Origin of the sequence: uncultured Ruegeria sp., from assembly GCF_947500045.1 — a bacterium.
Classification (GTDB): domain Bacteria; phylum Pseudomonadota; class Alphaproteobacteria; order Rhodobacterales; family Rhodobacteraceae; genus Ruegeria.
In genome coordinates, this window is sequence record NZ_CANMQQ010000001.1 from 283,692 (window position 1) to 339,479 (window position 55,788).

Genomic DNA, 55,788 nt, shown 5'->3' on the forward strand with positions numbered 1-55,788 from the left:
CCAGTAGCCCTTGCCCGGAAAAATCTGGCAGGTCGGCACCTTCAGCGCGGACCAGTTCGACACGAGTGGCCAACCGCGCGGCGGCACCGTCCAACCGCAATCCCAGGTCTCGTACACCGTCCAGCATTGCGCGCGCTACAGTCTCATCGGGTACATCCTTCCAGATGCGGTCATCCAGTGTAATTGCCCCGAACCGTTCTTGTTGTCGGGCCAATACGCGGCGCTCGCGTTTCGACCATTCACAAATGTCGATCCATTCGATCTGGTTGCTGAACAGAGAGCGGATTTCGCCTTCTGGGATACCAACGGCCATCCGTACCCGGGCCTCGCGTGGATTGCCGTCAGTGTCGGTCACCACCAGATAAGGTGATGCCGCCAATGTATCATCGCTTTCCAGAACGACACCTTTTCCCCCCGATAGAACGTAACGTGGCACATCGCCCTTGCGTCGTTGCCCGATCCTGTCGGGATAAGCCAGCGCGGCCATCGCTGCCGGGTTCAGATCACCTGACCCATTTGCCCGCGCGCGCAGCCGCTTTGCCTCACTCTTGATCCGGTCCAGTGCTCCTGGATTGACCTGCCAGACACGATTGCGCTGAAAAGCCCGCATATCCCGCAATGCCTCAAGCCGTAGCGACAGATCAACCGGCGCACCCCTGAGCGGATCGCGCTCTGCCATCAGAGCCGCCAATGGCGCGGCTTCAGGTCCTGAGTGTACCAGCATGTGCGCAAGTCGTGGATGCAGCGGTAGCGCGGCCAACGCTCGCCCGTGTTCGGTGATCCGCCCGTTGCGATCCAACGCGCCGAGCATCGCCAGCAACGACCGTGCTTCGGCCAGTGCGCCCTCGGGCGGGGGGGTGAGAAAGGCCAGATCACCGGGTTCCGCGCCCCAAAGTGCCAGTTCCAGTGCAAGTCCGGTCAGATCTGCGGCTTCGATTTCGGCTGGCGGGTAGACGACCAAAGCGCCTTCTTCACCCTTGGACCACAGACGATAGCAAACACCTTCGGCCACACGGCCTGCGCGTCCTGCGCGCTGGGTGGCCTCGGCTCGTGTCACACGTTCAGTCACCAGCCGCGACATGCCTGACCCCGGATCGAACCGTGCCCGCCGTGCTTGCCCCATATCAACCACCACCCGAATGTCCGGAATGGTCAGTGAGGTCTCGGCAATCGAAGTCGCGAGAACCACCTTGCGACCTGTCTTGGCAGGCGCAATTGCTGCACGCTGGGCGGAAAAGGGCAGGGCACCGAAAAGCGGAGACACTGTACAATCACTGGGCAGGCGGCGGGTCAAAGCGGCCTCGGCGCGCCTGATTTCGCCTTCGCCGGGCAGGAACACCAGCATGCCGCCCTTTGTTTCGCGCTCGGCCTGTGCAACCAAATCGATCAGCGCATCCAAACGTCGCACCTGAGCGCCAAGAGGGCGGTCAAGCCAACGGGTTTCAACCGGATAACTGCGCCCCTCAGAGGTGATCAGCGGCGCCTCCATCAACTGCCCTACAGGCTCGGCATCCAGCGTTGCAGACATCACCAACAGGATCAGGTCATCGCGCAACGCGCCTGTTACTTCAAGGCATAACGCCAGCCCAAGGTCCGCGTTCAGCGATCGTTCGTGGAATTCATCGAATATCACAGCACCGACACCGGGCAGGTCGGGTTCGGATTGCAGCATCCGGGTCAGGATGCCCTCGGTTACGACCTCGATCTGCGTGGCCTTCGACACCTTTGTGTCACCCCGCACGCGGTATCCAACTGTCTGGCCTACCGGCTCACCCAGAGTTTCGGCCATTCGCTCGGCCGCTGCGCGCGCTGCCAGCCGCCGCGGCTCCAACATCACGATTCGTCCGTCGCACAGGCCGGCTTTCAGCATCTCCAGCGGCGCACGCGTGGTCTTGCCCGCCCCGGGCGGTGCCTGCAAGACAGCCCGACCATGAGTGCGCAGCGCCTGCAGCAATTCGGGTATGGCATCATCTATGGGCAAGCGCGGTGTCATCTGGGCTTTATCAGCGATGAGTGCGCAGAGGTCCAGTTCCCCTTGTTTCAGCTGCGCAAGGTACTGGACAAATCCCTCGGGAGGGCGACAAGTAGTCGTGCCAAACAGGATTGGTTTCGAGATGCGGACAGACAACCTTGCTGACGGGATATTGAACGGGGATCGCCGGGCTTTGGCCCGCGCTATCACGTTGGTGGAAAGCGGGCGGGCTGACCACCGCGCGCAGGCCGCCGCCTTGCTGGATGACCTGGCAGGTGCAGGTCGCCAAGCCCTGCGGGTCGGATTATCGGGCACTCCCGGTGTGGGGAAATCTACCTTCATTGAAAGCTTCGGCATGATGCTGACGGGGCAGGGGCTGCGTGTCGCGGTGCTTGCGGTCGATCCCAGTTCGGCCCGGTCCGGCGGCTCGATTCTTGGTGATAAGACCCGGATGGAACGCCTGAGCCGTGAGAAAAACGCCTTTATCCGCCCATCCCCCAGCCAAAGCCATCTGGGCGGTGTCGCCCGTCGCACGCGAGAGGCGATAGCGCTGTGTGAGGCTGCGGGATTTGACGTGGTGCTGATCGAGACCGTGGGCGTTGGTCAATCGGAAACCGTAGTGGCCGAGATGTCGGACCTTTTCCTGCTGCTGTTGGCCCCTGCGGGCGGTGATGAACTGCAAGGCGTCAAGCGCGGCATCATGGAAATGGCCGACATGATTCTGATCAACAAGGCTGACGGCGACCTGAAAGCGACAGCTACCCGCACCTGCGCCGATTACGCCGGCGCTCTGCGTCTGTTGCGCAAGCGTCCGCAGGACCCCGAAGGATTTCCCAAGGCGATGACCGTCTCGGCAATTGAAGAACACGGGCTGGAACAGGCATGGGACGAGATGCAGGCCCTCAGCGCGTGGCGACGAGAGGTTGGGCATTGGACCGCGAACCGATCCGCGCAAGCGCAATATTGGTTCGAACAAGAGGTTCGCCACGCCTTGCTTGCCCGTCTCGAAGCGCCTGCGATACGTGACCGGATGAGCGATCTTGGCACGCAGGTTAGCGCGGGTGAACTCAGCCCATCAGCGGCGGCTGAACAAATCCTTGCCGCGCTTTCTGGCCAATAGTGCCCCCGCGGGTTACTGCGGTCATGACTGGTGCATCTGATACTAATGGTGTATTATTGCAGCATATATTGTAATGTTTGAGTGTGATTTCCTGCGTTTGAATCCGGACAGGATGGGGTTTGTCTGACCCTGATCTGGATCGGGTGATTTGATGAACGGGACACTTAAGAATGCCCAATATCAACGGAACAAACGGCGACGACGATATCGATGTCACAAATGACAACGGTACGCTGAACGGGAACCCGGCCACACCACCTGTCACGGGTGTTCGCGGACGTGGTGGTGATGATGATATCACCATCACAAATAGTACCATCGCCAATAATGTTCAGGGCAATGCTGGCACTGACACGATCACCGTCACCAACAGCACGATTGGCGGGCGTATCGCAAGCGGGGCGGATGCCGATACGGTCGATATCAGCGGCTCGACCGTAGGAAGTATCCGGCTTGGCGGTGGGAATGACACGCTGAATTTCATTAGCACTTCGGTTTCAGACGATATTCGCGGCGGCAATGGAACCGATACGCTGAACCTGCCCGTTGGTACTGTTATCACTGATGATACATTCGGAGAGATAACGGTTGAAGACGGGGTCGGTTACTCGATCTCCAGCGGCACATTTACTTTGCCGTCCGGTATTACGGTTACGTATACGGCCTTCGAAAACGGCTCGGGCATGCCTTGTTTTACACGCGACACAATGATCACCGGGCAAGATGGGCCGACCCTGATCCAGTCGCTAGGGACCGGCGATCTGATCCCCACGCTTGGGCAGGGCCTGCACCCGATCCGCTGGATTGGCAGACGTGCGTTCATTCGTGCCGAGCTTGAAACCAACCCCCGGCTCTGGCCAGTTCGCATCCTTGCCGGCGCGTTGGGTGGTGGGTTGCCGCATCGCGATCTGTTGGTCTCGCGCCAGCACAGGATGTTGGTGCAGTCAAAAATTGCCAAGCGTATGTTTGGTGCGACCGAAGTGCTGATTCCGGCCATCAAACTTACCGCATTACCCGGAATCTATGTGGATGAGGGCGTTGGAAGCGTTGAATACTTTCACCTGTTATTCGAAAGCCATCAGGTGATCTTTGCCGAAAACGCACCTACCGAAAGCCTTTATACCGGACCCGAGGCGTTGAAAGCGCTCAGCGCCTCTGCGCGCCGTGAAATAGTCGAGATATTCCCAGAGCTCGCCGAACTGAACTACCGGGCCGACCCGGCACGTTTTATCCCGCGTGGGCGCTTGCAGGCACAGCTAATCTCGCGCCATTTGAAGAACAATAAACCCCTGTTGCAAAGGCCGCTGACCGGCATCACAGAGGAAATTGACGTCGGCATAAAGATTTCACCGCACCCGTCTTGACCCTTCGTGTGATTCCCACTACACGCATCCAACCAGTTTTCGGGCGCGACTTCGGGTTGTGCCCCTTGTGATTTGGCCGAGGGCGATATGCCTGGCCTCCAGAAACAAAGGAAGAAACCATGTCGCGCCGTTGCGAACTGACCGGAAAAGGCCCGATGACTGGCAACAATGTCAGCCACGCCAAAAATAGAACTCGTCGTCGTTTTCTACCAAACCTGAACGACGTTACCCTGCAGTCCGAAACTCTGGGTCGTGGCGTCAAGCTGCGCATCTCGGCGGCTGCCCTACGCTCGGTCGATCACCGTGGTGGTCTGGACGCATTCCTGGCCAAAGCCAAGGATGATGAGCTGTCTGCGAGCGCTCTGAAAGTGAAGAAGGAAATCGCCAAGGCACAAGCTTCGGCCTAATCCTCTGTCACACGCTAAATTTTGGCCCTGTACCTTGCGGTGCAGGGCTTTTCTATTGGTGGATCGGCGCTTTATTATGATTGTTCGCGATTTAATCATAAATCTGCATTTTTGGTGACGTTGTTCACAGACTGGCAGAAGTCTCCTGAATATGTTTGTGCCTATCTTATTTGAGGAGGGGGACCTCATGTCATTTAAAGTAAAGAATATCCTGTTTCTATTGCCCGCCTCGATTGCCACCATACTGGTGCGATGCACGCGGATGCAGCGCCGTGTAAATCGTTTGCATACAGGCATGAATGCCGAAACGGTAAAACCGCCTAAATCTTGATGCGGGCATACTGTCTCAGGCTTGCCTTTCCGCTTGAAGCAAGCCTGATGCTGGGCGTATAGCCGACCTGTTATGTCAGGTTATTTCCGCCGCTTTTTGCCGTTCCTGCTGTCTCTGCTTGTGATCCTCACAGGACAGAGCGTGGCTGAGTCGCGCGGGATCGACCGTGCGGTCGGCCAGATGGTGCTGTGTACCGGCACCGGGCCTGTCGTTGTGTATATGGACGCGGATGGTCAGCCGACGCAGGCACCGCATTACTGCCCGGATTACGCGCTGGCTTTGCTTGGTGCGGTTCATCAGGCACAGGCCGATATCCCGCCTGCTCCGGTTCTGGCGCAGCCTGAACCAACGCGTCGAGACAGAGGTCAGATATCGGCCCCGTTGCCGCAACGACCTGCACGCGCACCGCCTGCAACGGTTGTTCCAGCTTCGAAACCCTTATCTGACATTAAATTGGGAGAGTCGTGATGACCCTCAAATCCACTCTAGTTGCAACCCTTGTTGCACTGTCACTGACCTCGGCCGCTCAGGCCGCTGATACCATCGTTGTTGAAGATGCTTATGCGCGGTCTGCGGGCAAATCTGCCAAGGCCGGTGCCGCCTTCATGATGATCGAAAACCAAGGCGAGACCGACGACAGGTTGATCGGAGCCGCATCGGATGTGGCCGGTCGCGTCGAGTTGCACACTCATAAAATCGATGAAAACGGCGTTGCCAAGATGATGCAGGTCGAAGAAGGCATCCCTATTCCCGCAGGTGAGACCCATATGCTGAAACGCGGTGGCGATCACGTCATGTTCATGGGGTTGAAGGCGCCGTTCGAACAAGGCGCGATGGTGCCTGTCACGCTGATCTTCGAACAAGCCGGAGAGGTTGTGGTTGAGATCCCCATTGATCTGGAGCGTCAAGACACGGGCGGGCATTCGAATTAACGCCTGTCTTCGTGCCGCGATGCGGCAGTCATCCATGCGTCAGGCCGGGTTTAACCCGGCCTGTTGCTCTACCGGCTGACGGTTTTCATGCCCACCCGGTCACCTGCTTTTTTGAACCGTGCTGCCAGAAAGAACATCACCACTGCTGAGGCCAGCGCAAAGAAGGCAATCGCCCAGCCCAGCGCAACCATCCCGCTGCCGGGCCAGAAAATCAGTACTAGCCCAATGATCAGGGCGAATATGCCCGAGTTGCGTACGGTCGCGCGTTCGGGATCCTGTGGGTGCATTTGCGGCAACGCCATCAGTGAACCGATGGCTACAAACAGCGCCATTGCCCCCATCAGCGTAAAAGCCAGCCAGGCCACGCCTTGCGGCCAGATCAGCAGCACCAATCCGATCAGCGCGGCACCAATCCCGACGCCACCGGCCAGTCCGCGCCGACCAAATCCCAGCCAGGTCAGCGCGCCGTCGAGGATCAGCAACAGGCCCACCAACCGCAACAGCAATGAGATACTGCTGGTTGGCCAGAACAGCGCTGCAATACCGATCAACCCGGCCAGAATTCCGCGCAGCAGAAAGGTCCACCACAGGTTGGCCAGATTGGCGCTTAACGTATCGCGGGCGTTGATGTTGTTGTCGTCAAGGATTTCTCCTTCTTTGGGGGGTAGATCAGTCATGTCGGTCACTCGGTTTCGTGTTTTAGGCAGCATATACGGGAATTTGTGTTTCTGTCTGCCCTTATTGCGTGCTGCCCTGCGCCAACAGCTGATCGACCCAACGCGGCACAACCGTAGACGCAGATCCCAGATGGGTTTCGTCGAACATCGACGCCCCGGCAGAAGGTTCAAGGTTCAGTTCAACCGTCCGTGCACCGACGGCGCGCGCCTGTTGCACAAAACCCGCCGCCGGGTAGACCTGACCCGAGGTGCCGATTGAAGCAAACAGGGCAGCCCCAGCCAGGTGGTCGTGAACTTCATCCATGAAATAGGGCATCTCTCTGAACCACACCACGTCGGGTCGGACCAACGGCTGCTGACAGACGGGGCAGGGCTCATCCACTTCCATCTCGAGAGGTGAGGTCCAACAGTGCCCGCAATTCCCGCAAAGCGCCCCGGCCAGTGTTCCATGCATGTAGATCACATGCTTGGCCCCTCCAGCCTCATGCAGGCTGTCGACATTCTGCGTGACGATGATCACCTCGCCGGGCCAGTCCTTCTGCAACCGCGCCAGTGCCTGATGCGCGGCGTTGGGCTGCGCCTTTGCGGCCTGAACGCGGCGGGCATTGTAGAACTGATGCACAAGCGCCGGGTTGCGAGCAAAGCCTTCGGGCGTGGCTACATCCTCGATCCGGTGCTGCGCCCAAAGCCCCCCTTCGTCGCGAAACGTGCCCAGCCCGCTTTCGGCCGAAATCCCGGCCCCGGTCAGAATGACGATCTTTTCCATACCCGCCTCACCCGCTACACCCGTTCCCATGACACACCGTATCCTTTTCGTCTGCCTGGGCAATATCTGCCGTTCGCCAGCTGCCGAGGGCGCCTTTCGCGCCCGCGCGCCGCATCACGCAACCGACAGCGCCGGAACCTCGGGCTGGCATATCGGAGACCCGCCCTATGGGCCGATGCAAAAGGCTGCCCGCGCCCGCGGTATCGACCTCAGCGAACTGCGTGCGCGCCAATTCGTGGCCGAGGATTTCGACCGGTTTGATCTGATCATCGGAATGGATGCCGAGAATATCACCAATATCGAAAACCTGCGTCCCCGTGGCAACGAAACCCCGGTCCGCCTGCTGACTGATTTCGCTGCCGACCCGGAAGCGGATCATGTACCTGATCCGTATTACACCCGTGATTTCGACGGCGCGCTGGACCTGATCGAAGAGGCCGTCGCAGGGCTTGAGGCACACCTGAGGGCACTGGTGTAGAAGCACGGGTTTCAGGTTGGAAACCACCCGACGCCTGTTTCGAGGCCAAACTTACGTCTTTGGTTCTTTCGCAATCACAGTGGACAAAGTGCGCGTCGTACGGCTTCTGGTGATCGCAATCGCACCCAACACCAAAGCGCAGGCTACGGCTTGGGGTGTTGTGATTGTTTCGCCAAAGGCAAGAAAACCCACAGCAAACATTGTCGGCAACTCAATGCTGCCGACGACCGCAGTTTTAGAAGCGCCGATCAACGGCGAGCAGATCGTGTATATGAGCTGTGGCACAAGCGCCGTGACCAGGCCAATACCAACGATCAAGATCCAGTCGGATTGCCCCTGCGGGAGCAACCGGGCAACATCAGCACTCAGCATCAGCGGCAAGAGTCCGAGAACCGATCCCAAGGAAACCGAGGCAATGCGCGCAAGCGGCGCGATGCGGGACAACCTGTGGACCAAGACACATATTCCGAAGCCAAACCCGATTGGGGCCGCCAGTGACAGCAAAAGTATAGGCATGTGCCGCAAGGGAACAGATGCAGGTGAGCCAGCAATGAGTGCCGCCAACGTAATGAGGCCCGAGGCGATCAAAGCACGCTTTGTGGGAATATCGGCGAACAAAACCCAGGCAATGATCAGCGTGAAGACCGGATAGGTCATATAGAGAACGCCCACTGTCGATGCGGGCAGTGTCTCCAACGCTGTCACATATCCAATCCATCCAAGTCCCATCACCGCGCCTGCCGAAAGACCCCAAGAAATCTCGCGCCATGCGTTACGGTGCATAACGAGAACAGGCAGCAGCAGAATTGCCGCAACGATGTAGCGATAGAACGCTACGGCATAAGGTGCGACACCTTGCTCGGTCAGACCCCGGCTAAAATAGGGGACTAGCCCGAAACAGATTGAGGCGAAAAGAACGCCGACCACTGCAAGCGCGTAGGGAATAGCAGGTCTGGTTTGTGTTGATGTCGTCGCCATTCCAATTAGCTACCACAGGTTCGCGACCGCTGTAGCAGAGATTTGTTGTGTGACTACATTGTTTCGCAAGGCTGGTTTTGGATCAGATGTGTAGGGAATTGGTGGCGGAAATACCCGGTGCGCTGGTTGTCGTGCTTCCAATACCTGCGGTGCCCTAAACTAATTCATCACTTTTAGCTGCCGGCCCAGCCACGGCACCTGCGCGACCGCTGGATCAACGATCTGGTTCTGCATCAGCCGGCGGATCATGTCTGCAACCTCCTGCGGCACCTGATCCGACCAGTCGTTGCGCGTAAAAAGTGAGATTGTGCGCGCGAATTCTCCAAATGGGGCCGGGTGCGCCTCCATTCCGTCATGAAACCTCGCTGCGCGCATATATCCCAGAGGCGTCGTGATCGCCCAACCCAGCCCGCGTGCTACCATCGCCATCAACGCGAGGTGCGAACCGATCTCGAACCGTTCCTCGAACTCCATCTGCTGTCGGGCCAGATGGCTTTCGATCTGGCGGCTGATCAACTGTTCTCGGGCATAGCGCAGAAAGGGCAGGTCTTGTATCGGCCGTTCTGCCCCTTTCGGAGCCACCAGAATGAACGGGTCCTGCACCAGCGGGTATTCGACCACCCCCTCCAGCACCTCGCCGGAATGGGCGGATACGGCCATGTGAAGGCGCTGGGCTTCCAGTTCCTCGAACAGATCCAAGCTGGGCAGGGTGATCAGCTTGAATTTCGACCGCGTCAGACTGTCGGCCAGTAGTGTCGCCAGCCGGGGCGTCAAGTCATTGTCGAAATCATCGATCAACCCGATGGACAGCGTGGTCAGATGCCCCAGATCCATCACCGCCAGCTCGCTTTGGGCCACCTGCAGCTCGGCCAATACCGCTTCGGCCCGCGCCAGAAAGCTGCGCCCGGCTTGCGTCAACCGCATCGGCCGCCGCCCGTGATCGACCAGATCGGTCCCCAAGGCCTTTTCCAGATTGCGCAACTGCTGACTGACCGAGGGCTGGCTGAGCCCCGTGATCTCGGCTGCCTGCGCCACCGATCCCGTCCGCGCCAGCGCCTCGAACACCTCAAGGCCCCGGAGGGTCAGCCCTTTCATCACCATCGCACATCCCTTTCGCTGCGCCTTTCTGGGGCGCAGCGTGCATCAGGTCAAGGATTGACAGGGCTTAGCTACAGATCGCCTGCGCCATCTGGCCAAAGTTCTGGTACCGATCCCACAGCGCATCATCGCGCGAAGTCTGTGACATCTTCAACTCCTGCGCCTGATGGGGGTCGGTGAACCACTTGGCCACGGTCTTCTGATCGCTGCGCGTCAGAGCCTGATTGGCCACCCGCTGAATGCAAGAACACCGCGCCCGCGTCGCCGCCGACCGGTCCGACGCCATGCACGCCCGTTTGATCTGCGCCGCATCCGCGACTTGGGCCACCGCCGTCAGTGATGCCGCACAAAATGCGATAAGGAGGAACTGTTTCATACTCATGCCTCGTTTTTGCCTGCCCGGACGGGTCTGATGCCCCTCTCGGTCTGCGGCGGAGTATGAATCAAAGTGGATTCGGGATCAATTGTTTTGACAGAGAAATCAAACGGTGTTGATTTGGCGAGGAATTAATTGGCGCACCAAGCTAAGTGAGAAGCCAATATGAGCAGTCAACTTAAGGGGTAAGATTTTGATTTCTATCAGAACATTTCTTATGTCAGCCGCACTTTGCTTGTCTCCGATAGCGGCTTTGCCGGAAGTGCCTTCTTTGCGAGGTGAAGACGCGCCAGAATTCAAGGAAGCGGTTCAGGAATGGTTGGATGGTGACGATTTGACTGCGCTGCAAAAGCTGTCTGGACAGGCTCAACACGGTAATACTGCGGCCCAGATTCTTCTGGCAAGTATCGCGCTTAGGGGAAACATGCACAAGCACGTATCCGTCGATCTACCTCGCAATGAGCGGATTGCGCTCTTTCGAAGGCCAAAAGGGCTGTCTGGTCAATCTTGGTTGGTTGAAGCATCGGAATCGGAGCCTTTGGCAGTTGCATTGATACAATCTAAGGAAATGGGACAACGAGGTCCCGCTGTTGCGGCGCTCGTAGAACTAGGCGAACCATCAGCTGCATTACTTGTAACTGAATTCTTGCTTACCGAAGGTAGGGCGGATGAAGTGATTGATGTCTTGCGGGGATTAGGAGACAAATTGCCTGAAGAGGCAGCGCCTTTGTTGATTTGGGCCAAGTATCAAGCCGCCAACAAGAACCGAAACCCCTATGCAGGACATCATCGTGTAGCTTCGCAGCTCTTGTCAGACAATCGTTTCCGAACTTCTGAACTAGCGTGGATTGCACCCGGACCGTTTGAATTGTCGGAAAACAAAGACCTCTTTAGAAAAACGTCTAAACTAAGCGCAGATGTTTCGAATTGGGCCCCGGTGCGTAAATTCTGTAGTGAGAAATGCGCAAACGAAGTTAATGATTGTACCACCCTTGGTGCTTCATTCTTATACTACAACGGTAATTTACCGTTAAGGAGCCCGTTGGAGCGTGTGATTTCCAATGAGGTATATTGGAATAGCCCAAGGATGGAGGGTGATATGATGAGGCTGATCCCTGATATGCAGCATTGGGACCGGCAAACCTTGCAAGCGGCCAACGCGTGTATTGTCGAGGCCATCATCGAATCTCAGGCTGTTCACGGCTTTGGAATTGGAACCAAGCGGATTGGTTCGGATTGAACACTTGAGCCGTGCGCGAAAACCTATTCGGTCCTTGTAATGTTCTTTGCTCAGGCTCTGTAGCGTATTTCAAATAAGCGGTCGAACAATAGTGATTGCATTGATGACCGACCATTGACCACAGCCCAATTCCGACGCATATCCCCAACCCATGACAGACCTCGCTCATATCCGCAATTTCTCCATCGTCGCGCATATCGACCATGGCAAATCCACCCTTGCTGACCGGCTCATCCAAGAGACCGGAACAGTCAAGGATCGCGACATGAAGGAACAGCTGCTAGACAGCATGGATATCGAGCGTGAGCGCGGCATCACCATTAAGGCCAACACGGTCCGCATCGACTATACCGCCGACAATGGCGAGAAATACGTGCTGAACCTGATCGACACCCCCGGCCACGTGGACTTTGCCTATGAGGTCTCGCGGTCCATGCGCGCGGTCGAAGGCTCTCTGCTGGTTGTGGACTCGACCCAAGGGGTCGAGGCGCAGACGCTGGCGAATGTCTATCAGGCCATCGACGCAGATCATGACATCGTGCCGGTGCTGAACAAGATCGACCTGCCGGCGTCTGACTGTGACCGCGTCGCCGAACAGATCGAGGATGTGATCGGCATCGACGCTTCCGAGGCGATTCAGGTCAGCGCCAAAACCGGGCAGGGCATTCATGAGACGTTGGAATCCATCGTCACCCATCTGCCCGCGCCTAAAGGCACGCTCGACGCACCGCTCAAGGCGATGCTGGTCGACAGCTGGTACGACGCCTATCTCGGCGTCATTGTTCTGGTCCGCATCATGGACGGCACGCTGAAAAAGGGGATGCGGGTCAAGTTCATGTCGAACAATACCCTGCACCATGTCGACCGCGTTGGTGTCTTCCGCCCGGAGATGGAGATGGTCGACAGCCTCGGCCCCGGTGAGATCGGCTTTCTCACCGCCTCGATCAAACAGGTCCGCGACACCCGCGTTGGTGACACCATCACCAATGACCGCAACGGCACCGAAATCGCGCTGGACGGCTTCAAACCCGCGCAGCCGGTGGTGTTCTGTGGCCTCTTCCCTGTCGACAGTTCCGAATTCGAAGACCTGCGCGATGCGATTGACAAACTGGCCCTGAACGACGCCAGCTTCAGCTTTGAAATGGAAACATCCGCAGCACTTGGCTTTGGTTTCCGCTGCGGCTTCCTTGGCCTGCTGCACCTTGAGGTCATCCGCGACCGCATCGAACGCGAATATGATATCGAGCTCATCACCACCGCGCCGTCGGTAATCTATCACGTCTACATGAAAGACGGCGAGATGATCGAGCTTCACAACCCCGCCGACATGCCTGATCCGTCCAAGGTCGACCATATCGAGGAACCGCGCATCAAGGCGACCATCCTTGTGCCGGACGAATTCCTGGGCGACGTGCTGAAACTGTGCCAGGACCGCCGCGGCATCCAGATGGACCTGACCTATGCGGGCAGCCGCGCCATGGTCGTCTATGACCTGCCGCTGAACGAGGTCGTCTTTGACTTCTACGACCGCCTGAAATCGGTGACCAAAGGCTATGCCTCGTTTGATTATCAGATGACCGGCTATACCGAGGACGCGCTGGTCAAGATGTCGGTGCTGGTCAATGACGAACCAGTCGATGCGCTGTCAACCATGGTTCACCGCGACCGGGCCGAGATGCGCGGCCGGGCGATGTGCGAAAAGCTCAAGGACCTGATCCCGCGCCACATGTTCAAAATCCCGATCCAGGCCGCCATCGGAGGCAAGGTCATCGCGCGCGAGACCCTCTCGGCGCTGCGCAAGGACGTGACCGCGAAATGTTACGGAGGCGACGCCACGCGGAAGCGCAAACTGCTGGACAAGCAGAAGGCTGGCAAAAAGAAGATGCGTCAGTTCGGGAAAGTTGATATTCCTCAGGAGGCGTTTATTTCGGCGTTGAAGATGGATAGCTGAAGACGGTTCGTTTTGTTTTTTGGTGCACAAGTGGGTTTTGAATTAATTATTCAGAGGAATCGAATTTGGCTAAAATATTTTACTTTTTCTTTCTACCACTGCTAGTTGCCGTATTGGCTGGAGCATTTGCCTATCATTATCCGAAGTTTTTTGTGGAAGAAGGGGGGTTGATTTACTCTCAATCGCGTTTTGTGGCTCCCACAGTGGATGAAGAGAGTTATCGCTTCCACTATATCAATATTACCAACCAGACATCTGAAATTCAGAAAAATGTAGATCTCTCGGTTGCAGCAGATGAGGAGCTGCAGAACTTGGAGATATTGTCTTCTGATCTGAATGGGCAGAAAGTTGAACCGGAGCGCATCACAAATGAAGATGGCTTTACGCTAAAACTTGGTACGCTTAAGCCACGCGAAAGTATTTCCATCCAGCTGATTTTACGCTCAGAGAGCACGCCTATCCTGAGGTTTTATGTTGAATCTGAAGCTCTAATTGGCGAAATGTCCAACGAAAGCGATGTTAGTATCGATACATCACCAGTAATTAGAATTGCCTTTACCCTTCTAATAGGTGCATTTCTAGTTCTACCTATCGTATTATATTTTCGATACAATCGGTCTATTTACGGTAACGTGAATGACACGGCATTTACTCTGTTGCACTGCCGGGACATAGCAACTGCAAAAGATATGCTTGAAAAGAAAATAGCACACAGCGGAGGATCTGTTTATCATTTGACTAACTTGTCCTGCTGACTGTCCTATCTGGGTGAGTTCGAACGCGCGAAACAGATTATTGATGCGTCAATCCTGCTTAACAATAGCGATGTTCACGATAATATTCTTCTGGCCAAAGCGGTTTATTTTTGGAAGAAAGCGGATTTGTTGAAAGCCAAAGAATATTTGGAGGAATTCAAGAGTTTTAAGACACTTTACTTCTACAGCTCATATAAGAGGTATAAGCACTCGCTTGTTCTTCAGGAGCTTGAAAAGGATGTATCATAGCTGTGTTTAACCACCCGCATGGCAGCACTGCCGGGGAGCGCCGACCCGCCCCCGAGGGGAGGCGCTGCCCTCTGTTCTATTGAACAACTGTAGGGCGGGCTTCAGCCCGCCATTTGCCTGACCAAAACCCAACGCGCATGGATCGGATGGGTTTGGTGGCGGGCTGAAGCCCGCCCTACGGGTGAAATGGTGGGTTGGAAACCCACCCTACGTAGGATGGGTTTTTAACCCATCATCCCACTGTGACCCACCTCACAGCCCAAATCGCACCCTCCTGCTACACTTGACCCAACGGAACCCTCGGCAGGAGGCGCAGATGTCCACATCCATGATCCCCATCATCGCCCTCGGGTCGGCGGGTCTCTATTCCGTGGCCATGATCGCGATGAAGTTCTGGTGGAAACTTCCCGGCGTCGGCCTCGGCCTGCTGATCGTCGCAACCCTGCTGGCCGGGGCGACGCTGGAACTCGCCGCGCTGCGCGAGGAACGTCTGGGCATCATCTATACCGGCATTCTGGGGGCCGAGGTCGTTCTGATCGCCATCGCCTCGTTCTTTCTGTTCGGCGAAAACTTCTCATATCGCGAGGCGGCAGGCATTGGTCTGGTTATCCTCGGAACCGCGCTCGCATGGGCCTGATAAGCAGTCAGTGGCTGAAGGGTATGCGGTAGCATAAACGCTTGGAAAAGCAGCCGTTTGGCTTGAAAATGATGGGTCTTTCTTGAACCGTCGATGCCCTTAGATCAACCCCAGAAATTTGGTCGAGTTTGACTGTGCGTGGATGACCAGCCGTTGGTCCATCAGACCCGAAGTCTCAATGTGAATTTGTTCTTTAGCAACAATTTCAAGAATGCTGCATTTCGGTCTCTTTTCCGCCCATTTTTTCACTGATACATATGCAAAGTAAAAGGTGGGGTGAGTAAATGTACGGGCGGGTATATGGGAACCGGTGTTAACGGTCAGATAGCGATATCTTGGACACAGACTGAAGTCGATGGGCTTGAGGCAGCGCCTCTTGCCCATTTGGTTGTTGGTGCAGCTTGGTCCTGGCGGGGCCGGGGGATCGATTTATCGACAGAGGCTGGTGCTTTTGTTCAGCGCGACGGCTACGCACGTGTTGTGTCCGCCTCGGCGGCTAGACCGGATGTTTCTGTCGAAGGGCAGGTCTCAACTCAGGGCTCCAAGATTGAACTGACAAACGGAGCACAGAAATTCACCGCCGAACTCGTGCGCATCGTTGGAGAGTCTTCTCTGATGTTGATCTTTGAGAACGGGTGCCCCCAAGCAGATCAGGAATTCTGGATCAGTGCGGCTGCTCAGCAAGTGGAGCCCGCTGAACTCGGGTATGTCGACGACAGTAATGTCGTTGCCTTTCCAGGCCTGATCGGTGGTGCGATTGCAGATCCCGTAGATCTGCCAAGGATCGCGGGTTTTGCCGCTGAATAGCGGATGACCCTCAGATTTTTTTCAAAAGCTGCTGAAATCGTTCCAACTGTCGGTCGCGGCGTGTTGACTCTGGCAAATCCGTAGATATAAGCGCGGCTTCATTGGTGTTGGTGGCCCCCGCAAGGGGATGCCTGTCATGGGGGAGACCTCAAGAGGACAACGCCCTTCATAGTGGCCTGCATAGGCCTCGACTTAAACGAAGGAGATCAGCCGTGACAAAACGCACGTCTGCCAAGTACAAAATCGACCGCCGGATGGGCGAAAACATCTGGGGTCGTCCGAAATCCCCGGTCAACCGTCGCGAATACGGCCCCGGCCAGCATGGCCAGCGCCGCAAGGGCAAACTGTCGGACTTTGGTCTGCAGTTGCGTGCCAAGCAGAAGCTGAAAGGCTACTATGGCGACCTGACCGAGAAGCAGTTCCGCCGTATCTATGCCGAAGCTGTACGTGTAAATGGCGACACCGGTGAAAATCTGGTTGGCCTGCTGGAACGCCGCCTGGACGCTGTTGTCTACCGCGCCAAGTTTGTTGCGACCGTTTTTGCCGCGCGCCAGTTCGTGAACCACGGCCACGTCAAAGTGAACGGCAAGCGGGTGAACATCCCGTCCTACCGCGTCAAAGAAGGCGACGTGATCGAGGTGCGCGACAAGTCCAAGCAACTGGCTGTCGTTCTGGAGGCCGCTGCTCTGGCCGAGCGTGATGTGCCTGACTACATCGATGCCGACCATTCGAAAATGACCGCGACCTTCGTGCGCGCTCCGGGCTTGGGCGATGTGCCTTACCCGGTCGTCATGGAGCCGAACCTGGTCGTCGAATTCTACGCGAAGAACTAATCTTCGCCGACCTGTTGAATTTAAAGGCCGCGCGTTTAGCGCGGTCTTTTTTGTTTGTTGGGGCGCTGTGCCCCTCGGGACAAATTAGGCCAGATGAAGAGGCCGATCAGATGGGAAGAGGGCGGCCTTCGGCGATGGCCTCCATCGCGAAATAGGATGTAACGCTGTCCAATTCGACTTTTTCGATCAGGCGTTGGTAGACCTTGTCATACGAGGTCATGTCCTGCGTGACGACTTTCAATTGATAGTCGTAGTCGCCGCCAATTCTGTGGAAATCGACCACTTCGGGAATGGTCAGAACGTGCCTGCGGAAAGCCTGCAACCATTCGGCAGAATGGTGGCGTGTGCGGAGCATGACGAAGACCACGAGGTTCAGCCCCAGCTTTTCGCGAGCGATCCGCGCGGTCGAGCCCTGCAGGACACCTTCGTCGTGCAGGGATTTCAACCGCCGCCAGCAAGCATTTTGAGACAGACCGATCCGATCTGCCAATTCTCGCTGAGACAATGTTGCGTCTTTCTGAAGTTCTTTTAGCAGACGCGTATCAATTTGATCTAATTTTTTGCTCATGACAAATCATACGACACAAAGTTTAAGTAGAAAACCAATAATTAGGGGAAGATTACACAGGTTACATCAATCACATTGGTACCAGCAATATGGAGCCTGTGTTATGACCTTGTCCAAGTTTCGCGCAGAAATTCGATCTGCAGCTCACGGAAACACTCTGCGTGATGGACTGATCGGTGAGGGGGTACTCATCCCGGGTCTGCGCGGGGAAGTGCCGCTTGTGTATGCGGATTACGTCGCCTCGGGCCGCGCTTTGCGGCAGGTCGAGGATTTTGTGGCTGAGCATGTGTTGCCGTTTTATGCCAACAGCCACACCGAGGCCTCCTATTGCGGGTCCTACATGACCCGTCTGCGCCGCGAGGCGCGGGCCGAGATCGCCCGCATTGTTGGCGCCAGGGAAGAGGACGCGGTGATTTTCACCGGGTCCGGCGCGACTGCGGGTCTCAACCGGCTGGTCAGTCTGCTGGGAGTGCAAGAGGCTGATCAGCCGGTCGTTTTGATCGGACCGTACGAGCATCATTCGAACATTCTGCCTTGGCGGGAAAGCAAGGCGCAAGTGATCGAGATTCCTGAAGCTGTTGATGGTGGTCCCGACATGCAGGCGCTTAAGGCGGCGTTGATCGAACATGCGGGTTCCGATCTGGTGATTGGGTCATTCTCAGCGGCGTCAAACGTCACCGGCATCATCACCGACCCTGACCCTGTCACGCGGATGCTGAAAGAACATGGCGCACTGGCGGTATGGGACTATGCGGGTGGTGGGCCTTATCTGCCGATGGACATGGGCCCTGTAGATGCGCGCAAGGATGCGATTGTTGTCTCTCCGCACAAGTTTCCGGGCGGGCCGGGGGCGTCAGGCGTATTGGTGGTCAACCAAGGTGTCGTGAAGAGGACTTGCCCCAGTTGGCCTGGTGGAGGGACGGTCAGTTTTGTTTCACCGTGGCGGCACGACTATAGCGCCGATCTGGCAACGCGCGAGGAGGCTGGTACGCCAAACGTGATCGGCGATATTCGTGCCGCATTGGCTTTCATCGTGAAAGACGAGGTCGGTACGGATGAGATTGCAAGGCGTGAGGCGCTCTATAACCGTATGGCGTTCGAAGGGTGGTCCAACAATCCTCACCTGACATTGCTTGGAACAGAGAATGCGCATCGCCTGCCGATTTTCTCGTTTCTCGTGCGCGACCGCGCAGGGCAGCCAGTCCATCAGCAACTGTTTACCCGGATGCTCAGCGATATTTATGGCATTCAGGCGCGTGGTGGTTGTGCCTGTGCCGGGCCTTATGCGCACCGTTTACTGGGGATTGACCGCACAACATCGCAAGAGCTGCACGCGGCCTTGTCGGTGGGTGAAGAAATGAAGAAACCTGGCTGGGTGCGGCTGAACTTCTCTTACCTCATGAGCGTAGAGACTGTTCAGTTCATCATCGACAGCGTCAACGACTTGTCGCGGCGGACCGAGGAGTTCGTGCCATTGTACAATGCCGACCCGGCGACGGCCCGCTTCAAGGCGGCCTGAGGGAATTGCCACTTTTCTCAACCCGGTGAGACAGGTATGAGGGGCCAAGTTAACGGAGCCCCTCATGAACCAGATCACCCCACAACCCGGCATTATGGACATCGCGCTGTATCAGGGCGGGCAGTCTCATGTCGATGGCGTGGCGGAAGTCATCAAGCTGAGTTCCAATGAAAACCCCTTTGGGCCCGGTCCCAAGGCGATTGAAGCCGTGCTTGAGAGCGCGGCCACCCTGCATCGTTATCCCAGTACCGACCATGCCAGCCTGCGCAGCGCAATTGCGGAACGGCATGGTCTGGATGCAGATCGTATCATCTGTGGGGTCGGCAGCGATGAAGTTCTGCAATTTGTGGCGCAAGCCTATGCCGGGCCGGGGGATGAGGTGATCTATACCGAACATGGGTTTTCCATGTACCCGATCATCGCGCGGATGGTTGGGGCGACACCGGTCATGGTGCCTGAGCGGGATCGCCGGGTCGATGTGGATAACATCCTTGCCGCGGTCACCGGGCAGACCCGAATTGTCTTTGTGACCAATCCTGGCAACCCAACGTCAACCATGATCTCTGCGGACGAGTTGGGTCGCTTGGCCCAAGGGCTACCCACCGATTGTCTGATGGTACTGGATGGTGCCTATGCAGAATTTGTCGACGGTTTCGATGGTGGGGCAGGGCTGGTGGACCAGTTTAGCAATGTCATCATGACCCGCACCTTTTCGAAGGTCTATGGCCTAGGGGGGATGCGCGTTGGCTGGGGCTATGCCGCGAAAGAGATCATAGATGTGCTAAATCGCGTGCGGCAGCCCTTCAACCTGTCTTTGACGGCACTCTCAGCCGCCGAGGCTGCGGTGCGGGATGAGGAATACCTGCGATTCTGCCAGTCTGAAAACGCGCGCCTTCGTGTTTGGTTGTCTGATGAACTGGCAAAGATTGGCGTCGCATCCGATGCGTCTTGTACCAATTTCATCCTCGCCCGCTTTGAGAACAGGACCGAGGCGGAAGCTTGCGATGAATATCTAAAAACTCAGGGTTTGATCGTCCGGCGTGTTGCGGGCTACAACCTGCCAAACGCCCTGCGGATTACCGTGGGCGATGAAAACGCCTGCCGCCGCGTGGTTGCAGCCATCACCACGTTCAAAAGGGGCGTAGTATGAGCCAAATTTACGACCGTGTGGCGCTGATCGGATTGGGCCTGATTGCTTCGTCCATGTTCTGGGCGATCAAGCGCGCGGGGCTTGCGGGTGAAGTGACTGGCTTTGCCCGATCCGAGGCAACGCGCGATACTGCGCGCCGTATCGGATTGTGTGATCGGGTTTGCGATACTTTGCAGGATACGGTCGATGGCGCTGACCTTGTGGTCCTTTGTGTCCCCGTTGGTGCAATGGGGGCCGTAGCACAGGAGATCGCGCCAGTTCTGAAACCGGGTGCAACGGTTTCAGACGTTGGCTCGGTCAAGCGTCATGTGATCGAAGCTGTCTCGCCCCATATCCCTGAGGGAGTTCATTTTATTCCTGCCCACCCGCTAGCCGGGACCGAACACTCTGGACCGGAATCTGGTTTTGCTGAACTGTTTGACAACCGCTGGTCTCTGCTGGTCCCGGTTGAAGGATCAGATCCAGACGCCATCGCACGGTTGCGGGCGCTGTGGGAAGGAATGGGATCGAATGTCGATGAAATGGATGCCGATCACCACGATCTGGTTCTGGCCGTAACATCGCACGCGCCGCACCTGATCGCTTATACAATGGTGGGTGTAGCGGATGATCTGCGCCGGGTGACAGATACCGAAGTCATCAAATACTCTGCTGCGGGTTTTCGCGATTTTACCCGCATTGCAGCATCAGATCCCACGATGTGGCGCGATGTGTTCTTGACCAACAAGGACGCGACGCTGGAGATTCTGGGCCGTTTCACAGAGGAACTGTTTGCGCTCCAAAGGGCCATTCGCACAGGCGACGGAGAGCAGCTGTTCGACTACTTTACGCGTACGCGCGCAATCCGCCGTGGAATTATTGATGCAGGTCAGGATACGGATGCGCCGGACTTTGGGCGGGGGAAAACATCGATATGAGGGGGCTGGGGCGCTGTTTCTGGATATGCCTGGCTGTTTTGACGGCATCGACTGCAAGTGCGGCCGCGCCTGAAACCTCTCTCGTGCCCGTGACGCGACCGGCCAATACGGACGAGGTCGCGATTGTGGTAACACAGAAGATACGCCCCGTCCTGCGGCCTGCCTCGCCGCAGGTTACAGCGGCGGCCGCCCGACCAAGCGATCTTCCGTTATTCGGGCCCGAGCATTCGATCAGACCATTTTTGCGTCCCGAAGAACTGGAGCAGCAGATCCTGTTCAAGAATCGCAAACGGCGCAAGACCTCAGTTTGCGGCGATATCGACATTCAGGGCAAGGCGGTGGGGCAGGTGAACGGCAAGATCAAAGCTTGCGGCATCAAGGACGCGGTGCAGATTACCTCGATATCGGGGGTAAAACTCAGCCGCCCGTCGACCATGGATTGCGGCACGGCGCAAGCGCTGAACACATGGGTCGACAAAACCGTCAAACCGACATTCAAAAGACGTGGCCCGGTGGTCGAACTTCAAGTCGCCGCACATTACGCTTGTCGCACGCGCAACAATCGCAAAGGCGCCAGGATTTCCGAACACGGCAAGGGGCGCGCCATCGACATCTCGGGTTTCAGGATGGCCGATGGTGAGGTTGTGACAGTACTGGACGGTTGGCGCAAAAATCCATCCAAGAAACAACTGACGAAGATCTGGAGGGGCGCATGTGGGCCGTTTGGCACGGTCCTGGGCCCCAATTCAGACCGCTATCACCGGGATCATTTCCACCTTGATACCGCGCGCTATCGCAGCGGGGCCTATTGCCGTTAACGCAGCACCAGCCGGGGCGCAGGTCCAAGCGGGAGAGGGCCCAAGGCAACGAACCCGTCACGGAAATTCAATTGTAAATCCAGTGCATTTGGGTTGCCTCCCAAGCCCGCCATGAAACCCAATGCGCGGGTCACAGGATCGACGGCTTGATCAGGCAGAGCGCCGGCAGCGTTTGCCATGGCGATCATGTCGCGCCAGTTTTCGGCCTTCATGGCGATTTCACCGGTTGGGATACCTTGTTCGTCAACATCCAGTTCTCCGGTGGCGAACAGACGCAGCTCACCCCATTTCACTTCTGCCAAGCGCAGATCAATTGCAACCGGCTGGGGGCGGCGTTTTTCAAGCGCGGTCCGATCCCACGGTTTGTCGAAGGTGACAAACATATCCATTTCCAGCGTCTCAAACGACTGCGGCAAGGTCGAGGCCGAGCGCATCAGGCGCCGCAGATCGTCTCCGGGTGTGAACCCGTCGATCTTTGCTGCGATTCCATAGCTTTCGGGCGCGCCGGATTGTTCCATCACAAGGCTCAGCGTCTGGCCTCCGGCCTGCGGGTCGCCTTCTGTTGTCAACAGCCAGCGCTCGGACGTCAGGGCCATTTTCTCAAGCACCAATGCGACGCCGGGTTGCAGGTGCAGCTCGGCTTGCATTTCTTCGGCTTGAACAGTGGTGGTCTGATCGAAATAGGACAGCCGCTGTGGCGTAGCAGCAAAGCGCAACATCTGGCGGCCGGGCCAGATTGCAGGGCTTTGGAATTCAATCCAATCCGCGCTCCATGCTGTTCCGTTGACTGGATCAGCCAAGGCGGGGTTATTCAGACGTGTCGTGTGCTGGAAAGGATACCCTGCCGTTGACACGCCCGAGAATTCGGCCTGCCAGCCCAATTCCTGTTGCCTGTCAAACCAACCGGTCAACGCATTGCGCAGCCCGTATCCGGCGATAAACCAGTAGGCACTCCACGCAAGGGCGATAAAAACAAAAACGCGTATCAGACGGCGCATCATGAATGGCCCTTTTTCCTGCCTCGGATTTGATGTTTATAGGGCCAAACAGGCAAGGACCAGTGCAATGACGATGTGGGTATTCGGATATGGATCACTGCTGTGGAATCCAGGCTTTCCAGTAGCCAGTAGCGAACGCGCCACACTGCATGGATATGCGCGGTCGTTCTGCATGCGCTCGATCCATCATCGAGGCACCGAGGAAGAACCTGGTTTGGTTCTGGCACTGGATGAACAGCCCGAGGCGCGCTGCACGGGCTTGGCGCTTGCGGTCGAAGCCGGGCACGAAAACCGCACCTTGGCTGAATTGCGTGAGCGCGAGTTGATCTCGTCCGCATATCTTGAGCGGATGCTGGATGTACAATTGGGCAATGGGCAGTCCGTGAACGCGGTAACCTATGTCGTCGATGCGCATCACGTCCAGTATTGCGGCGGATTGCCATTAGAGGATCAGGCCCAGATCATCGCACATGCGATCGGCGGACGTGGGCCGAATACTGAATATCTTTATAACACCGCTTCGCATTTGACCGAGATCGGGCTGCATGACCCTGACCTTGAGTGGTTGTCGCAACGGGTGCGTACAATCAGCGCATAAACTCTTGGCGTCATGGGGTGAACTTCGATAGGTTCAGCCCAGAGCAGACAATACCGGGAGCCACGCGCATGGCGCAGGCACAACAGGGCGTGAGACCACATTTCTCACAACCGATCCGTCAAATCTTGATGATGCTGATCGCAATTGGGCTGTCAGGGTTTGGCGTATTCATGGCGCTGCCTTACGTGCTGCCGGTTGTTCAGGCAAACCTGTATCTGAACGGGTTCATCCTGCTGGTCTTTGTCATCGGTGTTGCGGCGTGTTTTCTACAGGTCACACAGTTAATTGGTTCAGTCCGGTGGATCGAAGCCTTCATCGGCGGGGTCGAGCGTGACGATGCGCGCCCGCCGCAATTGCTGGCGCCACTGGCATCACTGTTGCGCGAACGTGGGGCGCGGTCGCAGATCGGTTCCAGTTCTACCCGGTCCATCCTCGATTCAGTCGCCGAACGAGTCGAGGAAGAGCGCGAGATCACCCGCTATATCACCAACGTGTTGATCTACCTTGGTCTTTTGGGAACATTTTTTGGTTTGGCGACGACGGTTCCGGCCATTGTCGATACGATCCGCAGCCTGAACCCGCAGGAAGGTGAAGAAGGCCTGGCCGTTTTCAATCGCCTGATGACAGGTTTGGAAGCGCAATTACAGGGTATGGGTGTCGCCTTTGGCTCGTCACTTCTGGGATTGGCCGGATCGCTGATCGTGGGGCTATTGGAGCTGTTCGCGGGTCATGGGCAGAACCGGTTCTATCGCGAATTGGAAGAATGGCTATCCTCGATCACCCGTGTCGGATTTACCGCTGGCGAAGAGGGCGGGGCTGAACTGGCTGTTCTAACACCGGTTCTGGATGCCATGTCCGAACAGATGGATGCGCTGCAGGATATGTTTTCAGCGCAGGAGGTCGACCGCGCCGATGTGTCGACCAAACTGGGGCATCTGGTCGATGCCATCAGCGAGATGAACCAGCGGCAGGCCCAGACCGAAGGCGTTACAGCCACGCTGGAACGTGTGGCGCTTGGTCAGGACGCCTTGCTGGATCACATGCGCGAACATGGCGCGGGCGAGGGGATCGATGCCGAAAGCCGGATGCGTCTGCGGTCGATGGATGTGCAATTGCTGCGTATCCTCGAAGAAATTTCAGCCGGCCGTCAGGATAGTATGAACGAGCTACGCAAGGATTTCGAACTTCTGGTCAAGGCGCTGACCCTTCCACGCGGCGCGGTGCGTACCCCCCCGGAAGGAGAGTAGCGGATGGCTCTCTCCCGACGGACAGGTCAACGGTTCTCGGGCTCGGTCTGGCCGGGCTTCGTGGACGCGATGACCGGTCTGTTGATGGTGCTGACCTTTGTTCTGACCATCTTCATGGTTGTGCAGTTTGTGCTGCGTGAAACCATCTCGGGGCAGGAAGACGAACTGACAGCACTGTCCGACGAAATTGCCGCTCTGGCCGGGGCGCTGGGTTTGGAAGAACGGGAAAACAGCCGTCTTCAGGCGCGTCTTGGAACGCTGAATACGACCCTGAATCAGGTCGAAGATGATCTGGCGCTGGCGCAAAATCGCATCACAGATTTCGAAGCGCAGGTTGCTGCATTGCTGGTGGATCAGGAACGGGCGCAGGGTGAGATCACGTCGCTTGAGACACAGCGCAATGAGTTGCTGAATGAACAGGACGCCCTGAACCTGGCGCTTGCCCAAAGTCGTCAGGAAATCGACGCTCAGGCCGAAGCCGCCCGTCTGGCAGCTGCACGGCGCGAGGCGCTTGAGGCGTTGGTCGCTGATCTCGAATCCGACCAGGATGCCCAAGCTGTTCAGATCACTGAACTTGAACAGCAACTGACCGAGGAAGAAGCCGCCCGTTTGGCTGAGGCTGCTGCTGCCGAAACCTTGCGCAATCGCTTGCAGGATGCGGATGCAGAGTTGACTGCGATGACGCTGGCATTGGAAGCACAGCGTAAGGAAGCCGAGGAAACATTGACATTGCTGGCTGCCGCGCGGGCCGCACAGGCGGAGCTGGAGCGGCAATTTGGCGAGATCAACGCAGATGAGCTAAAGGCTCAGCTACAGGCCGCGCTGGCGGCGCAAACACAAGCACAGACACAAGTTGAAGAGCAAAGATCGCTTGCCGACGAACGCGCGGCGCTGCTGGCTTTGGCACAAGATGCGCTTGCGTCGGAAAAGGAAATATCGACCGAGGCACAACGTCAGACTGCCCTATTGAACCAGCAGATGTCGGCCCTGCGCAGTCAGCTTGGATCGTTGCAGGCACTATTGGATGACTACGAAGATCGTAACGAAGCGGCTGAGATCCAGATTCAGACGCTGGGGCAGGATTTGAACGCCGCACTTGCGCGTGCAGCTTCGGAAGAGCGTCGTCGCCGACTGCTGGAAGAGGCCGAGCGCATCCGCCTCGAGGCCGAAGCAGAGGAACTGGCCGGACAAAATCAGGAACTGACGGCGCAGGCTGCGGATTTGCAACGCTACCGCTCAGAATTCTTTGGGCGGCTTCGGGATGTGCTGGGCGATCAGGAAGGTGTTCGGATCGAAGGCGACCGTTTCGTGTTCTCGTCCGAGGTTCTTTTTGATACCGGCTCGGCAGTGCTGTCTGTCGAGGGGAGCGAAGAAGTGGCCAAGGTTGCCAACATCCTGCGCGGCGTTGCGGTAGAAATTCCCGACGGGTTGAACTGGGTCATCCGTGTCGATGGACATACCGACAATGTACCGCTTGTAAGCAGCGGACGGTATCGCGACAACTGGGAACTCAGCCAGGGCCGCGCCCTTTCCGTGGTTCGCTATATGGTTGAGGCTCTGGGCATCCCTCCCGAACGGCTGGCGGCCAATGGGTTCGGAGAATTCCAGCCCGTCAACCCCGCAGATACCCCGGAAGCACGCGCGCAAAACCGGCGGATCGAGCTGAAGCTCACCGAAAGATAAGCTTCGAAGTATGCCATCTTCGGACCGTTGTATCTGATTGTAAGGATCGACCGGAAATGAAAACGCCCGCCGAAGGGCGGGCGTTAAGGGTTGTGCAGAGCGCTAATTCAGTCCGCAGTCAGCAGCGGGGGCTTGTCGCCCGGAATGCGCGGTTGATCAGGTCCCATGATTTCCAGGTTCAACTCGCCTTTTCTGACCGAGACACGGACCAGGCCACCTTTTGCCAGCTTGCCGAACAGCAGCTCTTCGGCCAGAGGCTTCTTGATGTGCTCCTGAATGACCCGGCCCAGAGGGCGCGCGCCCATCTTGTCGTCATAGCCCTTGTCGGCGAGCCATTCCGCGGCTCTTGGTGTCAGATCGATGGTCACGCCACGATCCAGCAACTGCGCTTCGAGCTGTAAGACGAATTTCTCGACAACTTGCAGGATCACCTCTTTCGGCAGTGGCGCGAATGAGATTACCGCATCAAGCCGGTTGCGGAATTCTGGCGTGAACATACGCTCGATCGCTGCAGTGTCTTCACCTTCGCGCCGGTCACGGGCAAAGCCGATTGCGGCCTTCGCCTGTTCCTGGGCACCAGCGTTCGACGTCATGATCAACACTACGTTGCGGAAGTTCACCGTGCGACCGTTGTGGTCCGTCAGCTCACCGTGGTCCATCACCTGCAGCAGAATGTTGAACACGTCCGGATGCGCTTTTTCGATCTCGTCCAGCAGCAACACGCAATGCGGATGCTGGTCGACGCCATCGGTCAGCAGGCCACCCTGATCAAACCCTACATAACCCGGAGGCGCACCGATCAAACGACTGACTGCGTGTTTCTCCATGTATTCCGACATGTCGAAGCGCAACAGTTCCACACCCAGCGTATCTGCCAGTTGTTTCGCCACCTCGGTCTTACCCACACCGGTTGGTCCGGCGAACAGATAGTTGCCGATGGGCTTTTCTGGCTCTCGCAGACCGGCACGGGCCAGTTTGATGGCGCTGGACAGCGCCTCGATGGCCACATCCTGACCGAACACCACCCGTTTCAACGAGGTCTCAAGATCTTTTAGAACTTCGGCATCGTCCTTGGTGACATTCTTGGGCGGGATACGTGCGATTTTGGCAACCACGGCCTCGATCTCTTTCACGCCTATGGTTTTGCGACGTTTGCTTTCGGCAAGCAGATGTTGTGCCGCTCCGGCCTCGTCGATCACGTCGATGGCCTTGTCGGGCAGCTTGCGGTCGTTGATGTAGCGGGCCGACAATTCCACTGCGGTTTTAATCGCGTCCGCAGTGTATTTGATGGCATGGTGCTCTTCGAAATAGGGCTTCAGGCCGCGCAGTATTTTCACGCTGTCTTCGACCGAGGGCTCATTCACGTCGATCTTCTGGAACCGGCGGCTGAGCGCGCGATCCTTTTCGAAATGCTGACGGAACTCCTTGTAGGTGGTCGAACCCATGGTGCGCAGCTTGCCGCCCTGCAGCGCAGGTTTCAGCAGGTTTGACGCATCCATTGCACCGCCCGAAGTTGCACCCGCACCAATAACCGTGTGGATTTCATCAATGAACAGCACCGCGTCGGGGTGATCTTCCAGCTCGGTCACGACCGCTTTCAGCCGCTCCTCGAAATCACCGCGATACCGTGTGCCAGCCAGCAGGGCGCCCATATCCAGAGAATAGATCGTGGTTTCGGACAGCACGTCCGGAGCTTCACCCGCCACGACCTTATGCGCCAAACCTTCGGCGATTGCGGTTTTGCCGACACCCGGATCCCCGACCAGAAGCGGGTTGTTCTTGCGTCGGCGGCAGAGCACCTGAATGCAGCGTTCCACTTCGTCCGAGCGGCCGATCAACGGATCGACATCCCCGGCGCGCGACTTGGCGTTCAGATCAACGCAGTACTTACCCAGCGCGCTTTCCTTCTGTTCCGCGTCACCAGAAGTTGTCTGAGCCTCTTCTTCAGCTTCATCGGCGCCCGTAACTGGGCGATTCTCACCAAAAGCAGGATCTTTAGCCACGCCGTGCGCAATAAAGTTCACCGCGTCATAGCGGGTCATATCCTGTTCCTGCAGGAAATAAGCCGCATTGCTTTCACGTTCGGCGAAGATCGCGACCAGCACATTCGCTCCGGTCACTTCGGTGCGACCCGAGCTTTGAACGTGGATCGCTGCGCGTTGTATGACACGCTGGAAGGCTGCTGTGGGTACCGCTTCGGAGCCGTCGATATCGGTGACGAGGTTGGACAGGTCTTCGTCGATGAATTCGACCAGCGTACTGCGCAACTCATCAAGATCAACGCTGCACGCTTTCATGACACGTATCGCATCGGGCTCTTCCAGCAGCGCCAGCAGCAAATGCTCTAGCGTTGCAAATTCATGTCGCCGTTCATTCGCAGCTGCAAGGGCCGCGTGGATGGCTTGTTCCAGTGTGCTCGAGAATGAAGGCACGCGGGTGCTCCTCTATATTGGGCCGGAAGGGGGTCGAGTATTCGGCAGGATCCCCATCCCAACCATGTCCTCATACTATTAGAGTTTGGTTGATCGACGCCCGGCTTCAAGGGTTTTCTTGCTCTTGACAGTCACATTTGTTGTGAGCGTGGCTGTGATGAGTGCCTGAAACGCCTTAAAAGCTGTCTTTTCGGGCACGGATCTCAGCAAAAACTAATGCCGGATCAGAACCTTCCATGCCCAGATGCGCCTGAATCGCCGGATTTGTGGCCCGTAGAAACGGGTTTGTGGCCTTTTCAAGCGCCAGAATTGACGGAACAGTAGGCTCTCCGGCGGCTCGAAGGCGGTTGATATCGGCAACACGATCCAGCAGGTCGGGATTGTCAGGATCGATCGTCAGGGCGAATTTGGCGTTTGATTGCGTGTATTCGTGGCCCGAACAAACAATAGTTTCATCGGGCAGGGCGGCCAGTTTGCTCAGAGAAGCCCACATTTGTGCTGGTTTACCTTCAAACAACCGCCCACATCCCAGCGCCATCAAGCTGTCTGCGGTGAAAACAACGCCGGTCTGAGGCATGTAGAATGCAATATGCCCCACAGTGTGGCCCGATACATCCAGAACCTCGACCGGTTCACTGCCTATGTAAAATGTATCCCCTTCAACAACAGCTTGATCAAGTTTCGGCAGGCGGTGCTCGTCTGCTTTTGCCCCGATTACGCGCGCAGGCTGGGATTCGAGTATGCCCGGCAAGCCATCCACGTGGTCCCAGTGATGATGCGTCAACAGCACATGGCTCAGCCGCCAGCTGCGCGCATTCAGTTCCGCCAGAATCGGTGCGGCCTCGGGCGCGTCGATTAGTGCGGTCTCGCCACTGACCGGGTCATGTGCCAGAAAGGCGTAATTGTCGCTGAGGCACGGAACGGTAACGATTTCAAGAGGCATGGCCTTTTGCCCTTTCATTGCTAGACTGCGCCCAGCTAAGCCGATTGACCGGGTGTCCGCAATGCATCTTGATGTGCAGGATCTGAGGAATTTTTACTATCGCAGCACCTTGGGCCGCGCAGCTCAGGCTGCGATCCGTGGACGGTTGGTGGACCTTTGGCCTGAAGCCAAGGGGCAGACGGTTGTCGGCTTTGGTTTTGCCGTACCCTTGTTGCGCCCATATCTTGCGGATGCACGCCGCGTAATCGGCCTGATGCCGGGGCCGCAAGGGGTGATGCCCTGGCCCGCCGGGATGCCGAATGTTTCAGTTCTGACCGAAGAAACCATGTGGCCGATTGAAACTGGACACGTGGACAAACTGGTGGTGATGCATGGTTTGGAAACCTCGAACCGCCCCAGCCAGTTGCTCGAAGAATGCTGGCGCGTGTTGGGACCTGGTGGTCGGGCATTGTTTGTCGTGCCCAACCGCGCCGGGCTGTGGTCGCGATCGGACCGGACGCCGTTTGGCTTTGGCCAGCCTTATTCAACGACACAGCTTGAGAAACAGTTGCGGGCACATCACTTCGTGCCTGAAAACCACTGTTCGGCTCTTTATTTGCCGCCCTCTTTCCGTCGGTTCTGGCTGAAATCGGGCAGCCTGATCGAAAAAACCGGGCAGCGTATTCCAACTGTCATGGCCGGTGGCGTGCTGATGATCGAGGCCAGCAAACTCATCCGCCCACCCAGCGGAAATGTGACCAAAGATGCCGTGAAACGTCCGATCAAGGCGCTGGATGGATTGTTGAAGCCCGCGTAACATTCTGGAGCCGCGGATGCGGAAAAATTGCGGGAAATAAGTCACAGGAATCGCAAAAACCTGCATATTCGTAACATTTTTCAACTGCCACAATCGGTCCAAAGGGTCGCACTTGGCTTAAGTATATGAAATCTAAAGATTTGTGGATAATTCTGTTACCGCTATAGCGTATTGCTTGGTTGGAACACCTCTGCTACATCCCCGTTGATTTTGATCCCCGCCTTTCATGGACGGGGTTTCTTCACGCCCCCGGGGTGACTGCGCGCGCGGTTTTCGGGGCCTAAAATATCGGAAGGGTGGACGTGTCCGAACCAGCTTCGATTTCCACAGGCATCGCCATGCGCTATGCCACTGCGATCTTCGAGATCGCCAAAGAGAATAAAGACCTCGCAGGTCTGGAAACCGGCATCAATGATCTGGCAGCAGCTTTGGGCGAAAGCGCCGACTTGCGTGACCTGATCGCATCGCCTCTGGTTTCACGCGCCGAACAGGAAGCAGCGATTACCGCGGTTGCCGACAAGATGGGCCTTCATGCCATCCTGCGCAACACGCTGGCACTGATGGCGCAAAAACGCCGCCTGTTTGTCCTGCCACAACTGGTACAGGTTCTGCGCGAAATGCTAGCAGACGAGCGTGACGAAGTGACCGCGGATGTCGCGTCGGCCAAAGCTTTGACCAAAACCCAGATGGACAAACTGTCCAAAACGCTGTCCGAGCGTGTGGGCAAGACCGTGACAATAAATGCGACCGTTGATGAAAGCCTCATTGGCGGTCTTGTCGTTAAAGTGGGCTCGAAGATGATCGATAGCTCGATCCGCTCCAAGCTCAACTCCCTACAGAATGCAATGAAAGAGGTCGGATAAATGGGAATCCAAGCTGCAGAGATTTCTGCAATCCTGAAGGACCAGATCAAGAATTTTGGTCAGGAAGCCGAAGTGGCCGAAATCGGCCGCGTGCTGAGCGTAGGTGACGGGATCGCCCGTGTATTCGGCCTGGACAATGTGCAAGCCGGTGAGATGGTCGAATTCCCCGGCGGCATCATGGGCATGGCGCTGAACCTGGAAAGTGACAACGTCGGTGTTGTTATCTTTGGTTCCGACCGCGACATCAAAGAAGGTGACACCGTTAAGCGCACCAACTCGATCGTGGACGTTCCGATTGGGGATGAGCTGCTGGGCCGTGTTGTTGACGGTCTGGGCAACCCGCTGGACGGCAAAGGCCCGATCAAGGCAACCAAGCGTGGCGTTGCAGACGTTAAAGCACCGGGCATCATCCCGCGTAAATCGGTACACGAGCCGATGGCAACCGGCCTGAAATCGGTTGATGCGATGATCCCGATTGGCCGTGGCCAACGTGAGCTGATCATTGGTGACCGTCAGACCGGTAAGACTGCCGTTGCTCTGGACGCGATCCTGAACCAGAAGGTTTACAACGAAGCAGCTGGCGACGATGAGTCGAAGAAGCTATATTGCGTTTACGTTGCGATTGGTCAGAAGCGTTCGACCGTTGCGCAGCTGGTTAAGAAACTGGAAGAGTCTGGCGCGATCGACTATTCGATCGTCGTGGCTGCAACCGCGTCCGACCCGGCACCAATGCAGTTCCTGGCACCCTATGCCGCAACTGCGATGGCCGAGTTCTTCCGTGACAATGGCCGCCACGCGCTGATCATCTATGATGACCTGTCGAAACAGGCCGTGTCCTATCGTCAGATGTCGCTGCTGCTGCGCCGTCCGCCCGGACGTGAAGCCTATCCCGGCGACGTTTTCTACCTCCACTCCCGCCTGCTGGAGCGTTCGGCGAAGCTGAACGAAGACTTCGGTGCGGGCTCGCTGACCGCTTTGCCGGTTATCGAAACCCAGGGTGGTGACGTTTCGGCGTTTATTCCGACCAACGTGATCTCGATCACCGACGGTCAGATCTTCCTGGAAACCGAACTGTTCTATCAGGGCATCCGTCCTGCTGTGAACACTGGTCTGTCGGTTTCACGTGTGGGCTCGTCAGCTCAGACCAACTCGATGAAGTCGGTTGCCGGTCCGGTGAAGCTGGAACTGGCTCAGTACCGTGAAATGGCTGCGTTTGCGCAGTTTGGCTCCGACCTCGACGCCGCAACCCAGCAGTTGCTGAACCGTGGTGCGCGTCTGACCGAGCTGATGAAACAGCCGCAGTACTCGCCGCTGACCAACGCTGAAATCGTCTGCGTCATCTTCGCGGGTACCAACGGGTACCTCGACAAGATCGACGTCAATGATGTTGGCCGGTACGAGGCTGGCCTGCTGGCGCATCTGCGTGGAAAGCACGCGGACCTGCTTCAGTGGATCACGGACGAAGACCCCAAAATCAAGGGTGACGCTTCTGACAAGATCAAGGCTGCGCTGGACGAATACGCCGCAACCTTCGCTTAAGGGAGAGGCGGGCACATGCCAAATCTTAAGGATCTTAAAAACAGGATCGAGTCGGTCAAATCGACCCGCAAGATCACCAAGGCCATGCAGATGGTCGCGGCTGCAAAACTGCGCCGTGCCCAGGAATCTGCCGAAGCATCGCGTCCCTATGCCGAGCGGTTCAATGCCGTGATGGCCGGGCTGGCGGCATCGGTCGGGGGCAGCGACAGCGCCCCCAAGCTGCTCCGTGGTACGGGCAGTGATGAGGTTCATCTGCTGGTTGTCATGACAGCTGAACGCGGCCTTTGCGGCGGCTTCAACTCGAACATCGCCAAGCTGGCCCGTGCCAAAGCCTATGAGCTGAAGGCCAAGGGCAAGACGGTCAAAATACTGACCGTCGGCAAGAAAGGTCGCGACGCAATCAAGCGCGACTATGGCGATCTGTTCGTTGGACATGTCGACCTGAGCGAGGTCAAGCGACTGGGTTACACCAACGCGCAGGACATTGCGAAGGACGTTCTGTCCCGTTTCGACGCGGGTGAGTTTGACGTCGCCACGATCTTCTACTCGAAGTTTGTCAACGTCGTAAGCCAGATCCCGACGGCACAGCAGATCATCCCTGCCTCGTTCGAGGATATCGAGGGCGACGACAGCGGTGCCATCTTCGATTACGAGCCCAGCGAAGAGGCCATTCTGGCCGATCTGCTGCCCAAAGGGGTTGCGACCGCAATCTTCTCGGGTCTGCTCGAAAACGGGGCCTCGGAACAGGGTGCACGGATGTCTGCAATGGACAACGCGACACGCAACGCGGGTGAGATGATCGACAAACTGACCATCCAGTTCAACCGCTCGCGTCAGGCCGTGATCACCAATGAGCTGATTGAAATCATTTCCGGCGCCGAAGCGCTGTAGAGACTAACCGGAGACGAAACATGGCGAATGCAAAAGGCAAAGTCACTCAGATTATCGGGGCCGTCGTAGACGTGCATTTCGATGATGAGCTGCCTGAAATTCTGAACGCGCTGGATACCACCAACAACGGCAAGAAGCTGGTTCTTGAGGTTGCACAGCACCTGGGCGAAAACACCGTCCGTACCATTGCGATGGACGCGACCGAAGGTTTGGTTCGTGGCGAAGAAGTCACCGACACCGGTGCGCCGATCGCGGTTCCGGTCGGAAACGCGACACTGGGCCGTATTCTGAACGTTGTGGGTGAGCCCATCGACGAAAAGGGCCCCGTTGAGACCACTGAAACCCGCGCCATCCACCAGGAAGCGCCGGATTTCGCGGATCAGGCAACTGAATCCGAAGTTCTGGTTACCGGCATCAAGGTTGTTGACCTGCTGGCCCCTTACGCCAAGGGCGGTAAGATCGGCCTGTTCGGCGGTGCCGGTGTTGGCAAAACCGTTCTGATCATGGAACTGATCAACAACATCGCCAAAGTGCACTCGGGCGTGTCCGTGTTCGCCGGTGTTGGTGAGCGGACCCGTGAAGGCAACGACCTGTATCACGAGATGATCGAATCCGGCGTTATCGTTCCCGATAAACTGGAAGATTCGAAAATCGCGCTGGTCTATGGTCAGATGAACGAGCCTCCGGGTGCCCGTATGCGGATCGCTCTGTCGGGTCTGACCCTGGCGGAACAGTTCCGTGACGCAACCGGTGCCGACGTTCTGTTCTTTGTCGACAACATCTTCCGCTTTACGCAGGCGGGTTCCGAGGTTTCGGCTCTGCTGGGTCGTATTCCTTCGGCTGTGGGTTATCAGCCGACGCTGGCGACCGACATGGGCGCGATGCAGGAACGCATCACCTCGACAAAATCGGGCTCGATCACGTCCGTGCAGGCCGTCTACGTTCCTGCGGATGACTTGACCGACCCTGCGCCGGCCACGTCGTTTGCGCACTTGGACGCGACCACCGTTTTGAACCGTGCGATCTCAGAAAAGGGTATCTACCCGGCTGTTGACCCGCTCGACTCGACTTCGCGTCTGCTCGACCCGGCCATCGTTGGTGAAGAGCACTATACCGTTGCGACTGACGTTCAGCAGATCCTCCAGCGCTATAAGTCGTTGCAGGACATCATTGCCATCCTTGGCATGGACGAACTGTCGGAGGAGGACAAGCTGACCGTGGCACGTGCCCGTAAGATCGAACGCTTCTTGTCGCAGCCGTTCGACGTGGCCGAGGTGTTCACCGGCTCGCCCGGCGTTCAGGTTCCTCTGGATGTTACCATTGCGTCGTTCAAGGCCGTTGTGGCTGGCGAATACGATCACCTTCCCGAGGCAGCCTTCCTGATGGTTGGCGGAATCGACGAAGTGATCGCCAAAGCGGAAAAGATGGCCGCAGAAGCCGCCTAAGGAGCACACCTGATGGCAAACACGATGCAATTCGACCTCGTCAGCCCCGAGCGGAGCCTTGCTTCGCTTGAGGCGACCGCGGTCCAGCTTCCCGGCGCGGACGGGGACATGACGGCGATGCCCGATCATGCCGCCACAATCACCACCTTGCGCCCCGGTCTTCTAAAGGTTGAGGCACCCGAAGGGTCCAGCGAATACCTGGTCACCGGCGGGTTTGCCCAGATCAACGGCGACGGCATGTCGGTTCTGGCTGAAAAGGCCATCCCCGTTGCCGAAGTGACGCGGTCTCATCTGGATGATCTGATCGCTGAAGCGCGTGCTTCGCACGAGGCAGCAAAAGCTGGTGACGATCAATCCATCGTCGACGATGCCGCCAAGCTGCTGGCTGATATGGAAGCCCTTGGAACGCATATGAGCCTGTAAAGGTTCGTACAGACTAGTCGAAGCGGCCCTGCTTTGCGGGGCCGTTTTTTTTGTCGTGATTTCGTCTAATTCGCGGTGTAAGGTGCCGGAATTGAAGGAAAAGACGATAGAATGAAGAAATTTCTGACACATCGCATGGGAATCGATCAGGGCGAATCTGTGCTGTTCTCCGACTTCGCCGACGGTGGTGATATGTGGACCGGGCAGGGTGCCCGTGAACGGCGTATACCTATTCACTTCAATGAACCGTTTAGGTCAGTACCGATCGTTCAGATCGGGGTGGTGTTATGGGACGTGGATACCTCTTCTGCCTTGCGTGCCGAGATTCAGGCGGAGGATATTACAACAGAAGGATTCAATGCGGTATTTCGCACGTGGTCCGATACACGTATTGCCAGAATCCGGGTGACCTGGACAGCAATCGGAGAGGTTGCGCACGAAGACGATTGGGATATCTCCTGAATCAGTTTTGCGCGTTCGAGACGATTGTAACCCACCGAAAGCCATATCATAAAAGGAGCCGGGCGTTTGCGACGCAGGTTGAATACGGAGGACCGCAGCGGTGTTTGCACGAGAGCATATTGAATACGAAGCCTTGGAACTTCCCGATCGCCTGGATTTGTCTGATCAAGAAATGCTGGCCGAGGCTGTGTCGTTTCATGACAAGATGAAACGTCGCCATACTGTACGCGATTATTCAGACCGTCCTGTACCCCGTTCAATCATTGAAGAGTGCATTCGCGCGGCAGGAACTGCACCATCGGGTGCCAATCATCAGCCCTGGCACTTCGTTGCCACTTCAAACCCTGAGATGAAAAGGCGCATTCGCGAGGAAGCTGAAGAAGAAGAGCGCAAATTCTATGACGGCGGCGCCGGGGATGAGTGGCTAAAAGCGCTGGAGCCGATTGGGACAAACGATCAAAAGCCGCATCTTGAAGATGCTCCCTGGCTGATCGTGATTTTCGCACAGCGGTGGGGGCATTTCGATGATGGGGTTAGGTTCAAGAATTATTATGTGCCCGAAAGCACCGGCATAGCGACCGGTTTTTTGTTGACGGCCCTACATCACGCCGGGTTGGTTTCGCTGACGCATACGCCTAATCCGATGAAATTTCTGAACAAACTGCTGAACCGCCCCGATCACGAAAAGCCAATCATGATCGTGGCCGTAGGTCATCCACGCGAGGATGCGAAGGTGCCGAAAGTGGCAAAGATGAAGAAGCCGCTGGAAGAAATCATGACAGTCGCTGAATAGACTGGCCGCCATGATCTCAGAAGCCGCAACAGCAATCCGCGGCTTCGCCAATCAGTCCATGTGATAGAGCGACTCGTAGATCGGTGTCAGCGTCTTGTCCTCGAACAGGGATGACACGCTTGTGCCATTCCAAATATTCAGGATCGCCTGCGTGAAGATCGGTGCCGTGGGTACGATGCGAATATTCGTCGCCTTTTCGATCTCGGCTGTTGGCTGGATCGTGTCCGAAAGAACTAGAGATTTCATGACCGAATTGGTCACACGCTCAACCGCCGGGCCGCTCATGACCCCATGCGTGATATAGGAATGTACCTCTTTGGCGCCGTTATCCATCAGCACCTGGGCGGCTTTACATAGTGTGCCAGCCGTATCACAGATGTCGTCCACGATCAGGCAGATCTTGTCCTTCACGTCGCCAATCACTGTCATCTCAGCAATTTCACCGGCTTTTTCGCGGCGCTTGTCAACGATCGACAACGGCGCGTTGATGCGTTTGGCCAGCTCGCGCGCCCGGGCAACGCCGCCAACGTCGGGCGAGACGACCATCAGGTCGTCCATCTGATCTTTGAATTGCTTCTTCACATCCAGTGCAAAGATCGGCGAAGCGTAAAGGTTATCGACGGGCATATCAAAAAAGCCCTGAATCTGTGCGGCGTGCAGATCCATGGTCAGGATACGCTCGATACCCGCGCCGGTCAGCATATTGGCAACCAACTTCGCCGAGATCGGTGTGCGCGCTTTGGTGCGGCGGTCCTGACGGGCATAGCCGAAATAGGGGATGACGGCAGTGATGCGGGCCGCGGACGAACGGCGCAGGGCGTCGGCGATGATCAGCAGCTCCATCAGGTTGTCATTGGCAGGGTTCGACGTTGGTTGAATGATGAACATGTCCTCGCCGCGGACGTTTTCGAACACTTCCACGAAAATCTCGCCATCATTGAACCGTTCGACCCTCGCATCGACCAGCCCCTGGTCAACGCCGCGATGCAGGCTCATGCGGCGGGCGATGGTTTCGGCAAGCGGAAGATTGGCGTTCCCAGCGATAAGCTTGGGTTCGTGAAGTGTCGGCATCGGCTGATTTTCCCCGGGCAGCAGTGGCAATGTGACAGATTCGTGATGTTGACACCGCTTAGCATGGCCTTACCGTCGCGCAAAGATAACGCAGCGGAGAAAGTGCACATGACACAGATTGACTACTTTTTTGCGACACTCTCGCCCTATACCTATCTGGCCGGGACACGGCTGGAAGAGGTTGCGGCAAAGCATGGCGCGACGATAAATTATAAGCCGCTGGACATAATCGCCTTGTTTGGTCGCACAGGTGGCACACCGCCAAAAGATAGACATATCTCGCGCATCGAATACCGCGCGCAAGAGCTGTTGCGCCAGGCGCGCAATCTGGACATGCCGTTTAATCTGCAACCCGCCCATTGGCCGACCAACATGGCCCCGTCCTCCTATGCTGTGATTGCGGCGGTTCAGGATGGAACAGGAGATGTTGGAAAACTGTGCCATTCTTTGTTGCGTGCGTGCTGGGCCGAGGAAAAGGATATCGCCGATGATGGCGTAATCCGGGATTGTCTCGAACAGGCAGGATTCACCCCAAACCTTGCCGATAGCGGCCTGCTGGTGGGCGCGGAAACCTATGCTGCCAATCTGGAAGAAGCCGTGGATCGGGGTGTTTTCGGCGCGCCGTTTTATATCACGCCGGACGATCAAAGGTTCTGGGGGCAGGACCGTCTGGACGATCTCGACCGCCATTTGGCAGATCTCAAAAGCTGACCTCGGCAGGACCGTGCCTATCCCGCTTCATCTGGCCAAAAATACCTCGGGGGAGGCGCAGCTTGCTGCGGCGGGGGCAGAGCCCCCAATCGTTCAAAGCAGGGACAAAAACCGGTCGATCTGGTCGGTTCCGATGGCCCAGTCGCAGACCAGGCGGCAGGCCAGCAGTTCATCGTTATCTTCGCCCTCCAGCGTATCACCCCATAGGTGATAGATAGCGCCTGCCTCGTGCAGGCGCTTGTGCTGGCTGCGGGGAAAGCCGGCGAATATCATATTGGCCTGAGGCTCATGCAGGAATTCTGCCCCAGCTGCGCGCAGCCCCTCTGCCAGCCGCGCAGCATTGGCATTGGCCTTGCGTGCCGATTTTAGCCACAGATCATCCTGCAGATAGGCCGCCATCTGAGCAGACAGATACCGATGTTTAGAAAACAGATGCGCCCCGCGTTTGCGCCGCAGCTCGAACTCCCAGGCTTTGCTTTCGTCAAAGAATATGACCGCCTCGACGCCCAAAAGGCCATTCTTGGTGCCACCAAAACTGACGACATCCACGCCTGCTTTCCAAGTCATCTCTGCCGGTGAACAATTCAGCGAAACCAGAGCATTGGAGAAGCGGGCACCATCCAGATGCACAGGCAGATCATATGTCTTCGCCACGTCACACAACGCCCGCAGCTCGGCCAACGAGTAGACTGACCCGCGCTCGGTGACCTGAGTGATCGAGACAGGCCCGCGCTGGGGACCATGCACGCCGCGATTCTCTTCCTGCTGAATGGATTTGGTCAATGCTTGGGGGCTCATCTTGTCGCCACCCGGAACTAGCGTCAGTTTTGCACCGCTATAGAATTCTGGCGCGTTGCACTCATCCTCGTGGATATGGGCGACGGGTGAGCAGAACACGGTTTCCCACGGTTTGCTCAATGTCGCCAGCGCCAGCGAATTCGCAGCCGTTCCAGTGGCCACAAGATAAACCGCCGCACCCGGAGCTTCAAAAATACCGCGGATCTGGTCGCGGACTTCGTTCATCAGATGGTCCGCGCCATAAGCCATCTGATAGCCGTGGTTGGCCTCAGTCAATGCGGCCAGAACCTGGGGGTGAACAGGCCCGGAATTGTCAGAGGCAAAGTACATCAGCTCGGCTCCTCAATTATGTAGTCTTCCCATTCTTCCATGGGTGTTTCGAATTCTGACACGGTGCGCCCCTGAACCGATACTCCGGCGTCATGAACGCTGTTTGGCGTACCAGACAGCAACGGGTGCCAGTCGTAAAGCGGTTTGCCTTCCCAGAGCAGCCGATAGGCGCAGGTCTGTGGCAACCAATAGGCGTGGCTGTCGATATTTTCGGGTTTCATGACGATGCATTCGGGCACAAACTGATGCCGGATATCGTATTGCGTGCATCGACAGGATTCGTCATCCAACAGGCGGCAGGCAACACAAGTCAGTGCAACCTCACCCGTGTCCTCATCTTCCAGCTTGTTCAAGCAACATTTGCCACAGCCATCGCAAAGGGCTTCCCACTCGCGCTGGTTCATCTTGCGCAGTGGTTTACGCTCCCAGAACCGAGGCGCGAGACCTTCACGATCAATCGGGTCCGTTGTCATGGGTTGGCCAGTATCTTTCGGGCACGCGCGCAATCGGCATCCATCTGCGAGATCAACCCATCGAGGCTGTCGAATGTCATTTCGGGGCGCAGATAGTCGACCAAACCAACTGACAGCGTGGAACCGTATAGATCGCCCGAGAAATCGAACAGATACGTTTCGATATTTGGAACCTCTCCATGGAACATCGGTCGCGTTCCGACCGATGCCGCACCGCGATAGCTGCCCTGATGCGGGCCATCCAGAACATCAACCAACACCGCGTAAACACCGAACTTCGGAGGGTGCAGCCCTTCTATCGACATATTGGCTGTAGGGAATCCCAATTCACGCCCGCGCTGCTCTCCGCCAACGACCTCGCCTTCGATCCGGTGCCAATGACCAAGCATTGTCGCTGCATCACGTGGGCGCCCCTCTGAAAGAGCGGTGCGGATCGCGGTTGATGAGACCACATTGTCGGATCGCTCCATCAACGGAGCGATCGTAACGCCGAACCCGAATTCCTCGCCGAAGTCGATCAAGTCCTGAGGGGTTCCGCTGCGCCCTTTGCCAAAACAGAAATCAGCACCAACGACGATATGAGACAGGCCCAGCCCGTCACATATCACGTTTTTGGCGAAAGCCTCTGGCGACAATCCCGCCAATGCCGCATTGAAAGGCAGCTCATACAGTTTTCGAACACCCAGTTTTTCCAGCCGGTGCGCCCGGGCATTCCCACGCATCAGGCGAAAGGGCGGTGCATCCGGCGCAAAATACTCGCGCGGATGAGGTTCAAATGTCATCACCCCTAGCGGAGCGTTGGGTTCAGCATTGCGTGCCAGCTCAATGACGGATTGATGCCCTAGGTGGACACCGTCAAAGTTTCCGATGGCAACGCTGGCGCCACGATCTTCTGGTTCGATAAACTGGAAGTCACGTATGATCTGCATGAGGATTGCCTAGCGGGACTGCCCGTCAGGTTCAAGCCGCAGATCGGTCCGGATACGTGATCAATCGAACTTGCGACTGGGCGCCAGCACCATGGCTTCCCCCACCAGCACCTTCTTCCCGTCGACTGCGCAGTGGCAATCAAGCTTGACCCGGCGTTTGGCAAAATCGATATCGATCACTTTTACCTCGGCATAGACCATGTCGCCCGGACGCACCGGAGCCAGAAATTTGAGCGATTGGCCCATATAGACAGTCCCGTGGCCAGGCAATTGCTCTCCGATCACGGCAGAGATCAGGCCTGCGGTCAGCATGCCATGCGCAATGCGGCCTTCGAATATCGTATCGCGGGCATAATCATCATCCAGATGAACCGGATTGCGGTCGGTCGAGACCTGGGCAAACATCTCGATATCTTCATCAGTCACCACTTTGCGCAGGTGTCGTGACATCCCCATTTCGATGTCTTCGATGCAAATGGTTCCGCGCGGAAGGTTATCCAACATGTTGCCCTCACTTGAGATCAAAAGAGCAACAAAAAATCATCATCAGCCGCTCACCGGCAACTTTATTACTTTGCAGGCGCAGAAAATCAAGCCTTTTTTACTATCTCAATCGACCAATCGAGAAGGTGGGGCTGATTTGTTCTTTCTCATTATGGGCCTTCAAGGCGACTTCATCAGGATGATGCGTGGTTTTGGTCTCTGAGGCCGCCAAGCCACCCGTGATGAACAAGGTATCAATGCCTTCACCCATGCCACCTGCAATGTCCGTTTGTGGTCCGTCACCAATGGCCAGAATCTCAGAATCGGACACGTCAACCTCAATCGCTTGCAACCTGCGCTGCGCCAGATCGTAGATTGGCGGATGTGGTTTGCCAAAATACAGGCTTTCGCCCCCCATTTCTGTATAAAGCCGGGCCAGCGCACCAGCGCACCATTCGCGCGTTTCCCCGCGATCCACGACGATATCAGGATTGGCGCAAAGCAGCTTCAGCCCCTTCTGCTTGGCGTAAAGAAAGTCGGGTCGATTTACATCCGGGTCCGCCATCGGATCAAACGGGCCGCAACACGCGATGCCTTCGGCCTCGTCCAACGCGACGCGTTCAATGTGGATCGGATGTTCCAAAAGCTTCAGAGGTTCAAAGAACTCGGCGTCGCGTTGCCATTCCCCCATGAAATAGACCTTTTCGCCAACGGCCCCGCGAAACATCGCGGAACGGGCGGAATCGCCGCTGGTTGCGATGGTGTCATAGGCGTCCGCAGGTACATTGAACTGTGAAAGTTGCACAGCAACACCGGCCCGCGGTTTTGGCGAATTGGTGACAAGAACAACAGTGCCGCCCTTCTGGCGATAAGCTTGCAGCGCGGCTACGGCCTCGGGATAGGCGGTAATCCCGTTGTGGACGCATCCCCACAAATCTACAAACAACGCTTTGTAACGGTCAGAGATTTCGGCAAGTGAAGAAACGATTTGGGTCATGGCGCGCCTTGTGAAGCATGGGGTGCAAGATACCAAACCCTATGGCAGAGCCCGGTCAGATTTGCCAGAGGTGCAACTCCGTGCGCGCCAACCCAAAACCAGTGCCCCTTGTTCATCTGGCTCAAAATACCTCGGAGCGCGAGGCAGAGCCTCGCAAAAAGAATGGCGCCCGGATCGGGCGCCTTCTGCAATCATATCAGACCTTGAGGTTTGGAATGATCTGCTTTTTCCGGCTCATGATCCCCGGCAATACAACCGTGTCACCGTCGATCGTTGCGCCAAAGCTCTTCTCGGCCACGCCTTTGACCTGATCGTTTGGAACCAGCAGCGTTGCCTCCTCGTTCAGAATGTCGACAACAAACAACAAGACCTGGTCAACGCCGTCTTCCTTGGCCACATCAACCATCGACGATGCGATGCTGGCCTTGCGATCTAGAACTACACCAGGTGCTGTGGTTTCCAAGACAGAGACACGGAACTTGGTCCCGTCGACTTCGTACTCTTTGCTGTCCATCCGGATCAGTTCGGCATCCGAGAAGGATGACACATCCGATTTGGCCGCAAACATGTCAGCCGCGTAGGCCGAGACATCCAACCCCAGATCAGCAGCCAGTCTCTCGGCCACGGCCCGGTCATGTGCGGTGGTGGTGGGTGAGCGGAACTCCAGCGTATCTGAAAGGATGCAGGTCAGCGCCGCACCTTTGATCGCGTCGGGCATCTTGGCTGCTTCATCACCGATCAGGTCGACCATGATGGTCGCCGTACAGGCCAGCGGGCGTACGGTGATATCGATGGGGCCTTTGGTTTCAAGGCCACCAACCAGCTTGTGGTGGTCGATGATGGCACGAATATCGGCGCTGTTGATGCTTGGGGGCAGTTCGGCCGGGTTATTGGTGTCGACGATGACAACGGGCGCACCCTCGGCCACATCTTCGATGATCTGCGGTTTGGGCAGATCCCAGCGCTTTAGCATAAAGGCGGCCTCGGTGTTGGGCTCGCCCAGCAACACGGGCTTTGCCTGTTCACCTTTCACTTCGTTCAGATACCACGACCACAGGATCGGAGAACCCGTGGAGTCGGTGTCGGGAGATTTGTGGCCAAATACAAGCGTTGTCATGTTTCGTATCCTGAGGAATAAGATTTTGCGCGCCTTATAGGGCGGTGAAACCGGGTTGTCACCCGCCAGCAACCACGCTGCGACCCTTGGTCTGAAATCCTAGAAGTCAGCCCGCTCCAATGTATATCCCGCCTGCTGCAACTGGTTTAGAAGCCCGTGATCGTTGCTCAAGTGACCAGCCCCGACAGCTATAACGGCGGTCTGATCTTTTAGTTCTAGAATCTTCTCCATCCAGTTCGCGTTGCGTTGCACCAGAAGTTGATCCTCAAAACTCTGCCATTCGGCGTCAAATTCCTCGGGTGTCAGACCAGAGGCCTCAAGCCCTTGTATCTTTGCGAGCTCCAAAATCGCGGCGTGCTGCTCATCGATATAAGCATTTGCCATGGTGATCATCTGATCATCGCCCGCCTGCAACGCCCCGGCCAATCGTGTCAGAGAGGCCACTTGTTCCTCAAGCGTGTGACTGTCGAACATGGCGATCAGCTCATCGATCCGTTCCAGCGAAAACTGTGGAATGTCATGTTCGACGGCCAGTTCGGTCAGGCGTGCATCCATTCCGCGATCAAAGTCAGGTGTGGTCATCAGGCAGGGAGGGATGCCAAGCAGCATGCTTAGGAACCAAGGACGCATCTTGGCGGCCATCCAGCTTGGAATGCCTCGCTCGGCCAGAGTTGCCGACAGTGCCGACCAATCTTCCTCGGGCATCAGATCAACCAAAGTTGGGCCAGAGGTGATCAGAACAGGGCTGAAATCTTTGGCCAGGTCTTTTTCGAACGCGTCCATTTCGGTCTTCGTAACCTCGAAATAGAACGCGTCGGCCTGGCTCAGTACGGGTGCCAGGCGATCAACCACTGGCCCCATACGCACGTCGTTTGTGTGCAAAGTGCCGATCAGGTGCAGGACGGTCCCGTTCTTTGTGGCGATCCAGTGGTTGCCTTCCGGAAAGGCAATGTCACCAAGCGTCTTGTCCAGTGCAGCTTGATCTTCGGGCGACAGGTCCCGCCTCAGATCCCGCCCTTCACAGGCTGCATGGGCCGTCAGCGGAAGCAACAGGCAGAGAAAAAGGCTAAGCAGGCGCATGGGAATCCTTCCGGGGCTTGCAAACATGCCCAAGTCATACCCTTGGTGTTTGACAAGGCGCAATGTCGTTTGTTTTCAAACGGCGGCTGGCAATCCCTGCGAAACCGCATAGCATGACCTCATGAAGCTTGAGCAAGACCTGTATCCTCCGATCAAAGCCTTGTTGGAACGTCTGGGCTATACCGTCAAAGGTGAGGTTGGTGTTGTTGATATTGTGGCCTTGCGCGATGGGCAGGAACCCGTGATCGTTGAACTCAAACTGCGCTTCAGTCTTGCGCTGTTCCATCAGGCCATCACGCGCCTGAAAGTGACTGATCAGGTCTACATAGGAGTCTGTAAACCTACGGGCCGAACCGCCCGACGGGCCCTGAAAGACAATCTGGCGCTGTGTCGTCGTCTGGGGTTAGGATTGATTACCGTGCGGTCAGACGGAACGGTCGAGGTTCAATGCGATCCCGGCCCGTATGCTCCGCGAAAGGATAAGGTCAAGACCAAGCGTTTATTGCGCGAATTTGAAAGGTTGCAAGGCGATCCGAATGCAGGCGGTGCCACCCGACATGGTATTGTAACGGCCTACCGGCAGGATGCGCTTAAATGCGCGGCACATCTGGCAGAGTTCGGAGCAGCCAAAGGGGGCGATGTCGCGAAAGCCACCGGAGTTAGCGCGGCGACCCGCCTGATGTATGACAATCACTACGGCTGGTTTGAAAAGGTCGAGAAGGGTATCTATGCCCTGACCGAGGCGGGCCGGGAGGGCCTGAAACATTGGGCCTATAGCTGGGAACAGCCAACTCAGACACCTCGTTCCAGCTAATCCTTCGCATCGTGCCAAAAAAAACTTTCACATATTATTGACTCGCTACCTGTGACCCCCTAGCTATGCGTCGTTATCACTCATGAGACTCGAGTGCTAACGCCTCGCCAGTCGGCGAGGGAGGATAACAAACTTTGAGCCCAAGGAGCTGCAAAGATGGCATTGAAACCGCTTCATGACCGCGTGCTGGTTCGTCGTACCGAAAGCGACGAAAAAACCGCAGGTGGACTGATCATTCCCGATAGCGCAAAAGAAAAGCCCAGCGAAGGCGAAGTCGTTGCAACCGGCGAAGGCGCACGCAAGGACAGCGGCGAACTGATCGCAATGGCTGTAAAATCTGGCGACAAGATCCTGTTCGGCAAATGGTCGGGCACCGAGGTTCAGGTCAACGGCGAAGAGCTGCTGATGATGAAAGAAAGCGACATCATGGGGATCATCGAGTAAGCCGCGTGCTTTCTCTGATCTTCATTTCCAACTTATTTCTCAAGGAGAAACAACATGGCTGCTAAGGACGTCAAGTTCGACACCGATGCCCGTAACCGCATGCTGGCTGGTGTGAACATCCTGGCCGATGCTGTCAAAGTAACCCTGGGCCCCAAAGGCCGTAACGTGGTTCTGGACAAATCCTTCGGCGCGCCGCGCATCACCAAAGACGGTGTTTCGGTTGCCAAGGAAATCGAACTGGAAGACAAGTTCGAAAACATGGGTGCGCAGATGGTGAAAGAAGTCGCCAGCCGCACCAATGACGAAGCTGGCGACGGCACCACCACCGCAACTGTTCTGGCTCAGTCCATCGTCAAAGAAGGTCTGAAGCAGGTTGCTGCTGGCCTGAACCCGATGGATCTGAAGCGCGGTATCGACCTGGCAACTGCCAAGGTTGTTGCGGGCATCAAAGAGATGGCGCGTGAAGTCAAAGACTCGGCAGAAGTCGCTCAGGTTGGCACCATCTCGGCCAACGGCGAAGCCGAAATCGGTCAGCAGATCGCAGACGCGATGCAGAAGGTTGGCAACGAAGGCGTTATCACCGTCGAAGAAAACAAAGGTCTGGAAACCGAGACCGATGTTGTCGAAGGTATGCAGTTCGACCGTGGCTACCTGTCGCCTTACTTCGTCACCAACGCTGACAAGATGATTGCAGATCTCGATGATTGCATGATCCTGCTGCACGAAAAGAAACTGTCCTCGCTGCAGCCGATGGTTCCGCTGCTGGAACAGGTGATCCAGTCGCAAAAGCCTCTGCTGATCATTGCCGAGGATGTTGAAGGCGAAGCGCTGGCAACTCTGGTTGTCAACAAACTGCGCGGCGGCCTGAAAATTGCTGCTGTCAAAGCACCGGGCTTCGGCGATCGCCGCAAGGCCATGCTGCAGGACATCGCAATCCTGACCGGTGGTCAGGTCATCAGCGAAGATCTGGGCATGAAGCTCGAGTCCGTAACTATGGACATGCTGGGCACCGCCAAGAAAATCGAAATCACCAAAGACGAAACCACCATCGTTGACGGTGCTGGCGAGAAAGCCGAGATCGAAGCACGTGTTGCTCAGATCCGCACCCAGATCGAAGAGACCTCGTCGGACTACGACCGTGAGAAGCTGCAAGAACGCGTTGCCAAACTGGCAGGCGGTGTTGCTGTTATCCGCGTCGGCGGCATGACCGAAGTTGAAGTGAAAGAGCGTAAGGACCGTGTTGACGATGCTCTGAACGCAACGCGCGCTGCCGTTCAGGAAGGCGTTGTCGTTGGCGGCGGTGTTTCTCTGGTTCAGGCCGGTAAAGCACTGGATACTCTGAAAGGCGCGAACGCTGATCAGGACGCAGGCATTAACATCGTGCGTAAGGCAATCGAATCGCCCTTGCGCCAGATTGCTGAAAACGCAGGCGTCGACGGCGCGGTTGTTGCAGGCAAAGTTCGCGAATCTTCTGAAGCAGCCTTTGGTTTCAACGCACAGACCGAAGAATATGGCGACATGTTCTCGTTCGGTGTGATCGACCCGGCCAAAGTTGTTCGTACAGCTCTGGAAGATGCAGCATCGGTTGCTGGCCTGCTGGTCACCACCGAAGCGATGGTCGCTGACAAGCCCGCCAAAGAAGGTGCGGCACCCGGTGGCGGCATGCCCGACATGGGCGGCATGGGCGGCATGATGTAAGCTGCTTAAGCTTTAGTACCTATAGCGGGGTCGCCTTTGGGCGGCCCCGTTTCCGTTGGAGCGCTCGCTATGTGGCCGATAGAGTTTTCACTGAAAATGAAGCGCAGACTTTGCATCCGAACGTGAGTGTGCAATCCCAACCTGATCCGCTAGATGTTTGATATGCGACTGTTTCTTTTAACCGCTCTGACCATGTGTGCCTTTGCGGCGAATTCGATCCTGAATCGGCTGGCCATCGATGGCGGTGCCAGTGATCCTGCGGGATTTGCGATCATTCGGGTGTTGTCAGGTGCGTTGGTTTTGGTTGCGCTGGTTTTTTTGCGGGGTGACGCGATCCCTGTGTTCAGTCGTCGACGCGTCGTTGGCGCGGGATCCTTGTCACTCTACATGGTGGGGTTTTCGGCTGCGTATCTAACACTCGATGCAGGGCTTGGCGCGTTGATCCTGTTTGGCGTCGTGCAGATTACTATGTTTGCGATTGGAGCGGTGTCGGGTTCCGCGCCCACGTGGCGACAGGTTTCAGGTGCCGGTATCGCGCTGGGGGGCTTGGCGTTTGTTCTTTGGCCCACCGAGGCACTGCAGATTGATCCAAGAGGGGTCAGCCTGATGACGGCTGCCGGGATCGGATGGGCAATCTATTCTATCGTAGGACGATCTGAACCCGATGCTTTGTCGGGAACGGCTGCAAATTTCATAGTTGCATTGCCCGTTACAGGATTGTCCCTGTTGGCGTTTGGCATTGATTGGCAGATGTCTTTATTTGGCTATGCATTGGCTGCTCTATCCGGGGGTGTAACGTCCGGTTTGGGCTATGCGCTGTGGTACCGTGTCGTGCCGCAGCTTTCGCCAGCCATAGCCGCGATCGTGCAGCTCAGCGTGCCGGTCATTGCCATTGCAGCAGGGGTTTTCCTGCTGGCTGAGGTCGCAAGCCTGCGGTTGTTGCTGGGCGCTGGCTTTGTTCTGGGCGGCATTGCGTTGGCCGTGATGCGCCGAGGCCGTGGCTAGGGGTTCCCTCGGCTTAGGTTAGGTCTTATTTGGCGGGTATGAAGTTTCTTGCAGCCCTCTTTCTGTGCCTCGCGCCCGCAGTTACCCACGCAAAATGCGTTGTCCTGCTTCACGGTCTTGCGCGTACTGAAGCCTCGTTCACCGTCATGGAGCAGCTTTTTCATGCCCATGACTATACGGTTGTGCGGCCCGGTTACCCCTCGACCGACTTGCCAATACCGGAACTTGCCGACCAAACACTGCCCGATGCCTTTGCAGCCTGCGGCGATGACACGGTGAATGTCGTGGCCCATTCGATGGGCGGTATTTTGCTTCGATATTGGTTGCAGAATAACGATCCTGAGAATTTGGGGCGCGTCGTGATGCTTGGCCCCCCAAATCAGGGCAGCCAGCTGGTGGACGAGCTTGGGGCCTGGGAAGTATTCGGCCTACTGAACGGCCCAGCCGGGTTGGCATTGGGTACGGGCCCCGAAGGTATTCCGCGCCGCTTACCGCCTGTGGATTTTGATCTTGGAGTAATCGCGGGCGAAAACTCGTTGAACCCGTTATTCTCGTCTCTGATCGATGGGCCGGACGATGGAAAGGTATCGATTGAGAGCACCAAGGTTGACGGTATGTCGGATCACATCGTCCTGCCGGTGACGCATACGTTTATGATGAACAACCCACGTGTCATGGCGCAGACCCTGCATTTCATCGAGTTTGGGCAATTCGACCCCCAGATAACCTGGCTGGACGGGGTGACGGATATCATCGATCAGATCTGCTTGGGGGAAGACTGCTCGGAACCCGACTCGGAGCCTACGCGATGATCCCTTTGGAACTCACCATGACCGGGGCACAGGTGTTGCTGCCGGGCCAGGGGCTTTCGCGTACCGAGCTGTCCATCGCGGATGGTGTCGTGCAGTCCGACGGGGCAGGGCGGCAGGTCGATCTGTCAGGTTACCTCATACTGCCGGGCATCATTGATTTGCATGGTGACGGGTTTGAACGCCATATCGCACCTCGTCGCGGCGCCATGAAACAGATGGCAGAGGGTATCCTGTCGGTCGAGGCTGAACTGGCCGCGAATGGCATTACTACAGCCGTTCTGGCACAGTTCCACAGCTGGGAGGGCGGCGTACGTGGCCCCGAATTTGCCGGACAGGTTTTTGAGGCCATCACCTCGGTCCGGGATGATGTGGTGACAGATCTGATCCCGCAACTGCGCTTTGAAACCCATATGCTGGACGATTATGAGGGACTGCCAGAATTGATCGAACACTGGCAAGTGCCTTATGTGGTCTTGAACGATCATCTGCCACATGATCGGCTGGCCGAAGGGCGCAAGCCGCCGCGTTTGACAGGACAGGCACTGAAAGCAGGGCGCAACCCCGAAGCTCATTTCGAATTGCTGCTATCAATGCATGCACGCAGGGCCGAAGTGCCTGATGCGCTGGATACGCTGTGTACTGAACTCATCGAAAGGGGTGTCCGGCTGGGTAGCCATGATGATGCCACGTCTCAGGATCGTGCGGATTGGCGCGAACGAGGCGTTAATATTTCGGAGTTTCCGGAAACGCTCGAAGCAGCAGAGGCTGCAAAGGCAGGCAGAGATCACGTGATCCTGGGCTCACCCAACGTGGTGAGGGGCGGTTCACACAAGGGCAACGCCAGCGCTGTTGACCTGATCGCGATGGGTCTGTGTGATGCCCTGGCATCGGATTATCACTACCCCAGCCCACGTCGTGCCGCGCTGATGTTGGCGAAATCCGGGCTTCTGGATATGGCGGGTGCCTGGGCGCTGGTCTCATCCGGTCCGGCCGAGGTGCTGGGCCTTTCAGATCGCGGAACGCTGCTGCCGGGCAAACGCGCAGATCTGCTGATACTGGATGCGGCAACCCACCGTGTTGCGGCTACAGTGTCAGGCGGAAATGTGAGCTACATGTCCGGCAGCATCGCGACCCGCTTTTTGAACTAATCTATCCTTCATCTGGCCAAAATACCCCCCCGGAGGCATCGCGCGCAGACGCGATTAACCCTTACGCACGATCCGGTTAAAGTGACCCATCTTGCGGCCTGCCTTGACTTCGGCCTTGCCATAGAGATGTAGCGCAACATCCTGTTCACGCGCCAGTTCAGGTACCCGATCCATGTCAGAGCCGATCAGGTTCTCCATAACCACATCCGAATGCCGTTGTCCGTCACACAAGGGCCAACCAGCCACGGCACGAATATGCTGTTCGAATTGATCCACCGCGCAGCCGTTCTGCGTCCAGTGACCCGAGTTGTGAACGCGGGGTGCGACTTCATTCACGATCAAGCCCTGCGCTGTCACGAACAGCTCAACCCCCATCACGCCAACATAGTCCAACGCATTTAGGATATTGGCTGCCAGCAGAACCGCATCCATCCGTTGCGCCGGAGACAGGCGCGCAGGAATGGTCGTCGTATGCAGGATACCGTCGCGGTGCACATTCTCGCCCGGATCGAAACACGCGACCTGACCGTCAATACCACGCGCGGCGATGACCGAAACCTCATGGGTGAAATCCACGAACCCCTCCAGAATGGAAGGTGCGCCTGCCATATCTGCCAATGCAGCCTCGGCATCTTCCGGTGTGTTCAGACGGGCCTGGCCCTTTCCGTCATAGCCAAAGCGTCGGGTCTTCAGGATCGCAGGGGTGCCGATCGCGTCAAGCGCATCGCGCAGGCCGTCTAGGTTGGTGACGTCAGCAAACGGTGCAGTTTTAAGGCCCAGCTCCTGCAGGAATGCCTTTTCGGTGAGCCTGTCCTGACTGACCCGCAGCGCTTCGCGGCCGGGACGGATGGGGCGGTGTTCTTCGAGCAAATCCAGCGCCTGTGTGGGGATGTTCTCGAACTCATAAGTGATCACATCCACCGAATCTGCGAAAGCCTTCAGCGCTTCGGCATCATCATATGCCGCAGTAGTGACACGATCAGCCACTTGGCCCGCGGGCGGGTTGGCGCCCGGCTCGAAGATGTGGGTTTTGAACCCCAACCGCGCTGCTGCGACGGACAACATCCGGCCCAGCTGACCACCGCCCAATATTCCGATGGTCGCACCGGGGTTGAGCATATCTGCCATCGTCACGTCTCCAATCGTTTGCCAATCGCAGTCAGAGCAGCGCGCAACGCATCATGCGCGCCCTCGGACTGTAGGGTATCTGTCATCTGAAGGCTCAGCGTGCCGTCGGTCGCAAGCGCGTCGCGCTCTGCAGCCAGCTGACCTGCTTGCCCTTTGTGCATCGTTGCCAAAAAGCCGGACATGAGCTGCGTGATGTAAAACTCTGCCTTATCCTTATCCCCGGTCTGGTCGGCCAGCCATTCGGCACCGGTTGCCATCAGGTCCAGAAAACCGGGCACCATGGCACAAATGGCAAAATGGGCGTTCAAGGCCGCTTCGTCGGCAACCTTCACCACGGGGTTTTCGGGTTCAAACAGCTCTGTCAGAAGGCGGTCGTTGCCGTAGGCGGCAAGCGGGCAGCCTCCGGTTTGCAAGAAACCCAGAGGAATGGTCTGCACGAAATCCGATACAGGCGCACAAAGCGTCAAAAGCTGGCTCTGTGGCACTGCCGCCATCACGGAAACGATCTGTTGATCCGCTCGAAACGTCAGAGGCGTCAGAATATCAGCGGCAACCTGGGGGCGCAGGCAGAGGAACACGATGTCAGAGACGTCGATCACGTCTTGCGGGGGGGCAACACTGATCCCAAGTTCGGCCTGCAAGGCCGAAGACACCTGCGCATTGCGTTCGGTGACATAGATGTCACGACCCTTCGAGGCCAACAGCCGCACTATTGGGGCTGCGATATGACCCGTCCCGATGAGGCCAATACGCTTCATCCCTGCGGCACTTGGGGGATTGAGGCGGACAGGGCTTCACGCCAGGCATCCAACCGCTCGGCCAGTGTCGGGTCTTGAAGCGCAAGAATGCCTGCCGCCATTAACCCCGCATTAGCGCCGCCAGCTGATCCAATCGCCATCGTTGCAACTGGAAACCCTTTGGGCATTTGCACGATGGAATACAGCGAATCCACGCCCGACAACGCCCGGGTCTGTACCGGGACACCAATCACCGGCACGCGGGTTTTCGACGCCATCATTCCGGGCAAATGCGCCGCACCGCCCGCACCCGCGACAATGACCTGCAAGCCGCGTGAAACAGCGGTTTTGCCGTAGTCCCAAAGGCGATCAGGCGTGCGGTGGGCCGAGACGATACGCGCCTCATACGCGATGCCCAGCTCATCCAGAATATCGGCGGCCTCTTTCATGGTGGACCAGTCCGACTGGCTGCCCATGATGATCCCTACTTTCACATCGCTCATTGCCTTTGCGCCCCTGCCTTCGGAAAGAGCGCGCACTATAGCCAAATCCGCTTATGTGGCAATGCGTTCCGCACGCCTCAGGCGATGATATCGGGGGTCAGACGGTCTTCGATCAAGCGCATGATGTCCTTAAGGCGCAATTTCTGCTTTTTCAGCCGCTTGATCGTCAGTTGGTCCGAGGTTCCCTTGGCCTGCAAAGCTTCGATCGCTTCGTCCAGATCACGGTGCTGGCGGCGAAAGACCTCCAATTCCACCCGCAGGACTTCATCGGTTTTCATCGAAAGATCGGTAGGCGCGTTCATGGACGACTCAGTGTTACAAGTGGTGCTTTCGACACAAGATAGTGTGTCAGGGTTTATCCGGCCAGACCTTGTGGACATCCCTGTATCTTCCCATATTCTATAACACGCGGTTGCCAGAATGGGGCCGCTCAATACGTCGCTTTGACAATGAAGGACGATGATACGTGTCGAAACTTACCTTAGGCTCATACCCGCATCTTTTGGGGTTCGAGCAGTTGGAACGCCTTCTGGAACGGTCTGCAAAGGCCGGAAATGAAGGATACCCGCCCTATAATATCGAGCAGACCTCGGATTTTTCCTATCGCATCACGCTGGCCGTGGCCGGGTTTGCGGAAGAGGACCTGTCGATCACCATCGAGGATCGCCAGCTGGTGATCCGGGGCCGTCAACGCGATGACAGCGAAGGGCGCATCTTCCTGCACCGCGGCATCGCGGCCCGCCAGTTTCAGCGCATGTTCGTGCTGGCTGATGGCGTCGAGGTGGGTGAGGCGATTATGGAGAACGGTCTGCTGCATGTGGATCTGACCCGCGCCGTGCCCGAAACCGTGGTTCAAACAATCAACATCAAGAAGGGGTAAGAGCAATGAATACACCGATCGACATTAACACCGAAGGCAATCGGATCGTTTATGTAAAAGCAGTGGATGTGGCTGACCTGCCGCAGAATCTGCGCGAACAGGCAGGCGATCTGGATCAGCTTTACGCGGTGCACGATTCCGATGGTCAACAACTGGCGCTGGTGGCGGACCGCAAGTTGGCCTTTGTACTGGCTCGCGAACATGACCTGTCACCGGTAGCGGTACACTGAAACGGCCACACACTCTACTGAATTGACGTGACATTTGCCGCGGCTGCGATGATCTTGCAGCAGAACGCAAAGCAGGAGTGGGCAGCATGCGCTGGTATGATTTCGACTGGGTGGACGCCTTCAGCGATCGCGCCTTTGGTGGCAATGGCTGCGCAGTAGTACATGGCGGGGCAGGGCTTTCGGATGAGGTCTGCATGGCTTATGTGCGCGAGACTTCTTTGGTTGAATGCACCTTTACCGGTCCTTCCTCGGTGGCCGACGTTCGGGTCCGCTATTTCCTTGCCAGCCGCGAGATTCCCTTTGCAGGGCACCCAACCATCGCCACAGTCGCCGCGATGCAATCACGCGGATTGTTTCAAGGGGAAGCATTGACGCTCGAAACCGGGGCAGGGATTGTCTCAATCACGCTGCAAGGCGATGAGATTGAAATGACGCAAGTAGCCCCGCAGTTTGGCGCGCCTGTGCCCGCCACGTTGGTGGCCGCCGCCGTAGGATTGCCGGAAGACGCGATCATTTCTCCGCCCCAGATGGTTTCGACGGGCCTGCCTTTCTGCATCACCGTCCTTCTGGATCATGAGGCCCTGCGTGCCGCGAAACTTGCCGAAGGTCCTCTGCGCGAAGTGGCTGCAAAGGCGGGGTTTTCCGGCTCCGACATGGCAGAGCCGTTTCTGGTGACTCTCAACGGCGCTACCGATGCAGGCGACACATTCTCGCGCTTGTTGCTGGCACCGCCCAGCCCGCCCGAAGACCCTTTCACCGGCTCGGCGACCGGTGCGATGGCGGCGTATCTTTGGAAGCACGGATTGATGAACAAGGACACTTTCATCGCCGAGCAGGGGCACGATATGGGCCGCCCCGGACAAGCGCGAGTGACGCGCGTGGGCCCTGCCGAGGCCATGACCGGGATCAAAGTCGCAGGGCGCGGTCACGTCCTGATGCGCGGGCAGGTAAATCTGCCGGATGACGCCGCCTAGCGCGATAGGTTTCAATTGTGACCAAGGGGTCATCCACGCAATCAGTGTAGTCGACCTCGACACCTGATCAATTGCGTGTTTCTTACACGAAGCGTCCAGATAAGAGCCTGGTATCTGCAACTATCTGCAACGTTCACGGGCCGTTTCTGAGCCTCGAAACTGAAATAGCCTCCGATATTCGGAGGCTATTTCATAATTTAGCAAGGCGCTTAACCGGCTGCTATCAAACCCATGCTTTCCAGTTTCAACAGAACCTGATGAGCGCAGTTGTCGACCTCGACGTTTTCGGTCTCTACGCGCAACTCGGGATCTTCAGGCGCGTCATAGGGGTCAGAAATCCCGGTGAACTCCTTGATCTTGCCCTCGCGCG

At 56.9% G+C, this 55,788-nt stretch carries 61 protein-coding genes (2 of these 61 running past the window's edge); 38 read left to right on the top strand and 23 right to left on the bottom strand.

The features are described 5' to 3' along the window. Positions 1-1,993, bottom strand: partial view of an ATP-dependent helicase HrpB gene (gene hrpB, locus Q1B46_RS01435; protein WP_299943937.1) — the 5' portion only. It extends 449 nt beyond the left edge of the window; 1,993 of the gene's 2,442 nt are visible here — the first part of the coding sequence; its start codon is at positions 1,991-1,993; its stop codon lies beyond the left edge, outside the window. 121 nt (positions 1,994-2,114) lie between these two features. Here hrpB and meaB point away from each other — a divergent pair, with 121 nt between their 5' ends. From meaB to Q1B46_RS01465, 6 genes are all read left to right on the top strand, one after another. After that, positions 2,115-3,092 carry a methylmalonyl Co-A mutase-associated GTPase MeaB gene (gene meaB / locus Q1B46_RS01440; RefSeq protein ID WP_299943943.1) on the top strand — a complete coding sequence of 326 codons (978 nt, stop codon included), beginning with the start codon at positions 2,115-2,117 and terminating at the stop codon, positions 3,090-3,092. Positions 3,093-3,262: 170 nt separating this feature from the next. Continuing rightward, positions 3,263-4,456 (top strand): Hint domain-containing protein, encoded by a 1,194-nt coding sequence (locus tag Q1B46_RS01445; protein WP_299943946.1) that lies wholly within the window; start codon positions 3,263-3,265, stop codon positions 4,454-4,456. Positions 4,457-4,575: 119 nt separating this feature from the next. Further along, positions 4,576-4,863 (top strand): 50S ribosomal protein L28, encoded by a 288-nt coding sequence (gene rpmB, locus Q1B46_RS01450; protein WP_299659046.1) that lies wholly within the window; start codon positions 4,576-4,578, stop codon positions 4,861-4,863. A 187-nt stretch (positions 4,864-5,050) separates the two neighbouring features. Then, positions 5,051-5,194: a hypothetical protein gene (locus Q1B46_RS01455; protein ID WP_299943950.1), complete on the top strand. Its 144-nt coding sequence runs from the start codon at positions 5,051-5,053 to the stop codon at positions 5,192-5,194. Positions 5,195-5,335: 141 nt separating this feature from the next. Next, positions 5,336-5,662, top strand: a complete 327-nt coding sequence (locus Q1B46_RS01460) for a hypothetical protein (protein WP_299943953.1) — start codon at positions 5,336-5,338, stop codon at positions 5,660-5,662. Next, positions 5,662-6,126 (top strand): copper chaperone PCu(A)C, encoded by a 465-nt coding sequence (locus Q1B46_RS01465; protein ID WP_299943956.1) that lies wholly within the window; start codon positions 5,662-5,664, stop codon positions 6,124-6,126. The genes Q1B46_RS01460 and Q1B46_RS01465 overlap by 1 nt, the downstream gene beginning before the upstream one ends. Positions 6,127-6,194: 68 nt before the next feature. On the opposite strand, the gene Q1B46_RS01470 is transcribed toward Q1B46_RS01465, so the two are convergent. Continuing rightward, positions 6,195-6,803, bottom strand: a complete 609-nt coding sequence (locus Q1B46_RS01470; RefSeq protein WP_299943959.1) for a DUF308 domain-containing protein — start codon at positions 6,801-6,803, stop codon at positions 6,195-6,197. A gap of 61 nt (positions 6,804-6,864) precedes the next feature. Continuing rightward, the gene (locus Q1B46_RS01475; RefSeq protein ID WP_299944715.1) at positions 6,865-7,569 is read right to left on the bottom strand and encodes an NAD-dependent deacylase; all 705 of its coding nucleotides are present in this window, start codon (positions 7,567-7,569) and stop codon (positions 6,865-6,867) included. Between the two features lie 28 nt (positions 7,570-7,597). Here Q1B46_RS01475 and Q1B46_RS01480 point away from each other — a divergent pair, with 28 nt between their 5' ends. After that, positions 7,598-8,047 carry a low molecular weight protein-tyrosine-phosphatase gene (locus tag Q1B46_RS01480; protein WP_299943962.1) on the top strand — a complete coding sequence of 150 codons (450 nt, stop codon included), beginning with the start codon at positions 7,598-7,600 and terminating at the stop codon, positions 8,045-8,047. Positions 8,048-8,098: 51 nt separating this feature from the next. On the opposite strand, the gene Q1B46_RS01485 is transcribed toward Q1B46_RS01480, so the two are convergent. From Q1B46_RS01485 to Q1B46_RS01495, 3 genes are all read right to left on the bottom strand, one after another. Further along, positions 8,099-9,025 (bottom strand): DMT family transporter, encoded by a 927-nt coding sequence (locus tag Q1B46_RS01485; protein WP_299943965.1) that lies wholly within the window; start codon positions 9,023-9,025, stop codon positions 8,099-8,101. Positions 9,026-9,184: 159 nt separating this feature from the next. Next, positions 9,185-10,126 (bottom strand): LysR family transcriptional regulator, encoded by a 942-nt coding sequence (locus Q1B46_RS01490; protein WP_299943968.1) that lies wholly within the window; start codon positions 10,124-10,126, stop codon positions 9,185-9,187. 64 nt (positions 10,127-10,190) lie between these two features. Continuing rightward, positions 10,191-10,499, bottom strand: a complete 309-nt coding sequence (locus tag Q1B46_RS01495) for a hypothetical protein (protein ID WP_299943971.1) — start codon at positions 10,497-10,499, stop codon at positions 10,191-10,193. A gap of 217 nt (positions 10,500-10,716) precedes the next feature. Here Q1B46_RS01495 and Q1B46_RS01500 point away from each other — a divergent pair, with 217 nt between their 5' ends. The 6 genes from Q1B46_RS01500 (at position 10,717) to rpsD (ending at position 16,971) form a co-directional block, all read left to right on the top strand. After that, entirely contained in the window at positions 10,717-11,739 is a 1,023-nt protein-coding gene (locus Q1B46_RS01500; RefSeq protein WP_299943974.1) for a hypothetical protein, read from the top strand. Positions 11,740-11,890: 151 nt separating this feature from the next. Further along, the gene (gene lepA, locus Q1B46_RS01505; protein WP_299943977.1) at positions 11,891-13,690 is read left to right on the top strand and encodes a translation elongation factor 4; all 1,800 of its coding nucleotides are present in this window, start codon (positions 11,891-11,893) and stop codon (positions 13,688-13,690) included. 65 nt (positions 13,691-13,755) lie between these two features. Next, positions 13,756-14,445, top strand: a complete 690-nt coding sequence (locus Q1B46_RS01510) for a hypothetical protein (protein ID WP_299943981.1) — start codon at positions 13,756-13,758, stop codon at positions 14,443-14,445. A gap of 565 nt (positions 14,446-15,010) precedes the next feature. Further along, positions 15,011-15,331 carry a hypothetical protein gene (locus Q1B46_RS01515; RefSeq protein WP_058277004.1) on the top strand — a complete coding sequence of 107 codons (321 nt, stop codon included), beginning with the start codon at positions 15,011-15,013 and terminating at the stop codon, positions 15,329-15,331. Positions 15,332-15,631: 300 nt separating this feature from the next. After that, positions 15,632-16,138 (top strand): hypothetical protein, encoded by a 507-nt coding sequence (locus Q1B46_RS01520; protein WP_299943986.1) that lies wholly within the window; start codon positions 15,632-15,634, stop codon positions 16,136-16,138. Positions 16,139-16,350: 212 nt separating this feature from the next. Continuing rightward, a complete protein-coding gene (gene rpsD, locus Q1B46_RS01525) occupies positions 16,351-16,971 on the top strand; it encodes a 30S ribosomal protein S4 (RefSeq protein WP_074735842.1) in 621 nt (206 codons plus the stop codon). Positions 16,972-17,077: 106 nt separating this feature from the next. Here the strand turns inward: rpsD and Q1B46_RS01530 are convergent, their stop codons facing one another. Then, positions 17,078-17,539, bottom strand: a complete 462-nt coding sequence (locus Q1B46_RS01530; protein WP_299943990.1) for an Lrp/AsnC family transcriptional regulator — start codon at positions 17,537-17,539, stop codon at positions 17,078-17,080. A 103-nt stretch (positions 17,540-17,642) separates the two neighbouring features. Here Q1B46_RS01530 and Q1B46_RS01535 point away from each other — a divergent pair, with 103 nt between their 5' ends. The 4 genes from Q1B46_RS01535 (at position 17,643) to Q1B46_RS01550 (ending at position 21,943) form a co-directional block, all read left to right on the top strand. Then, positions 17,643-19,058, top strand: coding sequence for an aminotransferase class V-fold PLP-dependent enzyme (locus Q1B46_RS01535; RefSeq protein ID WP_299943994.1), 1,416 nt, complete (start codon positions 17,643-17,645; stop codon positions 19,056-19,058). Positions 19,059-19,122: 64 nt separating this feature from the next. Then, positions 19,123-20,208: a histidinol-phosphate transaminase gene (gene hisC, locus Q1B46_RS01540; protein WP_299943997.1), complete on the top strand. Its 1,086-nt coding sequence runs from the start codon at positions 19,123-19,125 to the stop codon at positions 20,206-20,208. Beyond that, entirely contained in the window at positions 20,205-21,125 is a 921-nt protein-coding gene (locus tag Q1B46_RS01545) for a prephenate/arogenate dehydrogenase family protein (protein ID WP_299944000.1), read from the top strand. The genes hisC and Q1B46_RS01545 overlap by 4 nt, the downstream gene beginning before the upstream one ends. After that, positions 21,122-21,943, top strand: coding sequence for an extensin family protein (locus Q1B46_RS01550; protein ID WP_299944004.1), 822 nt, complete (start codon positions 21,122-21,124; stop codon positions 21,941-21,943). The genes Q1B46_RS01545 and Q1B46_RS01550 overlap by 4 nt, the downstream gene beginning before the upstream one ends. Here the strand turns inward: Q1B46_RS01550 and Q1B46_RS01555 are convergent. Continuing rightward, entirely contained in the window at positions 21,940-22,944 is a 1,005-nt protein-coding gene (locus Q1B46_RS01555; RefSeq protein ID WP_299944007.1) for a DUF2125 domain-containing protein, read from the bottom strand. The genes Q1B46_RS01550 and Q1B46_RS01555 overlap by 4 nt on opposite strands. 64 nt (positions 22,945-23,008) lie before the next feature. Here Q1B46_RS01555 and Q1B46_RS01560 point away from each other — a divergent pair, with 64 nt between their 5' ends. The 3 genes from Q1B46_RS01560 to Q1B46_RS01570 all read left to right on the top strand — a co-directional run bounded on the left by Q1B46_RS01560 (position 23,009) and on the right by Q1B46_RS01570 (position 26,469). Continuing rightward, complete coding sequence (locus Q1B46_RS01560) at positions 23,009-23,539, top strand: gamma-glutamylcyclotransferase (RefSeq protein WP_299944010.1); 531 nt, start codon at positions 23,009-23,011, stop codon at positions 23,537-23,539. 68 nt (positions 23,540-23,607) lie between these two features. Then, a complete protein-coding gene (locus tag Q1B46_RS01565) occupies positions 23,608-24,786 on the top strand; it encodes a biopolymer transporter ExbB (RefSeq protein ID WP_299944013.1) in 1,179 nt (392 codons plus the stop codon). 3 nt (positions 24,787-24,789) lie between these two features. Continuing rightward, a complete protein-coding gene (locus Q1B46_RS01570) occupies positions 24,790-26,469 on the top strand; it encodes a peptidoglycan -binding protein (RefSeq protein WP_299944016.1) in 1,680 nt (559 codons plus the stop codon). A gap of 107 nt (positions 26,470-26,576) precedes the next feature. Here Q1B46_RS01570 and clpA read toward each other — a convergent pair whose 3' ends face one another. Both clpA and gloB read right to left on the bottom strand, forming a co-directional pair. Next, positions 26,577-28,901 (bottom strand): ATP-dependent Clp protease ATP-binding subunit ClpA, encoded by a 2,325-nt coding sequence (gene clpA, locus Q1B46_RS01575; RefSeq protein ID WP_299944020.1) that lies wholly within the window; start codon positions 28,899-28,901, stop codon positions 26,577-26,579. Positions 28,902-29,076: 175 nt separating this feature from the next. Then, positions 29,077-29,844 carry a hydroxyacylglutathione hydrolase gene (gloB, locus tag Q1B46_RS01580; RefSeq protein WP_299944023.1) on the bottom strand — a complete coding sequence of 256 codons (768 nt, stop codon included), beginning with the start codon at positions 29,842-29,844 and terminating at the stop codon, positions 29,077-29,079. Between the two features lie 61 nt (positions 29,845-29,905). On the opposite strand from gloB, the gene Q1B46_RS01585 reads away from it, so the two are divergent. From Q1B46_RS01585 to Q1B46_RS01620, 8 genes are all read left to right on the top strand, one after another. Continuing rightward, positions 29,906-30,640: a class I SAM-dependent methyltransferase gene (locus Q1B46_RS01585; RefSeq protein ID WP_299659124.1), complete on the top strand. Its 735-nt coding sequence runs from the start codon at positions 29,906-29,908 to the stop codon at positions 30,638-30,640. A 302-nt stretch (positions 30,641-30,942) separates the two neighbouring features. Beyond that, positions 30,943-31,503, top strand: coding sequence for a F0F1 ATP synthase subunit delta (locus Q1B46_RS01590; protein WP_299944027.1), 561 nt, complete (start codon positions 30,943-30,945; stop codon positions 31,501-31,503). Continuing rightward, complete coding sequence (gene atpA, locus Q1B46_RS01595) at positions 31,504-33,042, top strand: F0F1 ATP synthase subunit alpha (RefSeq protein ID WP_299944030.1); 1,539 nt, start codon at positions 31,504-31,506, stop codon at positions 33,040-33,042. A 15-nt stretch (positions 33,043-33,057) separates the two neighbouring features. Continuing rightward, positions 33,058-33,933, top strand: coding sequence for a F0F1 ATP synthase subunit gamma (locus Q1B46_RS01600; RefSeq protein ID WP_299944033.1), 876 nt, complete (start codon positions 33,058-33,060; stop codon positions 33,931-33,933). A 20-nt stretch (positions 33,934-33,953) separates the two neighbouring features. Then, on the top strand, positions 33,954-35,378 hold the full coding sequence (gene atpD, locus Q1B46_RS01605; protein WP_050604828.1) for a F0F1 ATP synthase subunit beta: 1,425 nt from the start codon (positions 33,954-33,956) through the stop codon (positions 35,376-35,378). A gap of 12 nt (positions 35,379-35,390) precedes the next feature. Beyond that, entirely contained in the window at positions 35,391-35,801 is a 411-nt protein-coding gene (locus Q1B46_RS01610; RefSeq protein WP_299944037.1) for a F0F1 ATP synthase subunit epsilon, read from the top strand. A 111-nt stretch (positions 35,802-35,912) separates the two neighbouring features. Further along, complete coding sequence (locus tag Q1B46_RS01615) at positions 35,913-36,263, top strand: H-type lectin domain-containing protein (protein WP_299944039.1); 351 nt, start codon at positions 35,913-35,915, stop codon at positions 36,261-36,263. Positions 36,264-36,363: 100 nt separating this feature from the next. Continuing rightward, on the top strand, positions 36,364-37,056 hold the full coding sequence (locus Q1B46_RS01620) for a nitroreductase family protein (protein ID WP_299944042.1): 693 nt from the start codon (positions 36,364-36,366) through the stop codon (positions 37,054-37,056). 51 nt (positions 37,057-37,107) lie between these two features. Here the strand turns inward: Q1B46_RS01620 and Q1B46_RS01625 are convergent, their stop codons facing one another. Continuing rightward, positions 37,108-38,127, bottom strand: a complete 1,020-nt coding sequence (locus tag Q1B46_RS01625; protein WP_299659147.1) for a ribose-phosphate pyrophosphokinase — start codon at positions 38,125-38,127, stop codon at positions 37,108-37,110. A gap of 108 nt (positions 38,128-38,235) precedes the next feature. Between Q1B46_RS01625 and Q1B46_RS01630 the strand changes: the two genes are divergently transcribed. After that, positions 38,236-38,838 (top strand): 2-hydroxychromene-2-carboxylate isomerase, encoded by a 603-nt coding sequence (locus Q1B46_RS01630; protein WP_299944045.1) that lies wholly within the window; start codon positions 38,236-38,238, stop codon positions 38,836-38,838. Positions 38,839-38,931: 93 nt separating this feature from the next. Here Q1B46_RS01630 and Q1B46_RS01635 read toward each other — a convergent pair whose 3' ends face one another. From Q1B46_RS01635 to Q1B46_RS01665, 7 genes are all read right to left on the bottom strand, one after another. Next, positions 38,932-39,966, bottom strand: a complete 1,035-nt coding sequence (locus Q1B46_RS01635; RefSeq protein WP_299944047.1) for a beta-eliminating lyase-related protein — start codon at positions 39,964-39,966, stop codon at positions 38,932-38,934. Continuing rightward, entirely contained in the window at positions 39,966-40,439 is a 474-nt protein-coding gene (locus tag Q1B46_RS01640) for a YcgN family cysteine cluster protein (RefSeq protein ID WP_299944049.1), read from the bottom strand. Before Q1B46_RS01640 ends, Q1B46_RS01635 begins: the two co-directional genes overlap by 1 nt. Beyond that, positions 40,436-41,368: a bifunctional riboflavin kinase/FAD synthetase gene (locus tag Q1B46_RS01645; protein WP_299944051.1), complete on the bottom strand. Its 933-nt coding sequence runs from the start codon at positions 41,366-41,368 to the stop codon at positions 40,436-40,438. Before Q1B46_RS01645 ends, Q1B46_RS01640 begins: the two co-directional genes overlap by 4 nt. Positions 41,369-41,428: 60 nt before the next feature. Next, entirely contained in the window at positions 41,429-41,872 is a 444-nt protein-coding gene (locus tag Q1B46_RS01650; protein WP_074736482.1) for a MaoC family dehydratase, read from the bottom strand. A 100-nt stretch (positions 41,873-41,972) separates the two neighbouring features. Further along, positions 41,973-42,848: a TIGR01459 family HAD-type hydrolase gene (locus tag Q1B46_RS01655; RefSeq protein WP_299944054.1), complete on the bottom strand. Its 876-nt coding sequence runs from the start codon at positions 42,846-42,848 to the stop codon at positions 41,973-41,975. A 196-nt stretch (positions 42,849-43,044) separates the two neighbouring features. Beyond that, positions 43,045-43,965 carry a manganese-dependent inorganic pyrophosphatase gene (locus tag Q1B46_RS01660; RefSeq protein WP_299944056.1) on the bottom strand — a complete coding sequence of 307 codons (921 nt, stop codon included), beginning with the start codon at positions 43,963-43,965 and terminating at the stop codon, positions 43,045-43,047. Positions 43,966-44,064: 99 nt separating this feature from the next. Then, positions 44,065-45,045, bottom strand: coding sequence for a TraB/GumN family protein (locus tag Q1B46_RS01665; protein ID WP_299944058.1), 981 nt, complete (start codon positions 45,043-45,045; stop codon positions 44,065-44,067). Positions 45,046-45,166: 121 nt separating this feature from the next. Between Q1B46_RS01665 and Q1B46_RS01670 the strand changes: the two genes are divergently transcribed. The 6 genes from Q1B46_RS01670 to Q1B46_RS01695 all read left to right on the top strand — a co-directional run bounded on the left by Q1B46_RS01670 (position 45,167) and on the right by Q1B46_RS01695 (position 50,966). Next, positions 45,167-45,859 carry a DUF2161 family putative PD-(D/E)XK-type phosphodiesterase gene (locus tag Q1B46_RS01670; protein ID WP_299944060.1) on the top strand — a complete coding sequence of 231 codons (693 nt, stop codon included), beginning with the start codon at positions 45,167-45,169 and terminating at the stop codon, positions 45,857-45,859. A 156-nt stretch (positions 45,860-46,015) separates the two neighbouring features. Beyond that, entirely contained in the window at positions 46,016-46,303 is a 288-nt protein-coding gene (locus tag Q1B46_RS01675; RefSeq protein WP_170395406.1) for a co-chaperone GroES, read from the top strand. 54 nt (positions 46,304-46,357) lie between these two features. Continuing rightward, on the top strand, positions 46,358-48,001 hold the full coding sequence (groL, locus tag Q1B46_RS01680; RefSeq protein ID WP_299944066.1) for a chaperonin GroEL: 1,644 nt from the start codon (positions 46,358-46,360) through the stop codon (positions 47,999-48,001). 162 nt (positions 48,002-48,163) lie between these two features. Next, positions 48,164-49,006 (top strand): DMT family transporter, encoded by an 843-nt coding sequence (locus tag Q1B46_RS01685; protein WP_299944717.1) that lies wholly within the window; start codon positions 48,164-48,166, stop codon positions 49,004-49,006. Between the two features lie 38 nt (positions 49,007-49,044). After that, positions 49,045-49,818 (top strand): alpha/beta fold hydrolase, encoded by a 774-nt coding sequence (locus Q1B46_RS01690; protein WP_299944069.1) that lies wholly within the window; start codon positions 49,045-49,047, stop codon positions 49,816-49,818. After that, a complete protein-coding gene (locus tag Q1B46_RS01695; RefSeq protein ID WP_299944072.1) occupies positions 49,815-50,966 on the top strand; it encodes an alpha-D-ribose 1-methylphosphonate 5-triphosphate diphosphatase in 1,152 nt (383 codons plus the stop codon). Before Q1B46_RS01690 ends, Q1B46_RS01695 begins: the two co-directional genes overlap by 4 nt. 54 nt (positions 50,967-51,020) lie before the next feature. Here the strand turns inward: Q1B46_RS01695 and Q1B46_RS01700 are convergent, their stop codons facing one another. The 4 genes from Q1B46_RS01700 to Q1B46_RS01715 all read right to left on the bottom strand — a co-directional run bounded on the left by Q1B46_RS01700 (position 51,021) and on the right by Q1B46_RS01715 (position 53,636). Further along, positions 51,021-52,094, bottom strand: a complete 1,074-nt coding sequence (locus tag Q1B46_RS01700; protein WP_299944075.1) for a 5-(carboxyamino)imidazole ribonucleotide synthase — start codon at positions 52,092-52,094, stop codon at positions 51,021-51,023. Positions 52,095-52,096: 2 nt separating this feature from the next. After that, a complete protein-coding gene (locus Q1B46_RS01705) occupies positions 52,097-52,852 on the bottom strand; it encodes an NAD(P)-binding domain-containing protein (RefSeq protein WP_299944078.1) in 756 nt (251 codons plus the stop codon). After that, entirely contained in the window at positions 52,849-53,334 is a 486-nt protein-coding gene (gene purE, locus Q1B46_RS01710) for a 5-(carboxyamino)imidazole ribonucleotide mutase (RefSeq protein WP_299944081.1), read from the bottom strand. The genes Q1B46_RS01705 and purE overlap by 4 nt, the downstream gene beginning before the upstream one ends. Before the next feature lie 77 nt (positions 53,335-53,411). Next, positions 53,412-53,636: a DUF465 domain-containing protein gene (locus tag Q1B46_RS01715; RefSeq protein WP_299659193.1), complete on the bottom strand. Its 225-nt coding sequence runs from the start codon at positions 53,634-53,636 to the stop codon at positions 53,412-53,414. A 164-nt stretch (positions 53,637-53,800) separates the two neighbouring features. Between Q1B46_RS01715 and Q1B46_RS01720 the strand changes: the two genes are divergently transcribed. From Q1B46_RS01720 to Q1B46_RS01730, 3 genes are all read left to right on the top strand, one after another. Then, positions 53,801-54,214, top strand: a complete 414-nt coding sequence (locus Q1B46_RS01720; RefSeq protein WP_010441788.1) for an Hsp20 family protein — start codon at positions 53,801-53,803, stop codon at positions 54,212-54,214. A gap of 5 nt (positions 54,215-54,219) precedes the next feature. Then, a complete protein-coding gene (locus Q1B46_RS01725; RefSeq protein WP_299659198.1) occupies positions 54,220-54,444 on the top strand; it encodes a DUF1150 family protein in 225 nt (74 codons plus the stop codon). 86 nt (positions 54,445-54,530) lie between these two features. Beyond that, on the top strand, positions 54,531-55,418 hold the full coding sequence (locus tag Q1B46_RS01730; protein WP_299944086.1) for a PhzF family phenazine biosynthesis protein: 888 nt from the start codon (positions 54,531-54,533) through the stop codon (positions 55,416-55,418). A 209-nt stretch (positions 55,419-55,627) separates the two neighbouring features. Here the strand turns inward: Q1B46_RS01730 and Q1B46_RS01735 are convergent, their stop codons facing one another. Further along, positions 55,628-55,788: the 3' end of a bifunctional sulfate adenylyltransferase/adenylylsulfate kinase gene (locus tag Q1B46_RS01735; protein ID WP_299944089.1), read on the bottom strand. It continues 1,558 nt past the right edge of the window; the window shows 161 of its 1,719 coding nt (coding positions 1,559-1,719); its start codon lies off the right edge, out of view; it ends in the stop codon at positions 55,628-55,630.

Bases quoted from the DNA above. Each gene is read 5' to 3' on its own strand.
- meaB (WP_299943943.1), top strand. From the start codon at position 2,115: ATGCGGACAGACAACCTTGCTGACGGGATATTGAACGGGGATCGCCGG.
- Q1B46_RS01445 (WP_299943946.1), top strand. From the start codon at position 3,263: ATGCCCAATATCAACGGAACAAACGGCGACGACGATATCGATGTCACA.
- rpmB (WP_299659046.1), top strand. From the start codon at position 4,576: ATGTCGCGCCGTTGCGAACTGACCGGAAAAGGCCCGATGACTGGCAAC.
- Q1B46_RS01455 (WP_299943950.1), top strand. From the start codon at position 5,051: ATGTCATTTAAAGTAAAGAATATCCTGTTTCTATTGCCCGCCTCGATT.
- Q1B46_RS01465 (WP_299943956.1), top strand. From the start codon at position 5,662: ATGACCCTCAAATCCACTCTAGTTGCAACCCTTGTTGCACTGTCACTG.
- Q1B46_RS01470 (WP_299943959.1), bottom strand. From the start codon at position 6,803: ATGACTGATCTACCCCCCAAAGAAGGAGAAATCCTTGACGACAACAAC.
- Q1B46_RS01475 (WP_299944715.1), bottom strand. From the start codon at position 7,569: ATGGAAAAGATCGTCATTCTGACCGGGGCCGGGATTTCGGCCGAAAGC.
- Q1B46_RS01480 (WP_299943962.1), top strand. From the start codon at position 7,598: ATGACACACCGTATCCTTTTCGTCTGCCTGGGCAATATCTGCCGTTCG.
- Q1B46_RS01485 (WP_299943965.1), bottom strand. From the start codon at position 9,025: ATGGCGACGACATCAACACAAACCAGACCTGCTATTCCCTACGCGCTT.
- Q1B46_RS01490 (WP_299943968.1), bottom strand. From the start codon at position 10,126: ATGGTGATGAAAGGGCTGACCCTCCGGGGCCTTGAGGTGTTCGAGGCG.
- Q1B46_RS01495 (WP_299943971.1), bottom strand. From the start codon at position 10,499: ATGAAACAGTTCCTCCTTATCGCATTTTGTGCGGCATCACTGACGGCG.
- Q1B46_RS01500 (WP_299943974.1), top strand. From the start codon at position 10,717: ATGTCAGCCGCACTTTGCTTGTCTCCGATAGCGGCTTTGCCGGAAGTG.
- lepA (WP_299943977.1), top strand. From the start codon at position 11,891: ATGACAGACCTCGCTCATATCCGCAATTTCTCCATCGTCGCGCATATC.
- Q1B46_RS01515 (WP_058277004.1), top strand. From the start codon at position 15,011: ATGTCCACATCCATGATCCCCATCATCGCCCTCGGGTCGGCGGGTCTC.
- Q1B46_RS01520 (WP_299943986.1), top strand. From the start codon at position 15,632: ATGGGAACCGGTGTTAACGGTCAGATAGCGATATCTTGGACACAGACT.
- Q1B46_RS01530 (WP_299943990.1), bottom strand. From the start codon at position 17,539: ATGAGCAAAAAATTAGATCAAATTGATACGCGTCTGCTAAAAGAACTT.
- Q1B46_RS01535 (WP_299943994.1), top strand. From the start codon at position 17,643: ATGACCTTGTCCAAGTTTCGCGCAGAAATTCGATCTGCAGCTCACGGA.
- hisC (WP_299943997.1), top strand. From the start codon at position 19,123: ATGAACCAGATCACCCCACAACCCGGCATTATGGACATCGCGCTGTAT.
- Q1B46_RS01545 (WP_299944000.1), top strand. From the start codon at position 20,205: ATGAGCCAAATTTACGACCGTGTGGCGCTGATCGGATTGGGCCTGATT.
- Q1B46_RS01550 (WP_299944004.1), top strand. From the start codon at position 21,122: ATGAGGGGGCTGGGGCGCTGTTTCTGGATATGCCTGGCTGTTTTGACG.
- Q1B46_RS01555 (WP_299944007.1), bottom strand. From the start codon at position 22,944: ATGATGCGCCGTCTGATACGCGTTTTTGTTTTTATCGCCCTTGCGTGG.
- Q1B46_RS01560 (WP_299944010.1), top strand. From the start codon at position 23,009: ATGACGATGTGGGTATTCGGATATGGATCACTGCTGTGGAATCCAGGC.
- Q1B46_RS01565 (WP_299944013.1), top strand. From the start codon at position 23,608: ATGGCGCAGGCACAACAGGGCGTGAGACCACATTTCTCACAACCGATC.
- Q1B46_RS01570 (WP_299944016.1), top strand. From the start codon at position 24,790: ATGGCTCTCTCCCGACGGACAGGTCAACGGTTCTCGGGCTCGGTCTGG.
- gloB (WP_299944023.1), bottom strand. From the start codon at position 29,844: ATGCCTCTTGAAATCGTTACCGTTCCGTGCCTCAGCGACAATTACGCC.
- Q1B46_RS01585 (WP_299659124.1), top strand. From the start codon at position 29,906: ATGCATCTTGATGTGCAGGATCTGAGGAATTTTTACTATCGCAGCACC.
- atpA (WP_299944030.1), top strand. From the start codon at position 31,504: ATGGGAATCCAAGCTGCAGAGATTTCTGCAATCCTGAAGGACCAGATC.
- Q1B46_RS01600 (WP_299944033.1), top strand. From the start codon at position 33,058: ATGCCAAATCTTAAGGATCTTAAAAACAGGATCGAGTCGGTCAAATCG.
- atpD (WP_050604828.1), top strand. From the start codon at position 33,954: ATGGCGAATGCAAAAGGCAAAGTCACTCAGATTATCGGGGCCGTCGTA.
- Q1B46_RS01610 (WP_299944037.1), top strand. From the start codon at position 35,391: ATGGCAAACACGATGCAATTCGACCTCGTCAGCCCCGAGCGGAGCCTT.
- Q1B46_RS01615 (WP_299944039.1), top strand. From the start codon at position 35,913: ATGAAGAAATTTCTGACACATCGCATGGGAATCGATCAGGGCGAATCT.
- Q1B46_RS01625 (WP_299659147.1), bottom strand. From the start codon at position 38,127: ATGCCGACACTTCACGAACCCAAGCTTATCGCTGGGAACGCCAATCTT.
- Q1B46_RS01630 (WP_299944045.1), top strand. From the start codon at position 38,236: ATGACACAGATTGACTACTTTTTTGCGACACTCTCGCCCTATACCTAT.
- Q1B46_RS01635 (WP_299944047.1), bottom strand. From the start codon at position 39,966: ATGTACTTTGCCTCTGACAATTCCGGGCCTGTTCACCCCCAGGTTCTG.
- Q1B46_RS01640 (WP_299944049.1), bottom strand. From the start codon at position 40,439: ATGACAACGGACCCGATTGATCGTGAAGGTCTCGCGCCTCGGTTCTGG.
- Q1B46_RS01645 (WP_299944051.1), bottom strand. From the start codon at position 41,368: ATGCAGATCATACGTGACTTCCAGTTTATCGAACCAGAAGATCGTGGC.
- Q1B46_RS01650 (WP_074736482.1), bottom strand. From the start codon at position 41,872: ATGTTGGATAACCTTCCGCGCGGAACCATTTGCATCGAAGACATCGAA.
- Q1B46_RS01655 (WP_299944054.1), bottom strand. From the start codon at position 42,848: ATGACCCAAATCGTTTCTTCACTTGCCGAAATCTCTGACCGTTACAAA.
- Q1B46_RS01660 (WP_299944056.1), bottom strand. From the start codon at position 43,965: ATGACAACGCTTGTATTTGGCCACAAATCTCCCGACACCGACTCCACG.
- Q1B46_RS01665 (WP_299944058.1), bottom strand. From the start codon at position 45,045: ATGCGCCTGCTTAGCCTTTTTCTCTGCCTGTTGCTTCCGCTGACGGCC.
- Q1B46_RS01670 (WP_299944060.1), top strand. From the start codon at position 45,167: ATGAAGCTTGAGCAAGACCTGTATCCTCCGATCAAAGCCTTGTTGGAA.
- Q1B46_RS01675 (WP_170395406.1), top strand. From the start codon at position 46,016: ATGGCATTGAAACCGCTTCATGACCGCGTGCTGGTTCGTCGTACCGAA.
- groL (WP_299944066.1), top strand. From the start codon at position 46,358: ATGGCTGCTAAGGACGTCAAGTTCGACACCGATGCCCGTAACCGCATG.
- Q1B46_RS01685 (WP_299944717.1), top strand. From the start codon at position 48,164: ATGCGACTGTTTCTTTTAACCGCTCTGACCATGTGTGCCTTTGCGGCG.
- Q1B46_RS01690 (WP_299944069.1), top strand. From the start codon at position 49,045: ATGAAGTTTCTTGCAGCCCTCTTTCTGTGCCTCGCGCCCGCAGTTACC.
- Q1B46_RS01695 (WP_299944072.1), top strand. From the start codon at position 49,815: ATGATCCCTTTGGAACTCACCATGACCGGGGCACAGGTGTTGCTGCCG.
- Q1B46_RS01700 (WP_299944075.1), bottom strand. From the start codon at position 52,094: ATGGCAGATATGCTCAACCCCGGTGCGACCATCGGAATATTGGGCGGT.
- Q1B46_RS01705 (WP_299944078.1), bottom strand. From the start codon at position 52,852: ATGAAGCGTATTGGCCTCATCGGGACGGGTCATATCGCAGCCCCAATA.
- purE (WP_299944081.1), bottom strand. From the start codon at position 53,334: ATGAGCGATGTGAAAGTAGGGATCATCATGGGCAGCCAGTCGGACTGG.
- Q1B46_RS01715 (WP_299659193.1), bottom strand. From the start codon at position 53,636: ATGAACGCGCCTACCGATCTTTCGATGAAAACCGATGAAGTCCTGCGG.
- Q1B46_RS01725 (WP_299659198.1), top strand. From the start codon at position 54,220: ATGAATACACCGATCGACATTAACACCGAAGGCAATCGGATCGTTTAT.
- Q1B46_RS01730 (WP_299944086.1), top strand. From the start codon at position 54,531: ATGCGCTGGTATGATTTCGACTGGGTGGACGCCTTCAGCGATCGCGCC.